This window comes from Clostridium sp. AF15-41 (genome assembly GCF_003604095.1).
Taxonomy (GTDB): domain Bacteria; phylum Bacillota; class Clostridia; order Lachnospirales; family Lachnospiraceae; genus Coprococcus.
The window spans coordinates 259,394-301,664 of the sequence record NZ_QTMQ01000002.1; the positions used below are offsets into that span (position 1 = coordinate 259,394).

40 protein-coding genes, 1 CRISPR repeat array and 1 other annotated feature (1 of these 42 only partly in view) are annotated in these 42,271 nt (G+C 38.9%); of the genes, 30 read left to right on the forward strand and 10 right to left on the reverse strand.

The window, feature by feature from the left end; all coding sequences use genetic code 11:
* From aroB to DWW43_RS02535, 3 genes are all read left to right on the forward strand, one after another.
* On the forward strand, positions 1 to 110 hold the end of the coding sequence (gene aroB / locus DWW43_RS02525; RefSeq protein WP_119962659.1) for a 3-dehydroquinate synthase. Its footprint begins 1,003 nt before the window's first position; only the last 110 of its 1,113 coding nucleotides appear in the window; its start codon lies off the left edge, out of view; the stop codon is at positions 108 to 110.
* A 26-nt stretch (positions 111 to 136) separates the two neighbouring features.
* Positions 137 to 517, forward strand: a complete 381-nt coding sequence (locus DWW43_RS02530; RefSeq protein WP_008401150.1) for a RidA family protein — start codon at positions 137 to 139, stop codon at positions 515 to 517.
* A 69-nt stretch (positions 518 to 586) separates the two neighbouring features.
* Positions 587 to 1,528: a type II CAAX endopeptidase family protein gene (locus DWW43_RS02535; RefSeq protein WP_161117236.1), complete on the forward strand. Its 942-nt coding sequence runs from the start codon at positions 587 to 589 to the stop codon at positions 1,526 to 1,528.
* A gap of 641 nt (positions 1,529 to 2,169) precedes the next feature.
* Here DWW43_RS02535 and DWW43_RS02545 read toward each other — a convergent pair.
* Complete coding sequence (locus DWW43_RS02545; protein ID WP_008401155.1) at positions 2,170 to 2,370, reverse strand: DUF378 domain-containing protein; 201 nt, start codon at positions 2,368 to 2,370, stop codon at positions 2,170 to 2,172.
* A 301-nt stretch (positions 2,371 to 2,671) separates the two neighbouring features.
* Between DWW43_RS02545 and DWW43_RS02550 the strand changes: the two genes are divergently transcribed.
* The 3 genes from DWW43_RS02550 to DWW43_RS02560 all read left to right on the forward strand — a co-directional run bounded on the left by DWW43_RS02550 (position 2,672) and on the right by DWW43_RS02560 (position 5,253).
* Entirely contained in the window at positions 2,672 to 3,034 is a 363-nt protein-coding gene (locus DWW43_RS02550) for a metalloregulator ArsR/SmtB family transcription factor (protein WP_021943626.1), read from the forward strand.
* Between the two features lie 24 nt (positions 3,035 to 3,058).
* Complete coding sequence (locus DWW43_RS02555; RefSeq protein WP_008401157.1) at positions 3,059 to 3,277, forward strand: heavy-metal-associated domain-containing protein; 219 nt, start codon at positions 3,059 to 3,061, stop codon at positions 3,275 to 3,277.
* 104 nt (positions 3,278 to 3,381) lie between these two features.
* On the forward strand, positions 3,382 to 5,253 hold the full coding sequence (locus DWW43_RS02560) for a heavy metal translocating P-type ATPase (RefSeq protein ID WP_119962626.1): 1,872 nt from the start codon (positions 3,382 to 3,384) through the stop codon (positions 5,251 to 5,253).
* Between the two features lie 487 nt (positions 5,254 to 5,740).
* Here the strand turns inward: DWW43_RS02560 and DWW43_RS02565 are convergent, their stop codons facing one another.
* Positions 5,741 to 7,357, reverse strand: coding sequence for a CTP synthase (locus DWW43_RS02565; protein WP_119962627.1), 1,617 nt, complete (start codon positions 7,355 to 7,357; stop codon positions 5,741 to 5,743).
* A 259-nt stretch (positions 7,358 to 7,616) separates the two neighbouring features.
* On the opposite strand from DWW43_RS02565, the gene DWW43_RS02570 reads away from it, so the two are divergent.
* Positions 7,617 to 9,422 (forward strand): metallophosphoesterase, encoded by a 1,806-nt coding sequence (locus DWW43_RS02570; RefSeq protein ID WP_119962628.1) that lies wholly within the window; start codon positions 7,617 to 7,619, stop codon positions 9,420 to 9,422.
* Positions 9,423 to 9,453: 31 nt separating this feature from the next.
* Here DWW43_RS02570 and DWW43_RS02575 read toward each other — a convergent pair whose 3' ends face one another.
* Both DWW43_RS02575 and DWW43_RS02580 read right to left on the reverse strand, forming a co-directional pair.
* Complete coding sequence (locus DWW43_RS02575) at positions 9,454 to 9,978, reverse strand: nucleoside recognition domain-containing protein (protein WP_119962629.1); 525 nt, start codon at positions 9,976 to 9,978, stop codon at positions 9,454 to 9,456.
* Positions 9,979 to 10,273: 295 nt separating this feature from the next.
* Positions 10,274 to 10,852, reverse strand: a complete 579-nt coding sequence (locus DWW43_RS02580) for a nucleoside recognition domain-containing protein (RefSeq protein ID WP_119962630.1) — start codon at positions 10,850 to 10,852, stop codon at positions 10,274 to 10,276.
* Between the two features lie 194 nt (positions 10,853 to 11,046).
* Between DWW43_RS02580 and DWW43_RS02585 the strand changes: the two genes are divergently transcribed.
* The 16 genes from DWW43_RS02585 (at position 11,047) to DWW43_RS02660 (ending at position 26,709) form a co-directional block, all read left to right on the forward strand.
* Positions 11,047 to 11,307, forward strand: coding sequence for a type II toxin-antitoxin system prevent-host-death family antitoxin (locus DWW43_RS02585; protein ID WP_008401165.1), 261 nt, complete (start codon positions 11,047 to 11,049; stop codon positions 11,305 to 11,307).
* On the forward strand, positions 11,297 to 11,614 hold the full coding sequence (locus DWW43_RS02590) for a type II toxin-antitoxin system RelE/ParE family toxin (RefSeq protein ID WP_119962631.1): 318 nt from the start codon (positions 11,297 to 11,299) through the stop codon (positions 11,612 to 11,614). Before DWW43_RS02585 ends, DWW43_RS02590 begins: the two co-directional genes overlap by 11 nt.
* A 148-nt stretch (positions 11,615 to 11,762) precedes the next feature.
* Positions 11,763 to 12,086 (forward strand): spore coat associated protein CotJA, encoded by a 324-nt coding sequence (locus DWW43_RS12255; RefSeq protein WP_243104378.1) that lies wholly within the window; start codon positions 11,763 to 11,765, stop codon positions 12,084 to 12,086.
* A gap of 3 nt (positions 12,087 to 12,089) precedes the next feature.
* Positions 12,090 to 12,353 carry a spore coat protein CotJB gene (locus DWW43_RS02600; RefSeq protein WP_008401169.1) on the forward strand — a complete coding sequence of 88 codons (264 nt, stop codon included), beginning with the start codon at positions 12,090 to 12,092 and terminating at the stop codon, positions 12,351 to 12,353.
* Positions 12,354 to 12,983, forward strand: coding sequence for a manganese catalase family protein (locus DWW43_RS02605; protein WP_119962632.1), 630 nt, complete (start codon positions 12,354 to 12,356; stop codon positions 12,981 to 12,983).
* 314 nt (positions 12,984 to 13,297) lie between these two features.
* Complete coding sequence (locus DWW43_RS02610) at positions 13,298 to 13,918, forward strand: flavin reductase (RefSeq protein WP_119962633.1); 621 nt, start codon at positions 13,298 to 13,300, stop codon at positions 13,916 to 13,918.
* 35 nt (positions 13,919 to 13,953) lie between these two features.
* A complete protein-coding gene (locus tag DWW43_RS02615; protein ID WP_117785333.1) occupies positions 13,954 to 14,346 on the forward strand; it encodes a pyridoxamine 5'-phosphate oxidase family protein in 393 nt (130 codons plus the stop codon).
* A gap of 552 nt (positions 14,347 to 14,898) precedes the next feature.
* On the forward strand, positions 14,899 to 15,621 hold the full coding sequence (gene cas6, locus DWW43_RS02620; RefSeq protein ID WP_119962634.1) for a CRISPR-associated endoribonuclease Cas6: 723 nt from the start codon (positions 14,899 to 14,901) through the stop codon (positions 15,619 to 15,621).
* A gap of 19 nt (positions 15,622 to 15,640) precedes the next feature.
* Positions 15,641 to 17,323, forward strand: coding sequence for a type I-B CRISPR-associated protein Cas8b1/Cst1 (cas8a1, locus tag DWW43_RS02625; RefSeq protein ID WP_119962635.1), 1,683 nt, complete (start codon positions 15,641 to 15,643; stop codon positions 17,321 to 17,323).
* Positions 17,316 to 18,194 (forward strand): type I-B CRISPR-associated protein Cas7/Cst2/DevR, encoded by an 879-nt coding sequence (gene cas7i / locus DWW43_RS02630; protein ID WP_044945172.1) that lies wholly within the window; start codon positions 17,316 to 17,318, stop codon positions 18,192 to 18,194. The genes cas8a1 and cas7i overlap by 8 nt, the downstream gene beginning before the upstream one ends.
* Entirely contained in the window at positions 18,178 to 18,885 is a 708-nt protein-coding gene (gene cas5b / locus DWW43_RS02635) for a type I-B CRISPR-associated protein Cas5b (RefSeq protein WP_243000418.1), read from the forward strand. The genes cas7i and cas5b overlap by 17 nt, the downstream gene beginning before the upstream one ends.
* A gap of 29 nt (positions 18,886 to 18,914) precedes the next feature.
* Entirely contained in the window at positions 18,915 to 21,284 is a 2,370-nt protein-coding gene (gene cas3 / locus DWW43_RS02640; RefSeq protein WP_119962636.1) for a CRISPR-associated helicase Cas3', read from the forward strand.
* Positions 21,285 to 21,293: 9 nt separating this feature from the next.
* Positions 21,294 to 21,788 carry a CRISPR-associated protein Cas4 gene (locus tag DWW43_RS02645; RefSeq protein WP_044945175.1) on the forward strand — a complete coding sequence of 165 codons (495 nt, stop codon included), beginning with the start codon at positions 21,294 to 21,296 and terminating at the stop codon, positions 21,786 to 21,788.
* Between the two features lie 12 nt (positions 21,789 to 21,800).
* On the forward strand, positions 21,801 to 22,793 hold the full coding sequence (gene cas1b / locus DWW43_RS02650; RefSeq protein ID WP_008401183.1) for a type I-B CRISPR-associated endonuclease Cas1b: 993 nt from the start codon (positions 21,801 to 21,803) through the stop codon (positions 22,791 to 22,793).
* A 3-nt stretch (positions 22,794 to 22,796) separates the two neighbouring features.
* Entirely contained in the window at positions 22,797 to 23,075 is a 279-nt protein-coding gene (gene cas2 / locus DWW43_RS02655; RefSeq protein WP_008401184.1) for a CRISPR-associated endonuclease Cas2, read from the forward strand.
* A gap of 168 nt (positions 23,076 to 23,243) precedes the next feature.
* Positions 23,244 to 25,895: direct repeats of the CRISPR family, unit length 30 nt; unit sequence GTTTTAATAGATACATGGTGGAATGTGAAT.
* Between the two features lie 40 nt (positions 25,896 to 25,935).
* The gene (locus DWW43_RS02660; protein ID WP_119962637.1) at positions 25,936 to 26,709 is read left to right on the forward strand and encodes a hypothetical protein; all 774 of its coding nucleotides are present in this window, start codon (positions 25,936 to 25,938) and stop codon (positions 26,707 to 26,709) included.
* A gap of 112 nt (positions 26,710 to 26,821) precedes the next feature.
* On the opposite strand, the gene DWW43_RS02665 is transcribed toward DWW43_RS02660, so the two are convergent.
* The 3 genes from DWW43_RS02665 to DWW43_RS02675 all read right to left on the reverse strand — a co-directional run bounded on the left by DWW43_RS02665 (position 26,822) and on the right by DWW43_RS02675 (position 31,763).
* A complete protein-coding gene (locus tag DWW43_RS02665; protein WP_119962638.1) occupies positions 26,822 to 27,772 on the reverse strand; it encodes a PIN domain-containing protein in 951 nt (316 codons plus the stop codon).
* A 184-nt stretch (positions 27,773 to 27,956) separates the two neighbouring features.
* The gene (locus tag DWW43_RS02670; protein ID WP_119962639.1) at positions 27,957 to 29,048 is read right to left on the reverse strand and encodes a fibronectin type III domain-containing protein; all 1,092 of its coding nucleotides are present in this window, start codon (positions 29,046 to 29,048) and stop codon (positions 27,957 to 27,959) included.
* A 564-nt stretch (positions 29,049 to 29,612) separates the two neighbouring features.
* Positions 29,613 to 31,763 (reverse strand): Tex family protein, encoded by a 2,151-nt coding sequence (locus DWW43_RS02675; protein WP_119962640.1) that lies wholly within the window; start codon positions 31,761 to 31,763, stop codon positions 29,613 to 29,615.
* Positions 31,764 to 32,182: 419 nt separating this feature from the next.
* Here DWW43_RS02675 and DWW43_RS02680 point away from each other — a divergent pair, with 419 nt between their 5' ends.
* Positions 32,183 to 32,836, forward strand: a complete 654-nt coding sequence (locus DWW43_RS02680; protein WP_243104379.1) for an HD domain-containing protein — start codon at positions 32,183 to 32,185, stop codon at positions 32,834 to 32,836.
* 154 nt (positions 32,837 to 32,990) lie between these two features.
* Here the strand turns inward: DWW43_RS02680 and DWW43_RS02685 are convergent, their stop codons facing one another.
* Positions 32,991 to 33,665 carry a uracil-DNA glycosylase gene (locus DWW43_RS02685; RefSeq protein ID WP_119962642.1) on the reverse strand — a complete coding sequence of 225 codons (675 nt, stop codon included), beginning with the start codon at positions 33,663 to 33,665 and terminating at the stop codon, positions 32,991 to 32,993.
* 227 nt (positions 33,666 to 33,892) lie between these two features.
* Between DWW43_RS02685 and DWW43_RS12055 the strand changes: the two genes are divergently transcribed.
* Positions 33,893 to 34,042 carry a hypothetical protein gene (locus tag DWW43_RS12055; RefSeq protein WP_021943377.1) on the forward strand — a complete coding sequence of 50 codons (150 nt, stop codon included), beginning with the start codon at positions 33,893 to 33,895 and terminating at the stop codon, positions 34,040 to 34,042.
* A 109-nt stretch (positions 34,043 to 34,151) separates the two neighbouring features.
* Positions 34,152 to 34,391, forward strand: a binding site (T-box leader).
* A 108-nt stretch (positions 34,392 to 34,499) separates the two neighbouring features.
* Positions 34,500 to 36,161: a 2-isopropylmalate synthase gene (locus tag DWW43_RS02690; protein ID WP_119962643.1), complete on the forward strand. Its 1,662-nt coding sequence runs from the start codon at positions 34,500 to 34,502 to the stop codon at positions 36,159 to 36,161.
* A gap of 71 nt (positions 36,162 to 36,232) precedes the next feature.
* Here the strand turns inward: DWW43_RS02690 and DWW43_RS02695 are convergent, their stop codons facing one another.
* A complete protein-coding gene (locus tag DWW43_RS02695) occupies positions 36,233 to 36,643 on the reverse strand; it encodes a CBS domain-containing protein (protein ID WP_008401207.1) in 411 nt (136 codons plus the stop codon).
* Between the two features lie 264 nt (positions 36,644 to 36,907).
* On the opposite strand from DWW43_RS02695, the gene DWW43_RS02700 reads away from it, so the two are divergent.
* On the forward strand, positions 36,908 to 38,023 hold the full coding sequence (locus DWW43_RS02700; protein WP_119962644.1) for a hypothetical protein: 1,116 nt from the start codon (positions 36,908 to 36,910) through the stop codon (positions 38,021 to 38,023).
* Here DWW43_RS02700 and yyaC read toward each other — a convergent pair.
* Positions 38,002 to 38,577, reverse strand: coding sequence for a spore protease YyaC (gene yyaC, locus DWW43_RS02705; protein WP_119962645.1), 576 nt, complete (start codon positions 38,575 to 38,577; stop codon positions 38,002 to 38,004). The two genes, DWW43_RS02700 and yyaC, sit on opposite strands and share 22 nt — an antisense overlap.
* A gap of 233 nt (positions 38,578 to 38,810) precedes the next feature.
* Between yyaC and DWW43_RS02710 the strand changes: the two genes are divergently transcribed.
* Genes DWW43_RS02710 through DWW43_RS02720 form a run of 3 tightly spaced genes read left to right on the forward strand, consistent with a single transcriptional unit; the run spans position 38,811 to position 42,086 of the window.
* Positions 38,811 to 40,061, forward strand: a complete 1,251-nt coding sequence (locus DWW43_RS02710) for a LysM peptidoglycan-binding domain-containing protein (RefSeq protein ID WP_119962646.1) — start codon at positions 38,811 to 38,813, stop codon at positions 40,059 to 40,061.
* Between the two features lie 52 nt (positions 40,062 to 40,113).
* A complete protein-coding gene (locus DWW43_RS02715) occupies positions 40,114 to 41,391 on the forward strand; it encodes a DUF5711 family protein (protein ID WP_119962647.1) in 1,278 nt (425 codons plus the stop codon).
* Positions 41,388 to 42,086 carry a CvpA family protein gene (locus DWW43_RS02720; RefSeq protein WP_008401215.1) on the forward strand — a complete coding sequence of 233 codons (699 nt, stop codon included), beginning with the start codon at positions 41,388 to 41,390 and terminating at the stop codon, positions 42,084 to 42,086. The genes DWW43_RS02715 and DWW43_RS02720 overlap by 4 nt, the downstream gene beginning before the upstream one ends.
* Positions 42,087 to 42,271: the final 185 nt, after the last annotated feature.

Genomic DNA, 42,271 nt, shown 5'->3' on the forward strand with positions numbered 1-42,271 from the left:
TGCGTTTCGTTTTACAGCATGGAATCGGCGCGATCGAGGTATTTGATGGTGACCAGTACGCAAAAGCCATACCGGAGAGTCTGGCAAGAGAGATCATTATGGAGATGTAGGCATTAAATTTCAGGAGGATATAAAAATGGATAAGAAGATAATCAGCACAGAGAAAGCACCACAGGCAATCGGACCATATTCACAGGCAATCGTTGCTAACGGATTTTTATTTACGTCAGGAATGGTTCCAATCGATCCTGCAACGAATCAGTTAGTAGAAGGAGATATCACAGTTCAGGCAAAACAGGCAATCTCAAATCTGAAGAATCTGATCGAGGCATCCGGTTCATCCTGTGACAAGGTTGTAAAGACTACAGTATTTATTAAGGATATGAACCAGTTCTCAATTATCAACGATATTTACAAAGAATATTTCAACAAAGATTTCCCTGCACGTTCCTGTGTAGAAGTTGCAAGACTTCCAAAAGACGTACTGATTGAGATCGAAGCAGTAGCAGTTGTGTAAATAAAGATTTTAAAATGATGGTGTGGCAGATATATGAATGATATCTGCCGCATTATTATAAGAGGGTATATGGAGACAAGAAAGAAAATTTTTGGAGCTGAATGTTTGTTTACAGCATTGATCGTAGTGTATGAGATCGTAACGGTGCTGGCGTTATTTACAGATCTGTTTTCCGGCATCACGATAAAACAAAACATATTATTCAGTCAGAGTTTGATATTTGTACCAACAGTGTTATATTTGTTCATCATGAGAAAGCACGTAAAGGATATCATCTGGTTTCGGAGATTTCATCCGTTGACACTCCTGCTGCTTCCACCGTTGGTTCTGTTTATGGAGCCACTTATTACATTGTTAAATGCAATCTCAATGTTATTTGTGCGAAATGAGATCAGCCATGCAGCTTCAGCACTGGTTGATCATAATACACTTGGAACTTCGCTTTTTTTCATGGCATTTTTGCCGTGTGTGATAGAGGAACTGGCGTATCGTGGCGTCATGTTCGGAAGCTTTCATGAAGCCGGCAGATTAAAGGCAATATTGATGTCAGGCTTTTTATTTGGACTGATGCATATGAATTTTAATCAGATGGCATATGCGATCATGATCGGTTTGGTCTTCGGTTTTGTCGTAGAAGCAACCGGAAGCATTATTCCAACAATGATCATGCATTTTCTGATCAATGGTTTTTCTGTTGTTATAAAGCATATTGCAAATATCATTCCGATGTTAAAAGATCAGGCGGAAAATACAGAAGTAACACAGACGATGCTGCTCAGCACCATCCGGGCATATATACCTATGGCGCTGGTTGGCACTGTAATATCAGCAGGAATTATTTATCTGCTTGCGACTATAAATGGCAGAATGGAGAGTTTCACCTCTGTATTCACGGAACCTTTTAATCGGTACGATGAAAATGGCAAAAAGCTTCGCCTGCTTACCCCGCTTATGATCGTGGTCATCATCTACTGCCTGATCCGCTGCGTTGTCGAAGAATTTTTATTTTAACGATGGCAAAATGCCAACCAAATGAATCTGATCTGGTACCTACCCTATTATAAATGACTTGCTGCGGTTTCTATTCATTGCACATGTCTTATCCGCTCATGCTCTTGTGCTAACTCGTCCTTCGGACTCAGACAAGCACCCACATTCGCTGACAATGTGCAATTCATCAAGAAATCCTCGCTAATGTCATATTATAATAGAGCAGGTACCAGATCAGATTTGTTTGGTGGGCGTTTTGTTGCTATATGTAAATGAGTAATAAAAAGATAAACAGAAAAATACACCATTCGATATACAGGGATTTATCCAGTTTCGAGTGTTGGTGTTTTCACTATGAAAAAACATTCGCGAGTTTATCATAGTGGAAATATCAATAGCAGAAAAAATCTCCCATTGTGGATCGTAAATCCCTCTTTGTATGCTGGTTCTTTCACTAAAATATGACATATGCGAGGCTTTCGTTGTATGGTGCACATTGCCAGTAAATACGGGTGCCTGTCTGAGCCGAAGGCGAGTTGGCACAGGAGTATTTACGGGTCAGGCATGTGCAACATACAGAAAACGCAGCAGGTCATTGTTAGTGGAAGAACCAGCATATGAAGAGGGCACACAACCATAAGGGGGATTTTTTGCGTGTTCGGCTAGTCCTCGTTGCAGATCAGACCGTAGAAGGAGATCAGGTACAGTCCGGCGATACCAACGAGTGTGTAGATGATTCTGGAAAAGGCGGAGCCGGTTCCGAATAAAGCATCTACAAGATTAAAATTAAAGATTCCGATGATACCCCAAACGATCGCCCCAACGATCACAAGAGTAAGACAAATAACATTAAATACTTTCATGGCATTCCTCTCTGATTTCTAGTTATTTGGACATTAGTTTTTGGCAAGGTGTCGCAAAATTAATGGTTCCATATCTCTAGTTTGTGCGAACATGGAAAAAATATACTGCCATTATAAGGAAAAATGTATAAACAGGATGAAGGTATAAAATGAAAAATATAATATAGTGGATCTGGCGGAAGAAATTTATTTGAAGCAAATATAAAAATCAGTTGACAGGGTGCAAACATAATGTTATATTAAAAACAACATATGAACAGATATTCAAATGTTCAATAAAAACAGCGAGAGGAGGAACAGAATGAATACGGACAGCAGGGAAGCATGTGAATGCAAAGAGAACGATATTGCTGAGATCACCGCTGAGATTAATGAGATGATGCCGGACGAAGAGAATCTGTATGATCTGGCCGAGTTGTTTAAAGTATTTGGCGATTCTACCAGAATCCAGATCTTATACACACTGCTGGATCACGAAAAAAGTGTTGGTGACATTGCAGAAGAGCTTGGAATGAATGCATCTGCCATTTCTCATCAATTAAGAGTGTTAAAACAGGCGAAGCTGATCAAGAACCGCAGAGCCGGAAAGAATATGTTTTATGAGCTTGCCGATGACCATGTAGCAGTGATCATGCGAATGGGACTTGAGCATATATTTGAATAATAAGAAAGGTTAAAGGTGGATATTATGAAGAAGAGATATAATTTAAGTGATGTAGATTGTGCAAATTGTGCAGCAAAGATGGAGGAGCAGATCAGCAAGTTACCGGGAGTTAACAGCGCATCTATCAGCTTCATGGCACAGAAACTTACATTAGACGCAGATGAAGACAAATTAGACGAGATCTTAAAGCAGGCAGAAAAGATCATCAAGAGCATTGATGAGGAAGCTGCGATCGAATATTAGAAATAATGCAGATCTGAATATTAAGACGTTACAGATTTACATAAGCTGAAAGAGAAGATAAAATAAGAAAATTATCGCAGATAGCAGAAAAAAGGTGATGGATTATGAGTAAGAAGCAGAAAAAGATGTTAATTCGAATCATCGTTGCACTGGGGGTATTTATCGCATGCGAGATTGCAGAGAAGCTCATCCATTTGAATGGAGTGTGGGATACAGTTGTAAAGGCTGCGATGTTCGCAGTACCATATCTGATGGCAGGATATGATGTCCTTTTAAAGGCAATCAAGAATATCAGCAAGGGTCATGTATTTGACGAAAACTTCCTGATGGCAGTTGCAACTGTAGGCGCATACGGAACCGGAGAATTTGGCGAGGCGGCAGCCGTTATGCTGTTCTATCAGGTCGGAGAATGGTTCCAGAAATATGCAGTCAACAGATCAAGAGCCAGTATCACAGATTTGATGAACATTATGCCGGAATATGCAAATATTGAAAAAGATGGACAGATCGTTCAGGTAGAACCGGAGACAGTTGCGATCGGTGATATCATCATCGTGCAGCCGGGTGAAAAAGTTCCTCTCGATGGTACTGTCATCGAAGGGGAAACATTTGTAGATACAGCAGCGCTTACCGGTGAATCCGTACCTAGAAAGCTGTCTGTTGGTGACGAAGTGTTAAGTGGCGTGATTAACCAGAACGGTGTGATCCGTGTCAAGGTATCAAAGGAATTTGACGATTCGACCGTATCGAAGATTTTGGAACTGGTGGAAAATGCAAGTACGAGAAAAGCACAGTACGAGCAGTTCATTACCAGATTTGCAAAATACTATACACCGATCGTGTGTTTCCTTGCACTTGCAGTAGCGATCATTCCGCCGATCTTTGTAGGTGAATTTGGCAAATGGTTCCACCGTGCATTGATCTTTCTGGTAGTATCCTGTCCATGTGCATTGGTCATCTCCATTCCACTTAGTTTCTTCAGTGGAATCGGCGGAGCATCCAAGGCAGGTATCCTTGTAAAAGGAAGTAACTATCTGGAGCTTCTGGGTAAAGCAAAGATTGCCGTATTTGATAAGACCGGAACTCTGACAAAGGGTGTATTCAAGGTTGTAGAGACATGCGCAAATGGAATCAGTGAGGATGATCTTTTGGAGCTTGCAGCATATGGCGAATATTACTCCAACCATCCGATCGCAGCATCAATCAAGGCTGCATATAAGGGAACGGTACAGATCGACCACCTCGATGGATATGAGGAAATCTCCGGAATGGGTATCAAGGTCTTAAAAGATGGAAAAGAAGTGTTAGTCGGAAATAAAAAGCTTTTGGATTCCAGGAAGATATCCATGGCAGGCGCAAAACAGCCATCCAAGGTTGGAACAGTCCTTTTCGTAGCGGAAAATGGTGCATATAAGGGATGTATCACGATCGCTGATGAGATCAAGGATGGTGTTAAGGATGCGATTGCATCAATCAAGAAATGTGGGATTGATAATGTTGTTATGCTGACCGGTGATAAGAAAGAGGTTGCTGACAGTGTAGCAAAAGAGCTTGGCATTGATACTGTATGTGCAGAACTGATGCCGGGTGATAAGGTAGATAAAGTGGAACAGCTTCTCCGCGAGAAGGATGAAGACAGTACATTGATCTTCACCGGTGACGGAATCAATGATGCGCCTGTTTTAATGCGTGCCGATGTCGGTATCGCAATGGGAGCTATGGGTCAGGATGCTGCGATCGAAGCAGCAGACATCGTTCTGATCGATGATGATCCGGGCAAGATTGCCGTAGCATATGCAATTGCCAGAAAGACGGTTCGTATCGTGCAGCAGAACATTGTGTTTGCACTTGCTGTCAAGATCATTGTTATGGTACTCGGTGCCCTTGGTTTTGCAAATATGTGGGCAGCGGTATTCGCCGATGTCGGTGTTGCCTTCCTCGCGATCATCAACGCAACCCGCGCGCTGAAGCCATGATGTATAAATAAAAATACCATATAAGCATGAGACATCTATATCTTTATTACGCAGAACACTTTCGTTCTATTTTCACGCAGCGGTTCTAACCTCACTGCCTATGGCAGTTCACTAAGAACCGGCGTTCGAATAGGTCTGCTACATAAAATATAGATGTCTCATTTCTTTTATATGGTATTTTTAATTTGTTGTTTGTGACGAGAGCGTTTCAAACTATAGATCTATGAATAAATCAAGATGATTCGAAAGCGAATACTTTATAACTGGTGTGTTTGCATATTGAGAATTTGAATAAAAAGAGAAGATCGTCTTACTATTATGAAGCAAGCCTGTTTCAACGCCGGTTCTTAGTGAGTCGCCAAAGGCGAGGAACTTAGAACCGTTGCGTTGAAATAGAGTGCAAACGACTTGCGCAATAATAGGTAAGACGATCTTCTTTTTTTCATAGATTTATGCAAACACACCAGTTGTAAAGTGTTCGCATAAACTACTGCTCTTCGTGGGCAAGTGCCGCAGCAACAAAACCTTTGAAAAGCGGATGTGCTTTATTTGGTCTGGACTTGAATTCTGGATGTGCCTGAGTTCCGATGAACCAAGGATGATCCGGAATCTCGATCATCTCAACGATATGACCGTCAGGAGAGAGACCAACCAGTTCCATGCCATTATCTGTTAAAGCCTTACGGTAGTCATTGTTGACTTCATATCTATGTCTGTGACGCTCGTGGATGTATTCTGTGCCATAGAGCTCATAGGATTTGGAATCTTTGCTGAGTACACATGGGTAAGAACCAAGTCTTAATGTTCCGCCGAGGTCTGTTACATCATGCTGATTCGGCATGATATGAATAACCTGATGGAAAGAGTTTGGATTGAATTCTGAGCTGTGTGCATCTGCATAACCAAGGACATGTCTTGCAAATTCAACGATCGTGAGCTGCATACCGAGACACAGACCAAGGTAAGGAACCTTTTTCTCTCTGGCATACTGGATTGCGGTGATCATGCCTTCGATACCTCTGTCACCAAAACCGCCCGGAACGAGGATTCCATCGACGTCACCCAGTGTTTCTTCCACATTTTCAGGAGTTACAAGTTCGGAATCTACCCATTTGATCTCGACCTCGGCATCGTTTGCAACACCGGCATGCTTTAAGGATTCAACAACGGAAATGTATGCATCATGCAGTGAGACATATTTGCCGACGAGAGCAACACGAACCTTTTTTTCCGGATTCTTCCATGCAGTGATCATATCATTCCATTCCTTCCATGCATGTGGTTCCGGAGCAGGACAATCCATGTGTAAGCATTTGCACACAACATCAGCGAGATGTTCTTTCTCCATAGCGAGAGGAACTTCGTATAATACATCAACATCCAGATTCTGGATAACATTCTGGCTAGGTACATTACAGAATAATGCGATCTTATCCTTTAAGCCCTGATCCAGTGGATAATCAGAACGGCAGACCAGAATATCCGGCTGAATACCCATTCCCTGCAGGTTCTTAACACTCGCCTGCGTTGGCTTTGTCTTTAATTCGCCGGAAGCTTTCAGATAAGGAATCAGAGTAACGTGGATCATAATGCAATTCTCATGTCCGACATCATGTGTGAACTGACGGATCGCCTCTAAGAAAGGCTGGCTCTCGATATCGCCGACTGTACCGCCAATTTCGATGATCGCTACTTCGGTATCCTTTGCATCCGGATTCCGATAGAAGCGATCTTTAATTTCATTTGTTATATGTGGAACTACCTGTACGGTGTGTCCGCCGAAGTCGCCGTGGCGTTCTTTCTGTAAGATACTCCAGTAGATCTTACCGGTCGTAACATTCGAATTCTTATTCAGACTTTCATCGATAAAACGCTCATAATGACCAAGATCCAGATCAGTCTCCGCACCATCATCGGTTACGAATACTTCACCATGCTGGATCGGGTTCATAGTACCCGGATCCATGTTGATGTATGGATCGAATTTCTGGCTGGTAACCTTGTAGCCTCTCATTTTGAGCAGACGACCAAGGGAGGCAGCAGTGATACCTTTACCAAGACCGGATACGACACCGCCTGTGACAAACACGTACTTAATAGGCATAATAATTTCCTCCTGATATATTCTAAAAACGCATAGACATACGCTCTCATTAAAAAAACACTCATTATTATACGAGAGCATTTTTCAAAAGTCAATCAGCCGTATCGAAAAACAGGATGTATCCGGCATAAAAATATGGTATGATAGTATATAAGAAGTCAAACTTAATAAAATTATGGAAAATATTCATAAACTTTAGAAAATAAAGCGAAAAATATACATTTGACAGGAAAATGAAGTGAGAAGACGGGAGATCTCGATGGGAGCAATTCAGTTTATCCATATCAGTGATGTGAATATCGGACGAAAATCAGACAAATTACTGTTCGGACAGACCGGTGAAAAGGACGGGATAACGACCTTGAAACAGGTCGTTTCTGATGCAGGAAAATTACAGGCTGATTTTGTATTTATCACAGGGGATCTCTTTGACCATCCGGCAACAGAAGAAGATCTTGCGTGGATTGATGAGATATTTCTGCCGCTTGATAAGACGGCGGTCATTTATTGTCAGGGAGATCATGATTACATGAAATCAGATGGGGTGCTTGCAAACTATTCTTTCCGGTCAAATATTTATGTGGCAGGCTGCAGCGAGTATCGGAATCCGGTTCCGGCAAGCTCTGCAATATATGGAGTAAAGCATGAAAACGCAACTGCCATGATCGATGTTATTCGGTTTCCGAAAAAAAATGCGGTACTTTATTGCGCCGGCTATTATAGTGCCGGAGCGCAGATGGCAGTTTTAGATGAACTGACACCGGCGGATGATGAGATGACAAATATCCTGCTGGCTCATGCCGGAAATCATGGCGCGATACCGATCGATTATCCGACGATCCGGAAAGCAGGATTTGATTATATCGGATTAGGACATGAAGCTTCCTATAAGAATATGTACAATGGCAGGATTTGTTATCCGGGTGTATTGGAACCGGACAATAACAGGGAGACCGGACCGCATGGCTATGTGCAGGGAAAGTTATCAGATGGCGTGGTATCGGTACGGCTTGTGCCTGCATCACAAAAGGAATATAAGACGATACGCTATCCGGTCAGTAATTATATGTCAGATGAAGAACTGGCAGATGAATTGCATCGTATCATTGCAAGAGAAGGAGAAAAAAACATTTATTCGATCTACCTGGTACGACCGGAAAAATGTGAGAAGTCCTTTCATTTGCAGGAGGCACTGGACACTTACCGGATTGCCGCGCTGAGCGGAGAAGTGTATCAGCGTGAGGATTATGATGAATACAGAAAAGCAAACCGAGGAAATGCATTTGGACGATTGCTTGATAAACTGGATGCCGACTCTCCAATCCGGGAGGATGGGGCGAAGCTGGCAGTTGACCTTGTTATAGAACGATCAAAGATATACACCAGAAGCAGCCGCAAATTGAATGACCGGCTTTATGAGGAAACGATCCGGGTAGTGCTTGAGAATCTGAAACATGATATGGATAAACTCCGCACCTCAAAGGATATTCAGGCATACGAACAGGCAAAGGAACGACTGGCAGAAAGTCCGGATGTATTGGAACGCTTAAATGAAGCCTGGGCGATGGAACGGAAGAACAAACTGGAGCTTCTGACTGCCCGGAACAATCAGGCACAGATCGTACCAAGACACAGAAGCAGATGGATACGAACCGGTATCCGTGCCGCCATTGTGCCATTTGTCATATTCTGTATCATGGCATTGTTCCTGATGCCACGGGCGTACATTCAAATGTCAGAGCGTATGAATGGTACAGATGTGGTTCGTTTTCTGGTTACATCAATACTTGCGATCGTGCTCTGCTTTGTGATCGGTTACGTATTTGCACGACTGATCGATCAGAATAAGCCAGACGGAATACGAAAAGAACGCGCAGATGCAGAACGGCTTGAACGCGAGCTGGCTGCAAAAGGCGAGCAGCTTCACGAAGTCAGAACCGGATATCAGTTACAGGATACAAAGCGGCGGGAGATCCAGTCGGATGTGAATGCCAGAGAAGATCTTGTGGCGCAGACGATCTATAAGCTTCAGGTGATGGAAGAAGCGATGCGGATGTTAGAATAAAAAGAAAAAGGGCACTTGAAAAACAGGTGCCCTAGGATACTAACATATTTGCCAGCAGGATACTTACGACGATCCCTGCACCGAGAGACAACAGGGCGCAGGGGATGATATATCGGGATTTGCGGACTTTGGCAGCCATCAGATATACAGACATCGTATAGAATAAAGATTCCGTACAGCTAAGGATAATGGCAGCGGTGAGTCCTTCTCTGGAATCAGGTCCATAGTCGTTAAAGATATTTAGCATCAGACTGGTGGCAGACCCGGAGGAGAACAGCTTCGTTATAATGACGGGGATCACACAATCCGGGGTATGTATGAGAGAAGCAATCGGCTTCAGAGCGGTTGTGATCAGGCCAAGGGCGCCGGAATCATTCAAGATTCGCACAGCCGCAAATAGACCAATCAATGTTGGAACTAATTCGACTACGATCTTCATTCCATCAAATGCCCCATCAATAAAATCTTCATAGACATTCGTCTTTTTAATACAGCCATATAACACAACAGCAAATATGACCATCGGGATGATACTGTTTGAGATTGTTGTCAGCATGACAAGCCTCCATTAAGATTCTGTGTATGTTTATTTCGTCTTGGCAGGTTATTTAGCAGACATGTCGATTTTGAAAGTCAACTGCGCTGTTAATTATGAGTTTTCTACGCAAACTCGCCTGTAAACAGGCTCAAACATGCTTCGAAAACTCAAACGATGCTCGTTGACTTTTCCAAAATCAGACATACGTCTGCGATAAATAACCTGCCAAGACGAAATATATATACAGATATATTCTGTATTATGAAAGTCAACTGCGTTGTCTATTATGAGTTTTCTACGCGAACTCGCCGCTTCATTTTCCTCGTTTGTTTATAATGACAGTCAGAAGGACGGCGACGGCGGTGGAGCAGACCGTTGCGATGATGCCGGGCAGGATAATGGCGGTAGGATGTTCAGAACCATAGGTTGCACGATAGGCAATGATATTTACCGGGATCAGTTGCAGCGAAGAAATATTCAGGATCAGGAAGACGCACATTTCTCGACTGGCAGATTTGCTTCCCTTGTTGTCCTTAGCCAGTTCCTGCATCGCCTTTAGTGCCGGCGGTGTTGCAGCCCACCCAAGCCCTACAATATTTGCAATGATGTTCGTACACATATATTCATATGCCGGATGCTCCGGGGAAAGTCTCGGAAATAAGAATCTCATGACAGGGGACATTTTCGATGACCATTTCTTCATCAGACCGGTGCGTTCTGCGATCTTCATGATTCCACACCACATCGTAACAATTCCAAGCATGGTGATGCAGAGTGAAACGGCGTCACTCCCGGCATCAATGATACCGGCATTCACATCTTCCATATGCCCGGTCAGAAGTGCGGTGATAATACCGACTAAGATCATGGCAGCCCAGATCAGATTAATCATAGAATCCCCTTTGATTTTGCTTTTACATAATGAATATATGCAGAGGAATAGGGGAAGTATGCTATAGTATTATCAGTTTAATAATTCATATGATATGAATTTTATATATTCTATATTGCAATAATATCAGAATAACGATAAAATAATGATAATATATTAACGACAAGAAGCATGAAATAAAAAGGAGTGATAAAATGATACAGATTAGACCGGTTTCAGATCTTAGAAATAAGTTCCCTGAAATTGAAACAATTGTGAATAGTGGAAAGCCTGTATATTTAACGAAAAATGGATATGGGGCGATGGTTGTTTTAAGTATGGAAGAGTATGCGAATCTTACAGAGAATGTTGAAATGAAACTTGATGAAGCTGACAGACAGGCAAAAGCGACAGATAAAAGACTTTCACATGAAGAAGTATTTAGCAAAGCAAGGAGTGTGATGAATGCAAGATAAAATCTACAAGTTAAGATATTTGCCACTTTTTGAACAGGATTTGCTGGATACAGTGACTTATATTTCGAAGGTTTTAAAAAATGAAGAAGCGGCAATGCGACTGATAAATGATGTTGAAACAGCAATATTAGCCAGATTAAATAATCCGGTAGCGTTTGAACCATATCATTCCAGAAAAAAACGTGAATATCCATATTACCGGATCTATGTAAGAAATTATGTGATTTATTATGTGGTAATTGATGATGTTATGGAAGTACGACGGTTATTGTATGGTGCAAGAAATATAGAAAATTTGTTAAATTAATACATATAAAAAGAGCAGTAAAATTATCAGGTTTACTGCTCTTTTTATATGTATTCGTCTCAATCATCCTGTAATATGTCACATTTTTACATTTTCCCCATAAAGTATAGAGAGATGAATAATATGCAAATTCAGGAGGTATATTCATTTGGAACAGTATAGAAACTGCAACAGAAATGGCGGCAGATATCCTGCTCAGCCAAATCTCATGATGCAATATGCAAATAACCGCAATGCCTCTTCCTGCAATGGAAACCGTCAGGGCACAGGCGGATGTTCTTCCAGACAGGATCATTGCGAAACAACAAGAAAGGATGTCGAGACCTGTGGCAGATTCAGTCCGCATCCGGTTGGTATGGCGTATGTGCCAAGTCAGGAATTTGGGGAACTCTATGATGCGAAAAAGGGGCTGCACGAAGGAACCATGTTCCCAGATCTGAATCTGATCTTTTGTGGTGTAAGGGGGAAATAGGCAATGAATAATATGAACAAACAGCAGCTCTTTGCCTTTATAACAGAAGTGTCCTTCGCGTTGGATGACATTTCCCTGTATCTGGACACTCACCCGGAATGTCCGAAGGCACTGGCAGCATACAGCAATTATAAAGCAATGCGGCAGCAGGCAGTCCGCGAATACACGACCGCCTATGGTCCATTGAACCGATATCAGGTAAATGACGACAATTATTTTGACTGGGTTGACAAACCTTGGCCATGGGAAAGGGAGTGTGGTTGTTAAATGTGGATCTATGAAAAAAGATTACAGTTTCCGGTAAATATCAAAGAGACAAATGCGCAGCTTGCGCAGGCGATAATCTCACAATACGGCGGACCGGATGGTGAAATGGGTGCATCTATGCGATACCTGTCCCAGCGTTATGCGATGCCGGACAATAAGGTGAAAGCGATTCTTACCGATATTGGTACAGAGGAGTTGGGACATCTGGAGATCGTTGCCACGATCATTTACCAGCTTACCTGCCGATTATCGATCGAGGAGATTAAGGCATCGGGATTTGACAAATATTACATTGATCACACCTTAGGAATCTGGCCGCAGGCAGCAGGAGGCATTCCATTTAACGCCTGCGAATTCCAGAGTAAGGGCGATCCGATCACGGATCTTTTCGAAGATATGGCAGCAGAGCAGAAAGCCCGCTCGACTTATGACAATATCCTGCGTCTCTGCAAGGACTATCCGGATGTATATGAGCCGATCAAATTCCTTCGCGAACGTGAGATCGCACATTTCCAGCGCTTCGGTGAAAGCCTTGGCATTGTCCGTGACAAGATGGATACAAAGAACTTCTATGCATTTAACTCAGCATTTGACACAAGTGCTCCTTGCGTGGAGAAATACGGGAAGTAGAAGATAGCAGCTACCGGTTATTTATTATATAGTAGTGATAGAAAAAATATCAGGCAGCAATCCTGAATCGGGGATATCAAGCTGCCTGATTTTTTCACAATGCATATTATTGAGAATAATTCTTGAAAAGAATTATAAATTTATTCGGTTTGTGGTATAATGAGTGCAAGAGAGCCAATATGCTTATATGATTGGCGAACGGTGAATTGAATTAGATCATGATAGTTGCGAAGCACATGATATAATGATGAAAAATCACTTGCTTTCAAGGATGAAAAAACAAATCGTATTTTGTAAAAGGGAGGTACAAGCATATGGACAAAAAAGCAATCTATAATTTATCCTATGGTGTATTCATGTTATCCACCAGATCAGGGGAGAAGGTAAATGGCTGCATCACAAATACATGTATGCAGGTGGCAGGTAATCCGGTTCGGGTTGCAATATCTGTATTAAACACGAATTATACATGTGATCTGTTGAAAGAGAGCGGGATATTCGCCTTAAGTATTCTGGATCAGACCTGCTCATTTGCCACGATAAAACATTTCGGGTTCCAGTCCGGCAGAGATGTGGATAAATTCGCAGATCTGCAAATGCCAAAGGACTGCAATGACATTCCGTATATGGGATGGAATGCCTGTGCCGTGATCAGCGGAAAAGTAGTAGAACAGCATGACCTTGGTACACATACGTTATTTATCGCAGAAGTCGTAGATGCCAAGCTGATCAATGCAAATGCACCGCTGACTTATGCGGATTATCAGACAAAGGTAAAACCAAAAGCAGAACCGAAAGCCCAGGACAAGAAGATTGTAGGCTGGCGCTGTCGTATCTGTAATTATGTATATGAAGGAAGCGAGCTGCCGGCAGACTTTGCCTGCCCGATATGTGGACATGGGGTAGAGGATTTTGAGCCGGTGTATGAAGAGTAAGTTATTAAAAAAATTATAGACAGGAGGACAATGCTATGGAACGAGTAGCAAAATTTTTAAAGGACGCAGAAACTTATTATTTAGCAACTGTAGAGGGTGACCAGCCAAGAGTCAGACCATTTGGAACTGCCCATATTTTTGAAGGCAAGTTATACATACAGACAGGCAAAGTAAAAGATGTATCAAAGCAGATCCATGCAAATCCGAAGGTTGAGATCTGTGCTTTTATGAATGGAGAATGGCTTCGTGTAGCAGGAGAATTGGTGGAAGATGACCGCAGAGAAGCAAGACAGTCTATGCTGGATGCATACCCTTCATTACAGAAGATGTATTCCGCAGATGATGGTAACACCGAGGTATTTTATTTTAAGAATGCAACAGCAACTTTTTCATCATTTACACACGAACCGGAAGTTGTGAAGTTTTAAATGTATTACATGGTTTGACAAACGCCCTCGCTTGTATAAGCGGGGGCGTTTGTATTTGGGTTATTGGTATTTGAAAGTGTATTTTCTAAAATTTGACAAAATATGCGTATATTATTGCACATTATGACAAATAAAGGTATAATATTTCCATAATAAAAGGGGGCGGGTCTGAGATAGAGGCTTTTTAGTTTTCTATTTTCTCTAATAAGAAATCCCTATAATTATGAAGTGAAATTGATATGATGGACGATTTTTTGTACATGGCATAGATTAGTATATTCATATTAATGATTGATTGTAATAAAAAATACATTGTGGAATATAAGGCACGTTCCAATATGTGGCTATTACTAAATATCTTAATAATAAATTAGTATTTACATTCCACAATGTATTTAAAATTATATATGGAATGATAGAAAATTACAACAGGATGATTTTTATAAAAACAATACCAACTAAATTATTTTTAAGTTATTGGTATTGACATGAGAATAAATATATGCTATTTTGATAATACAAAGAAAAATAAATTAACAAGGAGGTGAAAAAATGTATCAGATTAAACTGCGTTTTAAATTGGAATTTCCTTTTCTTCCGAAGGAGATGGATCGTTTGTTTACAAGTTTTTTAAAGGCTGCGACGAAGAATATTTCCGAAGATTTGTATCAGCGTTTATATGATAAGAGCAGATCAATCATGAAGGCGTTTACATATTCGTATTATCTTCCCGGTGCTAAGTTTACAGACGATAAGATACTTCTTGATAAGAACGAATTCATGGTATTTTTTACAGATGCTGATGATAAGGAATTTTTATATTTGTTTAATGCGTTTCAGACTATGAAATTTCGGCATTATTCGATGAACAAGAATTCCATGCAATTAATATCTGTGTATATTCAGAATATAAATGATATCACAGATGATGAAATCATCATAAAAATGCAGAGCCCATTACTGGCAAGATACCATGATAATGATACCAATTCAGACAGTTATTATACGTTTGATAAGGATGAGTTTTCAGACGTTGTGAAAGAGAATGTTAAGATCTTTATTCAAAGAATGAATATTCCGGTTGAGACAGATGATTTTTCTATTCAGGCGATCAAAGGAAAAAAGGTTATAATACCAGTGTTTGGAAGAAATACAGATGCTTCGCTTGGTATTTTCAAATTAAAAGGCTCTGTTGCTTTATTAAATGTTCTGCAGAGATCCGGAATTGGAGTACGCAGGTCGACAGGAAATGGAAAGTTTGAAGTATTAGGTTAGAAGAAAGGAGGATTATAAGTTGGGTAGAATCTATATACCAATGGGTGATTTTCTGAAAAATGCGGGAATCGTAGGTATGCATTATATACTGGACGAAATTGCTGCTGCATCGGAAGATTTGGATTATGGCTATACGGAAGATAATCAGCAATTATGGCTTGATACAGATTTCTGTCAGGAAACGGACTGGACGGATTTATACTTTCGTGGGATCACGACATATTACAGGTCACATAGTGTATATCAAACAATATTGGATAAGATTAAGAATTTGTTAGCTGTACTGGATTTGCCGGAATGGGATGGTAAAAAGTGGAAAGATGATATCAAATTCATTAACGATAAACTTTTGTCTAACAGTTATAAATCGGGCATTGCCAGTATAAAGGATGAGGTTGATACCACAGAAGCATATGAGATGCTTAAGGCGGTAAAACTGAAAGAATCTATGGAACCGGAACTGTTGCGGGATCGATTGGTTCAGTTACATGAATTTCTTATTCAGCCCATTTGTGCAGAAACCTTGATCATGAAGAGTGCCATATATAATTACATCAATCGTTTCTGGGATGGAAAATGTTTTCTATTACGTGCAAATGCAGCGAAAAATATGCGAGAGGTTTTTGAAAATGATTTTTCAGAACCATTTCGGACTTATATAGCAATTGATCAAAAGAAGGCAAAGGAGATATGCATTGATTGTAGTGCAATGATTGATTCGAAGACGAAAGTATCACTTGCATTTATGAAGGATCAGGCAGATGATCTGGCAAGAAAACAATCAGCTTTCTGGAATTGTAAAGTAGATGCTTTCTTATGTCCGGTGTGTGCATTTGTATATGCATTATCTCCTCTTGGTTTTTATCTGATGGGAAATCGATTCCTGTTTATTAATACGGATCAGAACATTCAGGAATTATTAGAGGTAAATCGTAAGGATGGCATTATGCAGGATGTGGAAAGAGAAGATGGAGAACGATATACTTCATGGATTTCCAGAACATTGAATCTGTTATTGAAGATGAAGACGGAAGAACTAGGTAATATTCAGATCATAACCAGAGGCAGGGATGAAAGCGAACGTTATACATTTGATATTATCAATAAAAATATCCTTGCAATATTAAATGATGAGAAAGTAAGGGCTGGACTTGATGTATTAAGTAAATACCCATATATAAAAAAGGGGACTGAATACATAAATATACATGAAACAGTTATATTGAATATTCTTCGGTATAGAAATCAATATCCATTATTAAATATCTTGTTAAGGCAGTCTATGGATGTAAAGACATATTTGGTAGATGCTTATTGGGTATATGATATTCAGATTCGTGTAAGTTTATTGAAGAAAGATAATGAAGATAAGAATAAGATAGGAGGTGCAATAGTGAATCGATACAAAGTTAGAGAGTGTGGATATGAATTAAGAAATAAACTGTTAGCAGCGAAAGGCACAAGTGATGATTCAAGAATCAGAGGTACGGTATATCGATTACTGAATGCAGTTGCAGTTGGAGATGTTTCCCATTTTATGGAAATTATAATGCGTATCTATTGTTCTGTAAATCTGACAGTTCCGGATGCATTCATAGAGTGTCTGGATAATCGGGAGAAGTTTAGAGAGTATGGATATGCATTCCTTATGGGATTAGAAGGAAGTCATTATGAAAAAAAGGAGGAAAAGGTTAATGATTAGGAATGGTTTAACACTTACAATGGTATTTCTTGCAGAAAGTGCAAATTATGGAGAGGGCGTAGGTAATATTACTACACTCAAAAAATTATCACGAGGAACATATGAGCAATATTCTTATATATCAAGACAGGCATTGAGATACAATATTATTCAGCAGTTAGGATGGGATACAACACCTGTTGATGGAAAGAGTGGAGTCGTTCAGTTTGCACCAACTGCTAATATAAAAGATTATCCGGAAATTGACTTTTTTGGTTATATGAAGACCAGTGCAAAAGGAGAGGATAAAAAAGGCGGAGCTGATACCAGAAGTGCAGTTGTTCGACTGAGTAATGCGGTATCATTAGAGCCTTATCAGAGCGATTTGGAATTTTTAACCAATATTGGATTGGCAAGACGCCAGGATCTTGATAATGCGATCGCACAGAGTGAGATACAGAAGTCATTCTACTCATATACGATCACTATAGATCTTGATCGTATTGGTGTGGATGGAGATCTTGAGATATCTGCAGAAGAAAAAGCAGATCGAGTAAAAAAATTTCTTGATACGATCCAGTATTTATATCGTGATATAAAGGGAAGAAGAGAGAATCTTAGTCCTGTATTTGCAATCGGTGGTCGATATATAAGAAAAAATCCGTTCTTTGAAAATAGAGTATCTTTGGAAAATGGAGCCATAAACACGAAGATGCTTGGAGAGATTATTGAAAGTGATGAGGATATAAAGAACAATACCAGTGTTGGAGTTGTGACAGGTATTTTCCAGAATGATGCAGAATTAAAAGATACATTGAACACAAAGACAGTTGCAGATGTATTTAAACAGTTGAAAAAGGAAGTTGATGAATATTATGGAGCGAGCAATTAGAATTGATTGTTTTCAAAACCTTGCGAACTACAGAAAACCAAGTAGTTTCATTATAAAAGAATCTTATCCGTTGCCACCATATTCAACTGTTATTGGTATGATTCACGCAATTAGTGGATTTGACAGTTATCACAAGATGCAGGTAAGTATCCAGGGAGAAAACGCAGGTTCTGTATCAGAATTGTATACAAGATATTCATTCAAATTCGATACAAAGTATGAAGAAGGCAGACATCAGCTCTGTATCAAAGGTGAAGACAAAGATTATGGTGTGTTTAAGGGGATTGCACATGTAGAACTGATCTGTGATAATCGGATGGTTTTACATATTATACCTGAGGAGGAAGATTTTGATAAGATTTATCAGGCACTGAAGTGTCCGATTATTTATCCATCATTAGGGCGGTATGAAGATTTGCTGGATATTCAAAATGTAGAAATTGTTGAATTACAGAAAGTTGAATCAGCAACGATTCGAAATAATATCTATATTCCATTTCAATCAGAACTGGATATTGGACGACGTACAAGCACGACTTACATGTTAACAAAGGAATACGAGATAACACCGCAGGGATATCGCAGATGGAAACCGGATGGTGGAAAGATAAAAGCGCATTATATGCCGAAGGATACTTCGGTAGTGAATGCATATATCGATACCTATGGGGATGTTGTTGCGTTCGCATAACAAGATAAGAGAGGGATTGACAATACGATATGGAATATTATGCAAAGTCAAATGACACCAAGAAGGAAGTTAAAAATGTAAATGACATCAGAAACATATTGATTTATCTTTTGGACAGCCAGATGGATAAATTGAATGAAAATGAGTCGAAGATGATCATTTCTTACTTGGATTCTTTGAAACAGCAAACTGTTCAGGAGCAAAAAACTTTAAGAGAACATGAGAAGGATATTGTTAACTGTGCAGGAAAATTCTTTGAGATTTTTGATATGTATTTTACAGAAAAGGAAAAGAATCTGGTTTTAGAGGCATGCCGAGTGCATGACCTTGGAAAAGCTAATTATATTTTCCAGACAATTGTCAATCCTCAACTTACAAGGATGGCTGAAAGGCAGATACCACATGGTTTTCTTAGTGCACTTAGTTTATCAGAGAAACAGGTTAAGCAGGAAATACCAGAATGTACAGGCGATGACTTTTCTGTGTTATTGACAGCAGTCTATTATCATCATGATCGGAAGGATAGTTTTTCTGATAAGGATTTTTATGACTATTACGATAAATGGTATAAAAAATATTTGCAGGAATATTTGGGAAAGGAAGATGTGAAATTTTCTGCCGCAAATCGTAATCAACTGTTGTATTCGAATAATCCTACAATGAAATTGAGAAGTGTAGATGAGCAAACATGGTGTGAATATATGTTGATAAAGGGCTTGTTGAATAAGTTTGACTGGACGGTAAGTGCAGGATATGAAGAAGCAGAATTACACAGTGACATTGCTGAGAAAAAATTATGCAGCACGATTCGCGATTACTTTTCAAATTCATTGCGTGAGTTGCAGGTTTTTATGCAGGAACATAGTGATGATAATGTTGTAGTTATAGCACCTACTGGATCAGGAAAAACAGAGGCAGCTTTATTATGGGCAAATGGCGAGAAAGGTTTTTATACATTACCGTTAAAAGTTTCTTCTAATGCCATATATAGCAGAATAAAGGACAGGTATATGTATAAGGATGTAGCATTGCTTCATTCTGATAGCCTAAGCAGTTATTTTGATGGAACAGATGGGCAATTTACAGATGGGAATACCAGATATGAGCAGGCAAAATTGTTCTCGTATCCGCTTACTGTCTGCACGGTAGATCAATTATTTAAATTTGTTTATAAAGCCCCGGGCACTGAGATTTTTGCAGCGACACTGAAATATTCAAAATTAATTATAGATGAGATTCAGTCATATTCTCCTAAGATAGTAGCAGCATTAATTTACGGCTTGTCAGAACTAAAACAAATGGAAGGAAAATTCGCAATCATAACAGCAACATTTCCGCCGGTTTTAGAATTTTTTATGCGAAAATATCGGTTGATAAAGGATAGAGATTATATTTTTATAGATTTTTCCGCTACAATGGGAACAGACAGACATAAGATCGCATTATTTCATGAAGAATTTGATTTTGACAGAATTGCGGAAGATGGATACAAGAAAAAAGTTCTCGTTATATGCAATACAGTATCAAAGGCACAGAAGGTATATGAAGAATTATCCCAAAGAACAGATGAGGTATTCCTGCTTCATTCCAGATATATTCGAAAACATCGGGATCAGTTGGAAAAGATGATAATGGATTTTTCCAGTAATGATGAGATGACAGGTATATGGGTAACAACACAGATCGTAGAAGCAAGTCTTGATATTGATTTTGATGTTCTTTATACGGAGATGTGTACGGCTGATAGCTTATTGCAAAGAATGGGACGGTGTAATAGAGCAGGGAAAAAGGATATAACCGATGCAAATGTATTAATTTATGTTAATTATTCAGGATGTATGAAGAATGGAAAAGGAATATATGACAGTGATATATATGATAGATCTGTACAATTATTAGAGGCATATAATGGAAAGCTTTTTTCCGAAAAAGATAAAGTTCAGTATATGAATGAAGTTTATGATGTAGACGCATTAAAGAATACGGCATACTTCCAAATGATAAAAAGAAATCTGGCTAAATTTAAATCGTTGCAGCCGTTAGATTATACATCTAAGAAAGATATCGATGAGGATTTTCGTGGAATAAAAAGTATTACAGTAATTCCAGATAGAATATATCAGGAAAATCAGTATCTGATAGAGGCAATAACGAGTGTTTTAGATACACCATATGTTGACAGTAATATACGAAGGATATTGAAAGCAAAACTGGCAGATATAACTCTTAATCTGAATCTGTATTCGGATCGGAGAAAATTAGATGGTGTGGATTTGAATTGTATAAATGACAGATTAGATATTCACAGGACATGCTTATTATATGATTTTGATGAAATGACAGGACGGGGTATGGGCTTATCGTTAACGAAGTATGATGATGAGTGGAATTTTATATAAGGAGGAATTGTGGAAAATCGAGTTACTGGTGTAATGATTTATTATTATTTTGTGTGTAAAAGAAAATTATGGTATTTCATAAATGAAATAAACATGGAATCCGATAATGAAAATGTTATGTTGGGTAAACTACTTGATGAGAACAGTTACCGGCGTGATGATAAACACATTAATATCGATAATGTAATAAATATTGATTTTATAAAAGAGCATCAGGAATTACATGAGATAAAAAAGAGTAAAGCAATAGAAGAGGCAGGAATCTGGCAGGTAAAATATTATCTATATTATTTGAAACAACGTGGAGTTAAGGGCTTAACGGCAAAGATTGATTATCCTATGATCAAAAAAAATATTGTTGTAGAACTGTCAGAGGATGATGAAGTACAGTTGCAGAAGATAATTGCAGATATAGAAAAGTTAAAAATGCAGGAACAACCACCAGCATTTGAAAAACAAAAAATATGTGGGAAGTGCGCATATCATGATTTGTGTTTTATCTAACATGGAGGGATAATGGGACAAAGTTTTTATATTTACAATAGTGGAGATTTAAAAAGAAAAGATAATACACTTCAATTTATATCTTCAGGTGGAGAAAAAAGAGATATTCCGATTGAACGAATTGATGATATTTATGTCATGTCAGAGATGTCATTTAATACAACATTTTTGAGTTACATTTCTCAATATGGAATCCCGATACATTTCTTCAATTATTATAATTTTTATACAGGTAGCTTTTATCCAAAAGAAAAGCTGCTGGCAGGTCAATTATTGGTAAAACAGGTTGAACATTATACAGATTATGGAAAGAGATTGACCATTGCAAAAAAATTTATAGAAGCGGCTGCCGATAATATTTACCGAAATCTCCGGTATTATAACGGACGAGGCAAGGATGTATCTTTCTATATGTCAGAAATTGATTCGTTGAGAAAAGAATTACCAAAAACATCAACGATCCAAGAGCTAATGGGAATAGAGGGAAATATAAGAAGGCATTATTATGCTACATGGAATGTTATCATTGATCAGGAAATAGAGTTTGATAAAAGAGTTATGCATCCGCCTGATAACATGATTAATTCGTTGATTTCTTTTGTTAATTCGTTGATTTATTCAAAGGTTCTTAGTGAGGTATATCATACACAATTGAATCCTACGATAAGTTATCTCCATGAACCTGGTGTTAGAAGATTTTCTCTATGTCTGGATGTGGCAGAAATTTTCAAACCGTTGATAGGAGATCGACTTCTTTTTTCATTATTAAACCGTAATCAGATAACCGAAAAAAGTTTTACGAAGGAGCTGAATTATTTGCACTTGAATAGGGATGCATCCAGATTGATTGCACAGGAGTTGGAGAAAAAATTACAGCAGACAATTATGCATAAAGATTTAGGTCGCCCCGTTACATATCAGTATCTGATGCGTTTAGAGTTATACAAGCTGATCAAGCATCTGATTGGGGAAAAAGAATATGAAGGATTCAGAATATGGTGGTGAAATATGTATGTAGTATTAGTATATGACATAAATAAAGAAAATAATGGACAAAAACGATGGAATCATATTTTTAAGATTTGTAAAAGGTATTTATCCCATATACAAAATTCTGTTTTTGAGGGAGATATCACAAAAGTACAACTTGTGAAGCTGAAACAGGAGCTGGATGAATATATTGATCATGAATTGGATTCCGTTATTATATTTAAAAGCAGGCAGGAAAAATGGTTGAATAAAGAGTTCTGGGGTAAGGAAGATGACAAAGCCAGTTTCTTTATTTGAAATTGTCGACCATAAATATTGTAAAATCTGCCGCCGGTCGACAATGGGAAAAAATATAGAAAAAAGGAATATACTATTTAAAAATAGAATGTGTAGTCCGATTATTGAAGCAAGGTCGACAAAAAGAGGATGTGAAAGCATTGTAAAATATTGCTTTTTTATATGCTGGTTTTAATAGATACATGGTGGAATGTGAATTACAATCTCAATGCGTTTTTATATTTTAAGGAGGAAAGTTTTAATAGATACATGGTGGAATGTGAATTCACGTACAGAATTACCACTACGAAAATCCAAAACAGTTTTAATAGATACATGGTGGAATGTGAATTGATTCTGAATACTCAACTGTGATATTGCGTCCGAGTTTTAATAGATACATGGTGGAATGTGAATGAATATACGCGCCTAACTGTAAAGCGAGTGTCTTTGGTTTTAATAGATACATGGTGGAATGTGAATTAAAGAGCTCTCTATACTTAGCCTTTAGTACATCGGTTTTAATAGATACATGGTGGAATGTGAATGTAGGACTAATTCTTTTAATTACATGGTGTATTATAGTTTTAATAGATACATGGTGGAATGTGAATGAAAAAGAAGACGCTTATATATATTCGATAGATCGTGTTTTAATAGATACATGGTGGAATGTGAATACAGGATTTGGAAACACACTTAAGGAAATTATCGGTTTTAATAGATACATGGTGGAATGTGAATTTCTTTACCTTATGTATATATATTACACCCGAAAGTTTTAATAGATACATGGTGGAATGTGAATAATTTTTCGCTCAAACTTACGCTTCCGCAGTCAACGTTTTAATAGATACATGGTGGAATGTGAATTGGATTTTTAATGCAGCGGGATAAAGTTTAAACTCGTTTTAATAGATACATGGTGGAATGTGAATAGACTTCGTGCAATGTGTCAAACCACAAATGGATTTGGTTTTAATAGATACATGGTGGAATGTGAATTATTATTACAGATGGTATAAACACGGATTGTATGAGTTTTAATAGATACATGGTGGAATGTGAATTCGTCGTGTATTGCTTTTTTAGATTGTTTATCTCTGTTTTAATAGATACATGGTGGAATGTGAATCGTTGCCGTTTTTGTAATTAGATGACTTGCGTATAAGTTTTAATAGATACATGGTGGAATGTGAATTGTTTAATCTTTTTTATTTCATTGTAAAAATCATCTGTTTTAATAGATACATGGTGGAATGTGAATAACGACTTCGGAATTGTAGCAACCGAACGCGTTACTAGTTTTAATAGATACATGGTGGAATGTGAATTTTGCGGCTAAAAGATTGTTATACTCCGCATCTGAGTTTTAATAGATACATGGTGGAATGTGAATTTTTCATCCTTTGTATCATCTATCTTTACATATGAGTTTTAATAGATACATGGTGGAATGTGAATATGCGTCTTTTGCGTTCTCCAACGCTTCTTTTGCTCGTTTTAATAGATACATGGTGGAATGTGAATACTTTTATTTCACTTGCAGATACCGTTTTACAACCGTTTTAATAGATACATGGTGGAATGTGAATTAGATCGTTTCAAGCTTAAACGATATTGTAAGCTTGGTTTTAATAGATACATGGTGGAATGTGAATTTTGAATCAACAATATCTTTTACAGATACATCCGAGTTTTAATAGATACATGGTGGAATGTGAATACAATAGTGGTTACAACTGTTGACATAACATCAAGCGTTTTAATAGATACATGGTGGAATGTGAATTTTCTTCTGTTTCCCCGGTCACAATGTCGTATTTAGTTTTAATAGATACATGGTGGAATGTGAATCAGCTTGCAGAAGGTGGTGTACTTAAGAAAGGCCAGGTTTTAATAGATACATGGTGGAATGTGAATAAGTTGCGTGATACACCCGTACTGGCTGACCGTATCGTTTTAATAGATACATGGTGGAATGTGAATTACGATGTATATGAGATCGAAGAACTTGCAACGGGTTTTAATAGATACATGGTGGAATGTGAATTCAAAAGTAAACAAATATTATAGATTTTGAATTTATAGTTTTAATAGATACATGGTGGAATGTGAATCATAAAGAGAGATCAATAGAAGTATCACAAGTTGAAGTTTTAATAGATACATGGTGGAATGTGAATCGGATATAGAATGAGCAAAACAGCAAATACAATGAGTTTTAATAGATACATGGTGGAATGTGAATGCGGTAAAATCTATTCTGAACCTGCACTCGGTGAATCGTTTTAATAGATACATGGTGGAATGTGAATCAAATAAAAGTAGCTGGAAAAGTGTTGTATGGTGGAGTTTTAATAGATACATGGTGGAATGTGAATTACTTCAATAGATTCATCACCTGACATGCTATTCGTTTTAATAGATACATGGTGGAATGTGAATTCAAGTGATATACTTCACTCATCGTCAAGCGTTTTTTGTTTTAATAGATACATGGTGGAATGTGAATTGACAAAAATAGTAATATCTTCGCGCGGCTGATCTGTTTTAATAGATACATGGTGGAATGTGAATTAACCAAGCTTTAAGTTATCAAGCATGGTATAGTTCGTTTTAATAGATACATGGTGGAATGTGAATTTCTTTTCTACTAATTCTTCTATACGTTCGTCAAGTTTTAATAGATGCATGGTGGAATGTGAATAAGACATTATCAGATGCCACAAAGGAACAGATCCAGGTTTTAATAGATACATGGTGGAATGTGAATTTATAACGTAGCTGTAAATACAATAACAAATATCAGTTTTAATAGATATATAGTGTGGAATGATAACAAAGAAAATATAATTAACATAAAAGGGGAAAAAATAAAATGAAACAAGGAGAACAGGAAGCGAAGGAGATTTTACAATTAAAAGGCTATATATTTGACAATCAATATTATGATGATAATTCAAGTAAGAGTATGCCTGATCTAAAATTTCAAGGAGGAAATTATTTAGAAGTAACACATACGCAACATAATAATAAAATAGCAAAATCTCCAACACAATTTGATAGATTATCTATTAGAGAGAAAACGGAGAAATTACAGGAAATAAGTGAAGCGCAAATGCGTTTTATTGCATTGGATTATGAAAGAAATATCGATGGTTCATTTACAGAAGAAGGAAAATGTCAATTCGATAAAGATAAACGACTTCTTGCGAAAAGTTTTAATTACAAAGATGGGCAGCCCTCAGAATTTAAATCGGATATACCAGTGATAGAAGCTGATATAGATAATATTATTGCGGGAATAAAGAAAAAGGAAAAATTACATCCTAAAGGGGATACGGACTTGTTTATATTTGTTTTAGATGATGAATTTGATTGTATGGAACATCTGTTAAAAACAAAAGAAAGAAACGGTGTTACGGATTATTTTCTTAGGGTTATAGAGAAATCACCATTTGAAAAGGTGTTTATATGTGAATGGGATTTTGAGAAGCAGTGCTATATAAAGGAGAATCCCAGACTGATTTGCTATACAACCATAAAAGAACAAGAAGTAAGCTATATAGATATATGCAGTTATAAATTATATGAGAATTTAATAAGACCATATAGATACAAATACAAACGTAACACTGAGACCGAAAAGTAGTAGCACATGTACATACCTCCCCCCCCACCACAGCCTTACTTACCACATCCCCTATATGCTATTCGGATTCTGTGGTGGGGAGAGCTTTGTTCTGGTTCCTTTTTGTTACATGCTAGAATGTCTTCTGCAGAAATTCTGCATGCGATTTATAGTAGCGATAGTATTCGGTACCCTTTTCCTGACCATATTTGGTCACGAAGAGGTTGTGAATTTCCCGAAGGTTTGCTTTATGCGGGTATAGTTTTTTATAGAAATCATCAGTGAGAGCAATACCGGCATTAGAGTAAACAATCGATAAGAATTTTCGGTATTTTGTTTTCTTTTGCCAGTTGACCTTTGGTATCTCGTAGGATGAACTCTTTACTATACCATAGATATAACTTCCTTTTTCCTGACCGTAGATTGATATAAGTATGTTGTGGATGGCGGATAGATTACTTTTCCCGACACAGGAAAGTAATGTATCGACCTGTTCCTTATCATACAGCGGCGTAGATACAGCTTCTGGAATAGCAGCCTGTTTATCAATCTTAGCAGAAACAGCAATTTTGACAGGATTCGCAGCGGGAGTGGCTTCTACGATCACGTCCGGCTTTGGATTTTCTGCCTTTATTACTGAATCATCAATACTTTCCGGTACTGCAGTAAAAGCTGGAATTGCAGGAAGCATTGGCTTTTGTACAGATAGTTCATTTGCCAGTGTGTGGAAAATGGAGGGAGCCTTGCGGCATACATGGTATCCGCGTTCCGTCCAGAAATGTACCACGCTGTCAAAACCTTTATCTTTTGAAACAATGATGAGGTTGTCGTCCGGATTTTTAACTGTATACGAACCAAGGTAGGTTACAAGTTGAAAATCTAAGGCATTATCAGTTCCGTTTTCACAGAGGATGAACTCAGGTTCAAAAGGGGACTGTTTCAATGCGACAACATTTGCATAGGACATGTTAGGAGATTTATCGGTGTAGAATACAAGGATACAGTCATCGTCATTCAGATAATCAAATAGTTGTATCCAGGAATCACCGACGTTCTCACTATCTACAAAAAATATATTTCTCATGATCACCTCGTTTAACCAGAACAAAATAAGTATAGCATATAATTTTATCGAACTGAACAAGAAAATGTCGGCAAAAAAACAACACCTCCACCCCACAGTAGTTTCATATGCAATACATTTCAGAAATTCTGTCTTGTATCATATAACCACCATGGAGCAGAGGTACTTTATATTATGCGGTTATTTAATGAATCGCTTCTGAATTCATAACAGTCTTAGCTGTACCGGCATAAGGGTAAGCCCAGAGAAAACTGCTTATTTTACTATAAGTAACATCCATATTCAGTTCATAGGACTGTACATTTTTGAGATTCTTAATCTTTACATCTTGTGTAGCACGAACCTTGAGCCGGAGTGTTTCATTTGCCTTAAGAGTCAGGCTCTGGTTGCTTTTGTATTTCTTCCATGTGCCATCACCCTTGCGATAGGAAATGATATCAACACCTGTTTCAATGGTCGAACCATCGTCCAACTCAATCGTCAGTACAGCATTGTCATATAATTTTAATGTGTCATTATAGGCTTTGCTGGTAATCTTATATACTGTTTCGTTATCAGCACATTTTACACTGTTGTCAAATTTGAACGTATATTTACCGCTTCGGTTTGTTGCAGATATCTGTTCGTAGTCCGTAAAAGCACTGTAATATTTCTTCTTGCCGACCTTAAGATAAGTTCTGACCTTGTAGCGATATGTCTTACCCGCTTTTACGGTTTTGTCTTTATAGCTCAGGCTGGTTACACTTTTTTTGGTTGTTGCGATTTTTTTGTAACCTGAGATTCCCATTTCTTTCCGGTAGATTTCATATCCGGTTGGAAGTACGCCGCCTGAACTGTATAATTTCAGCGTGATCGACTTTGGGCTTCTTGGGGCTTCTGCAAACTGGTATTCGTCAAATGAACATGTCAGTCCGGTATAGGCAGATTCTGGAACTCCGGTTTTAATTACACATTTTTTATTCTTATAGCCACGAACCATGTAGCTGTAAGTTTTCTCTGTTTTTAATTTCTTGTCGGTGTAACTTTTTTTCTTGCCGGATATGGTTGCTACCACCTTATATTTGCCGACATTTCCGTTTTTGTTTTCTGTGGCACGATAGATTTTATACTGAGTAACTCCTTTTTGTGCTTTCCATGTTATTTTTACCGAGGTCATCGATGTAGCGGTTGCCTTTATTTCAAGATAGCCACTGGCTTTTGCTGCCGGCATGCTTGTAAACATGAGCTCCCCGATCATAACAAACATGAGTATGAGACTGATAATCTTTTTGTTCATAACCTTCAACTCCTTTCTTTGTCCGATATACACAGTTTATATTTGATTTATTTTTATGTTCAGCCTGTGACTGGTGGACTATATCTTGTAATATGACATACACGAGGCTTTCGTAATGAGATGCATATTGTCAGTAAATACGGGTGCCTGTTTGAGCCGAAGGCGAGTTGGCACAGGAGTATTTACGAAAAAGACATATGCATCGAATAGAAAATGAAGTGCGTCATTTACAAGATGTAGTCCACCGGTTAAAGGCTGAATATAAAAGATAAACTTTATGCCTGTATATACGGCTCCATAACCCTAAATTCCGACACATCATTCGCTTGATGTGCTTATATAAATTATACCATATACATATGCTGTTTCGGTACTGAAAGATTATCGTCAAAATGACGAAAAACATAAGGAATTATACGTGTTGCAGATACATTAAACATGCCGCATATTCCGGCAAGATTCTATGATGAAGCTTGCTGATGAATTGCGGCATGTTGATATAAAAATAGAATTGTTAAAGATATAAAAATTCATTCCGAGAGAGTTGCTGTTTGATAAAACGACTTACCCTTCAATCCCTTTCATAGTGAGCTGGATTCGTTTCTTTGCAAGATCCACGCCCATAACCTTAACTGTTACGATATCACCGACACTTACAACATCCAATGGGTGCTTGATGAATTTATCCGACATCTGAGAGATATGAACCAGACCGTCCTGATGAACACCGATATCTACAAATGCACCGAAGTCGATTACATTACGGACTGTGCCCTTTAAGATCATGCCTTCCTTTAAGTCCTTCATTTCAAGGATGTCCCCACGCAGGATCGGCTGTGGCATTTCACTTCGAGGATCTCTTGCAGGTTTTTCCAGCTCTTTTACAAGGTCGGTGACGGTTACTGTTCCGACACCCAGTTCCTTTGCGAGTGCTTTGATATCACCGGCTGCTTTTGTAATGCCCTTTAACTGACCGGATGCAAGATCATCCATGGAATAACCGAGATGCTGGATCAGTGTTTCGGCAATCTCGTAGCTTTCCGGATGGACAGAGGTAGCATCAAGCGGATTTGTACCACCTGAGATCCTCATAAATCCGGCACACTGTTCAAAGGCTTTCGGACCAAGCTTTGCAACCTTTAACAGTTCTTTTCTATTTGTAAAGCGACCGTTTGCTTCACGGTATTCTATGATATTCTTTGCCAGTGTTTTTGTAATACCCGAGATATGCTCCATCAGGGGAGCAGAAGCTGTGTTTAAATCAACACCTACCTGGTTTACGGAATCCTCAACGACAGCATCTAATGCTTCTGTCAATTTCTTCTGATTCATATCGTGCTGATACTGACCGACACCGATTGCTTTCGGATCGATCTTAACCAGCTCGGCAAGTGGATCCTGAAGTCTTCTCGCGATTGAAGCGGCGCTACGCTGGCCGACATCAAAGCTTGGAAATTCTTCTGTTGCAAGCTTGCTTGCCGAGTAGACGGATGCTCCGGCTTCATTTACGATCACATACTGAACCTTTGTATCCAGCTCATGGATAAGATCGGCAATGATCGCCTCGGACTCACGGGAAGCGGTTCCGTTCCCGACAGAGATCAGTGAGATGTTATATTTTTTGATTAGATCCTTTAAGATCTTCTTTGATTCTTCCACCTTATTCTGAGGAGCAGTCGGGTAGATGACTTTCGTAGTGAGTACCTTTCCCGTTGCATCAACGACTGCCAGCTTACATCCGGTACGGAATGCAGGATCCCAGCCAAGTACGACATGGCCGTTGATCGGTGGCTGCATTAAGAGCTGTTTTAAATTACTGCCGAATACTTTGATCGCACCATCTTCGGCATCTTCGGTCAGACTGCTTCGGATATCACGTTCGATGGATGGAGCGATCAGACGTTCGTAGCTGTCGGCAATTGCGTCTTTTAAGATGTCATTTGTATTTGGATTATCTCGTACGACCACTTCACGGATTAGATAACCGATGATCTCGTCGACCGGTGCGTCGATCTTAACGGAGAGAAATTTTTCCTTTTCACCACGATTAATGGCGAGTGTACGATATCCGGTCATTTTGCGGACGGGAGTGCTGAAATCATAATACATTTCATATACGGATTCTGCTTCCAGATCTTTTGCGGTAGTTATAAGAACTCCCTTATCCATTGTTCGGTTTCGTATCTCGGTTCGATATTCTGCATTATCCGAAATGGATTCTGCGATAATGTCCATAGCTCCTGCGATTGCTTCTTCCGGGGAGTGAACTTCTTTTTCTTCTGATACATAGGCGAGGGCTTCTTCCGTGATCGGCTTATTTGTCATTTGCAGGGAGATGATATTTGCAAGCCCTGTAAGTCCCTTACTCTGTGCGATCGTGGCACGAGTCTTTCTCTTTGGCTTATATGGGCGGTACAGATCCTCGACAGCTACCAGGGTTTCGGCAGCCAGAATGGACTGCTTCAGTTCTTCGGTCAGCATGCCTTGTTCTTCGATCGTTGCAATGACCTTTTCTTTTCGTTCTTCTAGTCCTCTGAGGTAAGTAAGACGTTCATCCAGAGTACGAAGCTGCTCATCGTTTAAAGAACCGGTGGCTTCTTTTCTGTATCGTGCAATAAAAGGGATAGTGTTTCCCTCATCTATCAGTTTAACGGCAGCGGCTACCTGCTCCTGTCGGCACATAAGTTCCTGACTGATCTTCAAAATAATATCCATAATCGTGAGACCTCTTTCATGTTTTGTTTCGTTTGCTGTAACAGGCAATACCATGTATATAATGTGTGTTCTGATGCGGGTCTTGTGATACGAGAATAACCGAATATAGTGCAATGACATATATATTGTGCGTTCAAGTCCGCTTACTGCAACTCATACAGACAGGTTGAAACATTATATAGTTGAATATTACGGTAAAGCAGAATCTAGTATATGCGAAATTCCGGCAGGATTCAAGCATGGAGACAGACAAAATATAGAAAAATATGAAAGGGTTGAAAACAGATAATGAAAAAATGAAGTATGTATAAAATAATAGATTCGCTGGAAAGATATGTGCGGCTGTGTTATACTGAAACAGACACAAGGTGCGGGTGTACATGTCCGGTTATATCTAAAAAATGCCCCGAGGGTATGGAATGGAGCAGAACATGCAGGGTTTTACAAATACAGCAGACAGAGATGAAACAGTTTCTTATATAGAAGATGGCAGTTGTCAGGCAGATCGTGTTGAGACTGCGATGGCATTTGCGAAGCGATGTCATCAGGGACAGACGCGTCTTGGCAGAGATGGCAAAGTGCCGTATTATGATGAACATATTCTTGGCGTTTATCATATATTAAGAGACGAATGTCATGTAGAGGATGAAACTGTACTTGTAGCTGCATTACTGCATGATACGGTAGAAGATACGGACTGTACATTTGAAGATATTGAACAGATCTTTGGTACGGATATCAGGGATCATGTATATTTATTAAGTAAACTCGAAGGAGAGACCTTCTCCGACTATTCAAAACGTCTATTTGACCACGCTCCGGCACAGGTGGTCATGATCAAGCTTGCAGACAGACTGCATAATCTAAGAACTATCCTTTTTGTATCCAATCGCAAATGGATCCAGAGAAAAGTAAATCAGACCTATACCGATATCCTTGACCGGTTAGAGCAGGTAAAAGACAATCTCGGAGAGGACTATGCTTCCGAGATATCTATGTTAAAAGATAAAATTATCGAACAGCTTGCTGTTGTTCAGGCAGAACTGGATAAGAAGCGGGAGACAATTCAATAATACCGATTTCTCCGTCCGTCGGACTTTCGAAATCGTACAGCTATTCGCACTCCGGGCTATTCGCCCTTCTTACTCATATCTGTTTATCTGCCAAATAAATAAGCAACGTTGTCTTTATACAGACACGTTGCTTATTTGCTTGGCAGATTTATTGTCATATGTTTTCAATCTGCCAGTCGATCGGTTCAACACCGTGCTCGATCAGGAAGTTGTTCGTTTTGCTGAAGGGCTTGCTTCCCCAGAATCCACGATAGACCGATAACGGACTTGGATGCGGAGCTTTTAAGATCAGATGGTTCGGATTGTTTAACATCGAAGCTTTTCTTTGCGCATACGAGCCCCATAAGATGAATACGATCGGGCGATCCTGACGGTTTAAGATCTCCATGCAGGCGTCTGTAAATTGTTCCCAGCCATGCCCTTGATGAGAATTCGCCTGATGTGCCCGTACGGTCAGAACAGCATTTAACATAAGGACACCCTGCTCCGCCCATTTAACGAGATAACCATTATTTGGAATATAGCAGCCAAGGTCATCGTGAAGCTCCTGATAAATATTGGCAAGAGAAGGCGGGATATCGACTCCCGGCTTTACACTGAAACTCAGGCCATGCGCCTGACCTACATTATGGTAGGGATCCTGACCGATAATGACACATTTGACCTTTGACAATGGTGTCAGATGAAATGCATTGAATATATCATCGGCAGGTGGAAAGATTTCTCTTGTGGCATATTCATGTCCGACAAAATTAAACAGTTCTTTATAATATTCTTTTTTATATTCGGGCTTCAGTTCCGGGGCCCAGTCATTTGAAATAGCTGGCATAATTCAGACTCCTTATCTATAGTGTAAAGGATACGTTTTTCATTTCGGGACGACATGCTGCATTCTGAAAATGAAAAGAGCATCCTATGTGTTCGTTTAAAAACAGTGTAACATAAACAATATTTAATGTAAATTTTAAGGCGTAATTTTACTCTGAAACATTGTCAGGTGAGAGACTTTGTGGTATCATCTTTTCAAATGAAATTTTTGCAGAAGGGGTGCTGAAAATGGAGAAAGCATATAAGACAATGAAAACTTCAGGCGCAATAAATATTGCATTAGGCGTAGTGGTTCTGGTGCTTGGACTTGCATCCGGTATATTGATGATCGCATCAGGCGGTTGTCTCTTGAAGAACAAACGTCATATTGTATGGTAGGAATGACAATCCTTTGCACGCGGGTACAGGAAGAATAGTTACCGCGTGCATATTTTTTCTGCAAAAATGGGGTTGACAGACAGCGAGACACTGTGTTAAAGTCGATACAGATAATACGATGAAGAGGAATAGTAGAATCTATGAAGCATTCAGAGAGTTGTCGGTTGGTGTGAGACAGCAGTGGAACAGATTTGAACTCGCCTCAGAGTAGCCCGCTGAAAGGAAGTAGGATGGGATGGAGCCTGACCATTATAGCAGGAGGATATAAGAGATTCATATCTGTATCTGTAACGAGAGCATACAACATGTATGAAATAGAGTGGTACCGCGTATAACTTACGTCTCTATAGGTGATGAGATGTAGGTTTTTTTATTGCCATATTTTATGTAATATATGAATCGGAGAACAAAAGCCGTTACAGGAGCTTATACAGAAAACAGAAACAGGAGGTTAAACATGAAGAATTTTGAGCATTACAAAAGAGGCTATTATATGCCACCGGAAAAGTCTACAAAATGGGTAGAAAAGGAATACGTTGATAAGGCACCGATCTGGTGTAGTGTAGATTTAAGAGATGGAAATCAGGCACTGATTGTTCCGATGAATCTGGATGAGAAACTGGAGTTCTTCAAGGAACTTGTACGAATCGGTTTCAAAGAGATCGAGATCGGTTTCCCTGCAGCATCGGAAACAGAATATGAGTTCTGCCGTACCCTGATTGAGAAGAATATGATACCGGATGATGTAACCATTCAGGTGCTGACACAGGCAAGACCGCATATCATTAAGAAAACATTTGAAGCAATTGACGGCGCAAAGCATGCGATCGTTCACCTGTATAATTCGACATCCTATGCACAGAGAACACAGGTATTTAAGAAATCAAAAGAAGAGATCTTACAGCTTGCGGTTGATGGGGCAAAATTGTTGAACCAGATGGCAGAAGAGCACGGAGTAAATTATCCGTTTGAGTATTCACCGGAGAGCTTTACCGGAACAGAGATTGACTATGCATTGGACGTATGTAATGCAGTTATCAAAGAATGGAAGCCTACTCCGGATCGTAAGGTTATTATTAATCTTCCGGCAACTGTAGAAATGTCACTTCCGCATGTATATGCAAGCCAGATTGAGTACATGAGTGAACATTTGATTGACAGAGAAAATGTTATCCTGTCCTTACATCCGCATAATGACCGTGGATGTGGCGTAGCAGATGCAGAGCTTGGTATTCTTGCAGGTGCAGACAGAATCGAAGGAACTTTATTTGGAAATGGTGAGAGAACCGGTAATGTAGATATCATCACACTTGCGATGAATATGTTCACACATGGAGTAGATCCTGAACTTGATCTGTCTGATATTCCAAAGCTGACAGAATTATATGAACGCGTAACAAATATGCATGTATATGAGCGTTCTCCGTATACGGGAAAATTAGTCTTTGCAGCATTTTCAGGTTCTCATCAGGATGCGATAGCAAAGGGTATGAAGTACAGAAAGGATCAGGGAGATGGTATGTGGACAGTACCATATCTTCCGCTGAATCCGGAGGATATCGGAAGAAAATATGATGGAGATGTTATCCGTATCAACAGCCAGTCAGGAAAGGGAGGTATCGGTTATATTCTCCAGTCCAAGTACGGTTTTGACCTTCCACCAAAATTCCGTGAGGATCTTGGTTATACAGTTAAAGATGTATCTGATAAGGCACATAAGGAATTATCCGCTAACGAAGTTTTGGATATTTTCCAGAGTACATATGTCAATATAGAAAATCCTGTTCGGATGTTGGAGTGTCATTTCGTTCAGGGAGATGGAATCTCAACTGAGATCACGATCATGAAATATGGCGAAAAGAAAGTATATCATGGTAAAGGAAATGGTCGTCTGGATGCTGTCAGTAATGCAATTAAGAAGCATTTTGACATTGACTTCAAGATCATCTGCTATGAGGAGCATGCATTACAGGTAGGCTCTAACTCACAGGCAGTCGCTTATGTAGGTCTGGAAGGAAAAGACGGAATAGTTACCTGGGGGGCAGGCATTAAGGATGATATTATTGATGCATCTGTATATGCTTTAATCTCAGCAATCAACAGAACAGGCGTGTTATAATAAACAAAAAGCCATTCAGCCGGTACATAATAGTATCGGTTGGATGGCTTTTTAATTTTTCTGAAAAAAGACTATGAAGTTTGGCTCAGCTTTTTATAGCAGTAGCCGATGATATCTTTTCGGGTTACGATACCGATGAATTTGTTGTGGTCGTCTACTACAGGAACGAAGTTCTGTGCCATCGCACGGGCGATCAGATCTTCCATATTTGAGTTGATTGATACGGAAGCATATTCGAATTTTTTCGGAATGTCGGACAAACGGATATCTTCGGATTCGGACAGATGGTTCAATCCGTTTTTCTTGCAGAACCAGAGGATATCACCCTCGGTGATTGTTCCGACATATTCGCCGTTGCCCGACAGAATCGGGATTGCTGAATATCGATGGATCTCCATCTTTTCAAGAATCTGTCTTAAAGTAAATGTGCTTTCTATAAATGCAACCTCGCTCTTAGGAGTCAGAAAAAATAAAATATTCATAGGTCAGGGAAAATCCTCCTTTATGTAAAATATAACTTTGTATTATTGGTGATCAGTGGCAATGGTTTATTATTCGTGCCTGTATCTATTATAGAAGATGTCGACAGGGTTTGCAATTTACATTCTCTTAATTTTGTTTGAAAAAAGTGTGACAGATTTCAGAAAAACAGAGAAAAAACTTCGGGTTGTTTAATAAGGTGTTATTTGTTAAAATAAATATAAGTGTAGGCTTGCGCGTGCACATTTACAGACAGGAGGAAAGCTATGGCTGCGGATAACGTATATGATGAAGACCAGGAATACCTGATCGAAGCGCGTGATACAATCTCCGAATTAGAAGATTTAAAAGATAAGCTGGAGGAGATCAAGCTGCTCCAGAAGAAGAATAAACGGGCTATCGTCCGGGAAGAACGGGCAACCGGTGATGAGATCAGTGCCACATTAAAAAAAAGAAAAGAACAGATCGCTGCAAGCTATGACAGACAGATCGATGTAAATAATTCTAAGATCCGTCAGGTGCAGACGAAGAAGGATAAAAAGAAAAGCCAGAGAATGGAAGATCGGATCAATAAGGAGACGGCAGATATCCGGGAGGAGAATCGTCAGCTGAATGCAGCTATCAAGACTTTATTCAAAAAGAATCATGTTCCGGCCTTTTGTAATACGAAGATGTATTATTGCCTGTTTTCCCCAAAAGGCATGAGTGAATTTCTTGAGCTGCTTGTAATTCTTTTGGTTGCATGCGGAGGAATTCCGGCAGCAGTGATTGCGATTTTAATGAATACAAAGTTCAAGACAGGAAACCATACTGCAATGTGTGTGCTGATTGCAGCACTGATCATAATTACTGAGTTTATTATTTATTTCATTGTATTTAATCTGACAAAGGTGAAACATAGAGATTTGATCCGGGAGGGAAGAAGAACCCGCGATAAGATCATAGCCAATGAGAAGGCTGTAAAAGCGATCAAGAATTCAATTGCAAAGGATAAGGATGAGAGCATTTACAGACTGGGTAAATATGATAAAAAGATTCAGGAGTTAGAAGATGCGGGTGGAGTGATCAGTGATGAAAAACTGGATGCACTTCGTACCTTCGAGAAAGAAACCAAACAGTTGATTACGGATGAGATCACCGGACGTAGAAAAGAGAAAATGGATCGATTGAAATCCGAACGTGATACACTGGAAAATGATTTCAGTGATACGCAGAAGAAGATATCCGAATATGAGCTTATGATCACGAACAAATATGAAACATATCTCGGAAAGGACTTTTGTACAGAAGAAAAATTATCTGATCTGATCTCAATCATGGAAGAAGGATCAGCAAGTACAGTAGCTGAGGCTATCAAAGTTTATAAAGGAGATGACAGATGATGATCGGCATAGACGAGTGCTCTTCCAATGTATTCGGCCATCTGTTTAACTGTATATAATCGGGTATTCTGGAGTAGATTTGCTCCGGCATTCCCGGAGAGATTAACGATTCCGGTAATAGACATATCACCTATTGCCGGAAGTTTTTTGTTTACACCTTTTCCCGGAAACAGGTGGGAGTTCGTGATCGTAACCATTCCCATATCTTTGGACATGCCAAGAGATGCATCTACGGCGATTACAAAAGGATCGTCAAAATCTTCGTAGATATGGTCGATCGTATCACGGATATTAAGTGCGTGAACCGGATATTCCAGTGTTCCCGCAACCTGATAGGCGGTATCGTGCGCAAGGATGTAGTCGCCGACCAGAGGACCAAGTGCATCTCCGGTAGCGCGGTCTGTTCCGATGCAGATTACGATTATATCCTTGCCATAACCTTCCATATCATGGATTAGTTCTACGATCCGGTTACCTAGCTCGTGACAGGTATGGCTTCGGGCCGGATTGAAGTATTCGGTTTTCCGTTTTTTTACTTTCTTACTGATATTCATAAACACCTTCCCAAAAGTATATCTTACTATAAAGTATTACCCGGATTGATAAAGTTTACACAAAACCGAAAAATAAAATGTCGAAATACTCAAAAAGAAAAAATATAGATTGCCATATATGTTGACAAAATTTGATAAGTACAGACTTTCCCAAATGCTATTATCAGAACAAATCTAAAAAGAGTGCTTTCGGAATGAGCCGGAGCCAATAATAATTATGGGGGAGTGTAATCATGATAGAGATCGTGTATGACAAGACTACAGCGGAGAAAAACGGAAAAAATGAAATACATTACAAAATGCCGAAAAATATCAGACAGATAGGAAATGCTCCGGATAAGAAGAAAATATACATAGAAGATTATGTAATGACATTCCTGCGTAAGATCGCAGAACCGGGTAATACGACCTCCCGGGGAGCTATCCTGCTTGGAGAGTACTTTAGAGATGGTGATACGGAGACGTTATTTATCAGTGGAGCGGTAGAGGCACAGAATCTGGAATTTGATGTGGATCAGATCAAATTTGATGATCATATTTGGAGCGGGCTTTATGCGGAGATCAACAAATATTTTGAAAATCTGTCAGTCGTCGGATGGTTTCTTTCGCGCATGGGATTTTCCACAGATATCAATGAAAAAATTACAAGACTGCATCTGGAGAATTTCAGGGGAAGGGATAAGGTGTTGTTTGTCATGGATTCCTTAGAATGTGATGATGCTTTTTATGTGTGTGAGAAAAATCACTTGATGCGGCAACGGGGATATTATATATATTATGTTCGAAATGAAGCTATGCAGAATTATATTATCAGCCGCAAAAACATGACGACTGAGGACAAGGATCAGGCGACGCTGCGAAAAGATGCAGAGCTTGTAAAGAATTTTCAGGCAATGCGAGGAGAATCCCAAAAGAAAGAAAAAAATCAGAAAAGTAAGTCTTATGTAAAATATGCGGTTGCGTCTTTTGCGGCTGTATTTGCATTATCAATGGGAGTTGTTGTATCGGGGAACTATGATAAGATGAAAGATATAGAGTCAACGATACGAAAGATGGAATTGCAAAATGATGATTCGGATGTACAGGTATTTTCAAACAGCAATACGGAACAGACGGTCTATACAAAAGATGTCGGGCAGGAGAATGCCGAAGATGGAAGAGAAGCTGCTTCGACAGTATCTTCTGAAATCGAGACAAAAGATGAAAATACGGAAAAAGACAGTAGCGGAACGAAGAATGAGGAAATGGGGCAGAATACCGTAGAAACCACGGGCGCAGGAACAGAAGAGGTATCTACACAGGAAACAATGTCCAATGAAGCCGTTGAGTATTATACAATTGAAGAAGGAGATACGCTCATGAGTATATCATTAAAAATGTACAAGTCTCCCAATTATGTAGATGCATTGATGAATGCCAACGGAATAAAAGAAGGGGATACTATCTACCCGGGAGAAAAAATAGCTATTCCATCTGTAAACTAAAGATGTTATACTATCCACGAAAGAAAATTCCATAAAGTGACAGAGGTAACATATGGCAAAGGAAATAGAAGAAAAAAAGAACCGCAGAAAGCTTTTTGCACATATAAAGACAAAACGGACGGCGAAGAGAGAACAGATAGATGACGAGAACAGCAATGTGATAGAGGTAACACCGGGGATTTCCGCAAGGGTAAAAGTTCTTATTGTGATATTGGTGGTCTTAATTGCAGCGGTTGTGATTGTATCTGTAAGAAGATATATTAACACAAGAGAATATCAGGGATATAATGTAGTGTCGTCTGTAGAAACGAATGGAGATAATATTGCAGATTACATCATGTTCAGTGATAATGTATTAAAAGTGACCAAAGATGGTGTGGCATATATTGATGCCACCGGAAATACCGTCTGGGACTGCAGCTATGCAATGAAGATGCCTCAAGCTGTTGTAAATGGAGATTATGCGGCTGTGGCCGATATGAACGGACGAGATGTATATGTATTTAATAAATCAGGAAAGGTCAGTAACCAGACACTGAATTATGATATTACAAATATTGATATTGCCTCACAGGGAGTATATGTTGTGATCCTGTCAGGCGAAAATGAGAATTATATCAATGCATATGATAAAGACAGTAAAGAGATCTACGAGATGAAGACATCTATAGAAAATAGTGGTTATCCGCTTGATATTGCCGTATCGGACGATGGGCAGAAGTTATTTACCAGTTATGTAAAGGTGGATGGAACAACAGTACCGGATTATCTTGCGGCATATAATTTTGGCTCGGTAGGACAAAACGAGAATGCTGACCGATTAATGGGTGGTTTTACTTTTGATGATACGATCTTTCCATATATAGATTTTATAGATAATGACACGATTGCCTGCTTTGGAGATGATAGAATCGTGATCTATTCCATGAATGAAAAACCGAGTGAGAAAGCAGAGATAAGTCTGGATGGCAGAGAGATGTTAGGTGTATTTGCAAATTCCCACTATGTAGGCTATATATCTGCGAATGCAGATACCACCGCGGGAAGATACCATATCTATATATATGATACAAACGGTAAATTGACCGCAGAGGCAGACTATAACAATACATTTTCAAAAATATATGCAACGGAAGATGAATTGATTATTGCGGGAGAATTCGACTGCAGCATTTACTATCTGAATGGTGCAAAGAAGTTTTCTACGACATTCCGAAAGAATTTGATCGATATTGTTCCGTCGGGCAATAAATTAGAATATATCGCAATATTTGAAAATGAAACAACGATTATAAAACTTACCATGAAGAATGAGAAGGAAAACAAATGAATTTATTAGTCCTGGGAATAGCGGCATTTATGTTGCTGTTTATGTTACGTGGATACAGGATTGGATTATTTAAGAGTGCTGCCGGTGCAATTGGAATTGTGCTGGCAGTATTCTTAACTGCACTTTTGTATCCGGGTGTTAACAAATTGTTGTGTGAACAGACAGCATTAGATGAAACCATTAAAAATAACATAATAAAAAAATTTGAGCTTCCGCAGGAGACGGAAGAAATCACCAGGAATCAGGAAATTGAACTGATCGATAAACTTGATCTTCCGACAGGAGTCAGAGACTGGCTGATAGAGAATTGTAACGGGGAGCAGTATTTAGAAACAGGTGTAAACAATGTCTGCGGTTATATTGCCGAAACCTTGACTGCCATGGTTATGCGTGGCATTTCGTATGTGCTTACATTTTTTATTTTATCTTTGTGTATTCATATTTTAATTACCGTTCTGGATGTGGCAAGTTATATTCCGATCGTAAAAGGAATTAATAAAGCGGGTGGAATTTTATTTGGTGCAGGACAGGCATTGCTGTTTGTCTGGATATTTATGGGGATTGTAACACTTCTTTCAACATTTAACTGGGCGTTGCAAGTGATGAAAATGATCGATGAAAGTTCACTTTTGGCATGGATATACAAAAAAGACATTTTTTTGAAAATAATAGTTGACATCTTGGAAAAGATTTAGTATAGTATCACTTGCTGGTCGCGAGAACAGCTTGAACAACAAAAAAAGATTGAAAATAATCGAAAAAAGTTGTTGACAAATATTAACGATATGTGTTAATATATCGGAGTTGCTGTTCAAGACGGCAACAAACAACGACAAATGATTTCATGATGATTCTCATCTGGAAAGCATGCAGAACATCA

Coding starts and splice junctions, on each gene's coding strand:
- DWW43_RS02560 (WP_119962626.1), top strand. CDS start 3,382: ATGAGTAAGAAGCAGAAAAAGATGTTAATTCGAATCATCGTTGCACTG.
- DWW43_RS02530 (WP_008401150.1), top strand. CDS start 137: ATGGATAAGAAGATAATCAGCACAGAGAAAGCACCACAGGCAATCGGA.
- cas3 (WP_119962636.1), top strand. CDS start 18,915: ATGGAATATTATGCAAAGTCAAATGACACCAAGAAGGAAGTTAAAAAT.
- DWW43_RS02685 (WP_119962642.1), bottom strand. CDS start 33,665: ATGCCAGCTATTTCAAATGACTGGGCCCCGGAACTGAAGCCCGAATAT.
- DWW43_RS02695 (WP_008401207.1), bottom strand. CDS start 36,643: ATGAATATTTTATTTTTTCTGACTCCTAAGAGCGAGGTTGCATTTATA.
- DWW43_RS02670 (WP_119962639.1), bottom strand. CDS start 29,048: ATGAACAAAAAGATTATCAGTCTCATACTCATGTTTGTTATGATCGGG.
- cas6 (WP_119962634.1), top strand. CDS start 14,899: ATGTATCAGATTAAACTGCGTTTTAAATTGGAATTTCCTTTTCTTCCG.
- DWW43_RS02580 (WP_119962630.1), bottom strand. CDS start 10,852: ATGATTAATCTGATCTGGGCTGCCATGATCTTAGTCGGTATTATCACC.
- DWW43_RS02680 (WP_243104379.1), top strand. CDS start 32,183: ATGGAGCAGAACATGCAGGGTTTTACAAATACAGCAGACAGAGATGAA.
- DWW43_RS02570 (WP_119962628.1), top strand. CDS start 7,617: ATGGGAGCAATTCAGTTTATCCATATCAGTGATGTGAATATCGGACGA.
- DWW43_RS02600 (WP_008401169.1), top strand. CDS start 12,090: ATGAATAATATGAACAAACAGCAGCTCTTTGCCTTTATAACAGAAGTG.
- cas7i (WP_044945172.1), top strand. CDS start 17,316: ATGATTAGGAATGGTTTAACACTTACAATGGTATTTCTTGCAGAAAGT.
- DWW43_RS02710 (WP_119962646.1), top strand. CDS start 38,811: ATGATAGAGATCGTGTATGACAAGACTACAGCGGAGAAAAACGGAAAA.
- DWW43_RS02590 (WP_119962631.1), top strand. CDS start 11,297: ATGCAAGATAAAATCTACAAGTTAAGATATTTGCCACTTTTTGAACAG.
- DWW43_RS02550 (WP_021943626.1), top strand. CDS start 2,672: ATGAATACGGACAGCAGGGAAGCATGTGAATGCAAAGAGAACGATATT.
- cas1b (WP_008401183.1), top strand. CDS start 21,801: ATGGGACAAAGTTTTTATATTTACAATAGTGGAGATTTAAAAAGAAAA.
- yyaC (WP_119962645.1), bottom strand. CDS start 38,577: ATGAATATCAGTAAGAAAGTAAAAAAACGGAAAACCGAATACTTCAAT.
- DWW43_RS02545 (WP_008401155.1), bottom strand. CDS start 2,370: ATGAAAGTATTTAATGTTATTTGTCTTACTCTTGTGATCGTTGGGGCG.
- DWW43_RS02665 (WP_119962638.1), bottom strand. CDS start 27,772: ATGAGAAATATATTTTTTGTAGATAGTGAGAACGTCGGTGATTCCTGG.
- DWW43_RS02660 (WP_119962637.1), top strand. CDS start 25,936: ATGAAACAAGGAGAACAGGAAGCGAAGGAGATTTTACAATTAAAAGGC.
- DWW43_RS02565 (WP_119962627.1), bottom strand. CDS start 7,357: ATGCCTATTAAGTACGTGTTTGTCACAGGCGGTGTCGTATCCGGTCTT.
- DWW43_RS02720 (WP_008401215.1), top strand. CDS start 41,388: ATGAATTTATTAGTCCTGGGAATAGCGGCATTTATGTTGCTGTTTATG.
- DWW43_RS02690 (WP_119962643.1), top strand. CDS start 34,500: ATGAAGAATTTTGAGCATTACAAAAGAGGCTATTATATGCCACCGGAA.
- DWW43_RS02555 (WP_008401157.1), top strand. CDS start 3,059: ATGAAGAAGAGATATAATTTAAGTGATGTAGATTGTGCAAATTGTGCA.
- cas2 (WP_008401184.1), top strand. CDS start 22,797: ATGTATGTAGTATTAGTATATGACATAAATAAAGAAAATAATGGACAA.
- DWW43_RS02700 (WP_119962644.1), top strand. CDS start 36,908: ATGGCTGCGGATAACGTATATGATGAAGACCAGGAATACCTGATCGAA.
- cas5b (WP_243000418.1), top strand. CDS start 18,178: ATGGAGCGAGCAATTAGAATTGATTGTTTTCAAAACCTTGCGAACTAC.
- DWW43_RS02605 (WP_119962632.1), top strand. CDS start 12,354: ATGTGGATCTATGAAAAAAGATTACAGTTTCCGGTAAATATCAAAGAG.
- DWW43_RS12055 (WP_021943377.1), top strand. CDS start 33,893: ATGGAGAAAGCATATAAGACAATGAAAACTTCAGGCGCAATAAATATT.
- DWW43_RS02715 (WP_119962647.1), top strand. CDS start 40,114: ATGGCAAAGGAAATAGAAGAAAAAAAGAACCGCAGAAAGCTTTTTGCA.
- DWW43_RS02585 (WP_008401165.1), top strand. CDS start 11,047: ATGATACAGATTAGACCGGTTTCAGATCTTAGAAATAAGTTCCCTGAA.
- DWW43_RS02535 (WP_161117236.1), top strand. CDS start 587: ATGGAGACAAGAAAGAAAATTTTTGGAGCTGAATGTTTGTTTACAGCA.
- DWW43_RS02610 (WP_119962633.1), top strand. CDS start 13,298: ATGGACAAAAAAGCAATCTATAATTTATCCTATGGTGTATTCATGTTA.
- DWW43_RS02675 (WP_119962640.1), bottom strand. CDS start 31,763: ATGGATATTATTTTGAAGATCAGTCAGGAACTTATGTGCCGACAGGAG.
- DWW43_RS02575 (WP_119962629.1), bottom strand. CDS start 9,978: ATGCTGACAACAATCTCAAACAGTATCATCCCGATGGTCATATTTGCT.
- DWW43_RS02615 (WP_117785333.1), top strand. CDS start 13,954: ATGGAACGAGTAGCAAAATTTTTAAAGGACGCAGAAACTTATTATTTA.